This window comes from Psychrobacter sp. M13 (genome assembly GCF_030718935.1).
GTDB classification, from domain to species: domain Bacteria; phylum Pseudomonadota; class Gammaproteobacteria; order Pseudomonadales; family Moraxellaceae; genus Psychrobacter; species Psychrobacter immobilis_G.
This window is the reverse complement of sequence record NZ_CP132194.1, coordinates 1959901-2017571: the sequence shown is the minus strand read 5'-3', so window position 1 is coordinate 2017571 and position 57671 is coordinate 1959901. Positions and strand designations below refer to the sequence as shown.

Annotated in this window: 47 protein-coding genes, 2 tRNA genes and 1 other annotated feature (2 of these 50 only partly in view); of the genes, 33 read left to right on the top strand and 16 right to left on the bottom strand. The window is 42.3% G+C overall.

Annotated features, from left to right (window positions below):
- The 6 genes from Q9G97_RS08400 to Q9G97_RS13575 form a co-directional block, all read left to right on the top strand.
- Positions 1 to 1137, top strand: partial view of an aldehyde dehydrogenase family protein gene (locus tag Q9G97_RS08400; RefSeq protein WP_305898429.1) — the 3' portion only. 390 nt of this gene lie to the left of the window's left edge; the window shows 1137 of its 1527 coding nt (coding positions 391-1527); its start codon lies off the left edge, out of view; the stop codon is at positions 1135 to 1137.
- Between the two features lie 172 nt (positions 1138 to 1309).
- Positions 1310 to 2752 (top strand): ethanolamine permease, encoded by a 1443-nt coding sequence (gene eat / locus Q9G97_RS08395; RefSeq protein ID WP_305898428.1) that lies wholly within the window; start codon positions 1310 to 1312, stop codon positions 2750 to 2752.
- A 158-nt stretch (positions 2753 to 2910) separates the two neighbouring features.
- On the top strand, positions 2911 to 4290 hold the full coding sequence (locus tag Q9G97_RS08390; protein WP_305898427.1) for an ethanolamine ammonia-lyase subunit EutB: 1380 nt from the start codon (positions 2911 to 2913) through the stop codon (positions 4288 to 4290).
- 61 nt (positions 4291 to 4351) lie between these two features.
- Positions 4352 to 5311 carry an ethanolamine ammonia-lyase subunit EutC gene (eutC, locus tag Q9G97_RS08385; RefSeq protein ID WP_305898426.1) on the top strand — a complete coding sequence of 320 codons (960 nt, stop codon included), beginning with the start codon at positions 4352 to 4354 and terminating at the stop codon, positions 5309 to 5311.
- Between the two features lie 330 nt (positions 5312 to 5641).
- Positions 5642 to 5757 (top strand) — a sequence feature (AL1L pseudoknot).
- A 144-nt stretch (positions 5758 to 5901) separates the two neighbouring features.
- Entirely contained in the window at positions 5902 to 6078 is a 177-nt protein-coding gene (locus Q9G97_RS08380) for a hypothetical protein (RefSeq protein ID WP_305898425.1), read from the top strand.
- Positions 6079 to 6354: 276 nt separating this feature from the next.
- On the top strand, positions 6355 to 6480 hold the full coding sequence (locus Q9G97_RS13575; RefSeq protein ID WP_371747938.1) for an AlpA family phage regulatory protein: 126 nt from the start codon (positions 6355 to 6357) through the stop codon (positions 6478 to 6480).
- A 162-nt stretch (positions 6481 to 6642) separates the two neighbouring features.
- Here Q9G97_RS13575 and Q9G97_RS08370 read toward each other — a convergent pair whose 3' ends face one another.
- From Q9G97_RS08370 to Q9G97_RS08345, 6 genes are all read right to left on the bottom strand, one after another.
- Complete coding sequence (locus Q9G97_RS08370; RefSeq protein ID WP_305898424.1) at positions 6643 to 8397, bottom strand: S9 family peptidase; 1755 nt, start codon at positions 8395 to 8397, stop codon at positions 6643 to 6645.
- A 352-nt stretch (positions 8398 to 8749) separates the two neighbouring features.
- Positions 8750 to 9550 (bottom strand): alpha/beta fold hydrolase, encoded by an 801-nt coding sequence (locus Q9G97_RS08365; protein ID WP_305898423.1) that lies wholly within the window; start codon positions 9548 to 9550, stop codon positions 8750 to 8752.
- 284 nt (positions 9551 to 9834) lie between these two features.
- Positions 9835 to 9921, bottom strand: a tRNA-Leu gene (locus Q9G97_RS08360).
- A 112-nt stretch (positions 9922 to 10033) separates the two neighbouring features.
- Positions 10034 to 10107 (bottom strand) — tRNA-Cys (locus tag Q9G97_RS08355).
- A gap of 219 nt (positions 10108 to 10326) precedes the next feature.
- Positions 10327 to 10461: a putative transporter small subunit gene (locus tag Q9G97_RS08350; RefSeq protein WP_305898422.1), complete on the bottom strand. Its 135-nt coding sequence runs from the start codon at positions 10459 to 10461 to the stop codon at positions 10327 to 10329.
- Positions 10462 to 10470: 9 nt separating this feature from the next.
- The gene (locus Q9G97_RS08345; protein WP_371747937.1) at positions 10471 to 12120 is read right to left on the bottom strand and encodes a sodium:solute symporter family protein; all 1650 of its coding nucleotides are present in this window, start codon (positions 12118 to 12120) and stop codon (positions 10471 to 10473) included.
- A 1070-nt stretch (positions 12121 to 13190) separates the two neighbouring features.
- Here Q9G97_RS08345 and folD point away from each other — a divergent pair.
- Positions 13191 to 14078, top strand: coding sequence for a bifunctional methylenetetrahydrofolate dehydrogenase/methenyltetrahydrofolate cyclohydrolase FolD (gene folD / locus Q9G97_RS08340; protein WP_305898420.1), 888 nt, complete (start codon positions 13191 to 13193; stop codon positions 14076 to 14078).
- Positions 14079 to 14199: 121 nt separating this feature from the next.
- Positions 14200 to 14718 carry a phosphate-starvation-inducible protein PsiE gene (locus tag Q9G97_RS08335; RefSeq protein WP_305898419.1) on the top strand — a complete coding sequence of 173 codons (519 nt, stop codon included), beginning with the start codon at positions 14200 to 14202 and terminating at the stop codon, positions 14716 to 14718.
- An 83-nt stretch (positions 14719 to 14801) separates the two neighbouring features.
- On the opposite strand, the gene Q9G97_RS08330 is transcribed toward Q9G97_RS08335, so the two are convergent.
- The 4 genes from Q9G97_RS08330 to Q9G97_RS08315 form a co-directional block, all read right to left on the bottom strand.
- Complete coding sequence (locus tag Q9G97_RS08330) at positions 14802 to 16253, bottom strand: di-heme oxidoredictase family protein (protein WP_305898418.1); 1452 nt, start codon at positions 16251 to 16253, stop codon at positions 14802 to 14804.
- A 153-nt stretch (positions 16254 to 16406) separates the two neighbouring features.
- Complete coding sequence (locus Q9G97_RS08325) at positions 16407 to 18026, bottom strand: chromosome condensation regulator RCC1 (RefSeq protein ID WP_305898417.1); 1620 nt, start codon at positions 18024 to 18026, stop codon at positions 16407 to 16409.
- Positions 18027 to 18271: 245 nt separating this feature from the next.
- Positions 18272 to 19465 (bottom strand): magnesium/cobalt transporter CorA, encoded by a 1194-nt coding sequence (gene corA / locus Q9G97_RS08320; protein ID WP_305898416.1) that lies wholly within the window; start codon positions 19463 to 19465, stop codon positions 18272 to 18274.
- Between the two features lie 104 nt (positions 19466 to 19569).
- On the bottom strand, positions 19570 to 19959 hold the full coding sequence (locus Q9G97_RS08315) for a DUF2237 family protein (RefSeq protein ID WP_201569405.1): 390 nt from the start codon (positions 19957 to 19959) through the stop codon (positions 19570 to 19572).
- 523 nt (positions 19960 to 20482) lie between these two features.
- Between Q9G97_RS08315 and Q9G97_RS08310 the strand changes: the two genes are divergently transcribed.
- The 12 genes from Q9G97_RS08310 to Q9G97_RS08255 all read left to right on the top strand — a co-directional run bounded on the left by Q9G97_RS08310 (position 20483) and on the right by Q9G97_RS08255 (position 35942).
- Positions 20483 to 21721: an ATP phosphoribosyltransferase regulatory subunit gene (locus tag Q9G97_RS08310; protein WP_305898415.1), complete on the top strand. Its 1239-nt coding sequence runs from the start codon at positions 20483 to 20485 to the stop codon at positions 21719 to 21721.
- 129 nt (positions 21722 to 21850) lie between these two features.
- Positions 21851 to 23140: an adenylosuccinate synthase gene (locus tag Q9G97_RS08305; RefSeq protein WP_305898414.1), complete on the top strand. Its 1290-nt coding sequence runs from the start codon at positions 21851 to 21853 to the stop codon at positions 23138 to 23140.
- Between the two features lie 312 nt (positions 23141 to 23452).
- Positions 23453 to 23884: a nucleoside-diphosphate kinase gene (gene ndk, locus Q9G97_RS08300; RefSeq protein ID WP_305898413.1), complete on the top strand. Its 432-nt coding sequence runs from the start codon at positions 23453 to 23455 to the stop codon at positions 23882 to 23884.
- 498 nt (positions 23885 to 24382) lie between these two features.
- Positions 24383 to 25564: a 23S rRNA (adenine(2503)-C(2))-methyltransferase RlmN gene (rlmN, locus tag Q9G97_RS08295; protein WP_305900308.1), complete on the top strand. Its 1182-nt coding sequence runs from the start codon at positions 24383 to 24385 to the stop codon at positions 25562 to 25564.
- 229 nt (positions 25565 to 25793) lie between these two features.
- Entirely contained in the window at positions 25794 to 26663 is an 870-nt protein-coding gene (gene pilW, locus Q9G97_RS08290) for a type IV pilus biogenesis/stability protein PilW (RefSeq protein ID WP_305898412.1), read from the top strand.
- Positions 26660 to 27475: a helix-turn-helix domain-containing protein gene (locus Q9G97_RS08285; RefSeq protein WP_227680217.1), complete on the top strand. Its 816-nt coding sequence runs from the start codon at positions 26660 to 26662 to the stop codon at positions 27473 to 27475. The genes pilW and Q9G97_RS08285 overlap by 4 nt, the downstream gene beginning before the upstream one ends.
- 44 nt (positions 27476 to 27519) lie before the next feature.
- The gene (ispG, locus tag Q9G97_RS08280; RefSeq protein ID WP_201569394.1) at positions 27520 to 28635 is read left to right on the top strand and encodes a flavodoxin-dependent (E)-4-hydroxy-3-methylbut-2-enyl-diphosphate synthase; all 1116 of its coding nucleotides are present in this window, start codon (positions 27520 to 27522) and stop codon (positions 28633 to 28635) included.
- Positions 28636 to 28690: 55 nt separating this feature from the next.
- Positions 28691 to 30004 (top strand): histidine--tRNA ligase, encoded by a 1314-nt coding sequence (gene hisS / locus Q9G97_RS08275; protein ID WP_305898411.1) that lies wholly within the window; start codon positions 28691 to 28693, stop codon positions 30002 to 30004.
- Positions 30005 to 30093: 89 nt separating this feature from the next.
- Positions 30094 to 30909 (top strand): tetratricopeptide repeat protein, encoded by an 816-nt coding sequence (locus Q9G97_RS08270; RefSeq protein WP_305898410.1) that lies wholly within the window; start codon positions 30094 to 30096, stop codon positions 30907 to 30909.
- A gap of 91 nt (positions 30910 to 31000) precedes the next feature.
- Entirely contained in the window at positions 31001 to 32209 is a 1209-nt protein-coding gene (gene bamB, locus Q9G97_RS08265; protein ID WP_201569388.1) for an outer membrane protein assembly factor BamB, read from the top strand.
- 162 nt (positions 32210 to 32371) lie between these two features.
- Positions 32372 to 33793: a ribosome biogenesis GTPase Der gene (der, locus tag Q9G97_RS08260; protein WP_305898409.1), complete on the top strand. Its 1422-nt coding sequence runs from the start codon at positions 32372 to 32374 to the stop codon at positions 33791 to 33793.
- A 193-nt stretch (positions 33794 to 33986) separates the two neighbouring features.
- Positions 33987 to 35942 (top strand): HAMP domain-containing sensor histidine kinase, encoded by a 1956-nt coding sequence (locus Q9G97_RS08255; protein WP_305898408.1) that lies wholly within the window; start codon positions 33987 to 33989, stop codon positions 35940 to 35942.
- 142 nt (positions 35943 to 36084) lie between these two features.
- Here Q9G97_RS08255 and Q9G97_RS08250 read toward each other — a convergent pair whose 3' ends face one another.
- Both Q9G97_RS08250 and Q9G97_RS08245 read right to left on the bottom strand, forming a co-directional pair.
- Entirely contained in the window at positions 36085 to 37251 is a 1167-nt protein-coding gene (locus Q9G97_RS08250) for a D-alanyl-D-alanine carboxypeptidase family protein (protein WP_305898407.1), read from the bottom strand.
- Between the two features lie 440 nt (positions 37252 to 37691).
- Positions 37692 to 38150: an MCR_0457 family protein gene (locus tag Q9G97_RS08245; protein WP_201569380.1), complete on the bottom strand. Its 459-nt coding sequence runs from the start codon at positions 38148 to 38150 to the stop codon at positions 37692 to 37694.
- Between the two features lie 500 nt (positions 38151 to 38650).
- Between Q9G97_RS08245 and surE the strand changes: the two genes are divergently transcribed.
- From surE to Q9G97_RS08225, 4 genes are all read left to right on the top strand, one after another.
- Complete coding sequence (gene surE / locus Q9G97_RS08240) at positions 38651 to 39451, top strand: 5'/3'-nucleotidase SurE (RefSeq protein ID WP_305898406.1); 801 nt, start codon at positions 38651 to 38653, stop codon at positions 39449 to 39451.
- 132 nt (positions 39452 to 39583) lie between these two features.
- Positions 39584 to 40393 carry a peptidoglycan DD-metalloendopeptidase family protein gene (locus Q9G97_RS08235; RefSeq protein WP_201569376.1) on the top strand — a complete coding sequence of 270 codons (810 nt, stop codon included), beginning with the start codon at positions 39584 to 39586 and terminating at the stop codon, positions 40391 to 40393.
- Between the two features lie 18 nt (positions 40394 to 40411).
- Complete coding sequence (locus Q9G97_RS08230) at positions 40412 to 41983, top strand: phosphatase PAP2 family protein (RefSeq protein ID WP_305898405.1); 1572 nt, start codon at positions 40412 to 40414, stop codon at positions 41981 to 41983.
- A gap of 59 nt (positions 41984 to 42042) precedes the next feature.
- Positions 42043 to 44226 carry an ATP-dependent helicase gene (locus Q9G97_RS08225; RefSeq protein ID WP_305898404.1) on the top strand — a complete coding sequence of 728 codons (2184 nt, stop codon included), beginning with the start codon at positions 42043 to 42045 and terminating at the stop codon, positions 44224 to 44226.
- Positions 44227 to 44249: 23 nt separating this feature from the next.
- Here Q9G97_RS08225 and Q9G97_RS08220 read toward each other — a convergent pair whose 3' ends face one another.
- Both Q9G97_RS08220 and Q9G97_RS08215 read right to left on the bottom strand, forming a co-directional pair.
- Entirely contained in the window at positions 44250 to 44594 is a 345-nt protein-coding gene (locus tag Q9G97_RS08220; RefSeq protein ID WP_305898403.1) for a multidrug efflux SMR transporter, read from the bottom strand.
- Between the two features lie 143 nt (positions 44595 to 44737).
- Positions 44738 to 46756: a hypothetical protein gene (locus tag Q9G97_RS08215; protein WP_305898402.1), complete on the bottom strand. Its 2019-nt coding sequence runs from the start codon at positions 46754 to 46756 to the stop codon at positions 44738 to 44740.
- A gap of 552 nt (positions 46757 to 47308) precedes the next feature.
- Here Q9G97_RS08215 and Q9G97_RS08210 point away from each other — a divergent pair.
- Both Q9G97_RS08210 and Q9G97_RS08205 read left to right on the top strand, forming a co-directional pair.
- The gene (locus Q9G97_RS08210) at positions 47309 to 48568 is read left to right on the top strand and encodes an FAD-binding oxidoreductase (protein WP_305898401.1); all 1260 of its coding nucleotides are present in this window, start codon (positions 47309 to 47311) and stop codon (positions 48566 to 48568) included.
- Between the two features lie 85 nt (positions 48569 to 48653).
- On the top strand, positions 48654 to 48992 hold the full coding sequence (locus Q9G97_RS08205) for a RidA family protein (RefSeq protein ID WP_201573524.1): 339 nt from the start codon (positions 48654 to 48656) through the stop codon (positions 48990 to 48992).
- 156 nt (positions 48993 to 49148) lie between these two features.
- On the opposite strand, the gene Q9G97_RS08200 is transcribed toward Q9G97_RS08205, so the two are convergent.
- Entirely contained in the window at positions 49149 to 50342 is a 1194-nt protein-coding gene (locus Q9G97_RS08200; protein ID WP_305898399.1) for a glycerate kinase, read from the bottom strand.
- A 130-nt stretch (positions 50343 to 50472) separates the two neighbouring features.
- Here Q9G97_RS08200 and cobT point away from each other — a divergent pair, with 130 nt between their 5' ends.
- The 5 genes from cobT (at position 50473) to Q9G97_RS08175 (ending at position 55287) form a co-directional block, all read left to right on the top strand.
- On the top strand, positions 50473 to 51543 hold the full coding sequence (cobT, locus tag Q9G97_RS08195; protein WP_305898398.1) for a nicotinate-nucleotide--dimethylbenzimidazole phosphoribosyltransferase: 1071 nt from the start codon (positions 50473 to 50475) through the stop codon (positions 51541 to 51543).
- Positions 51543 to 52355: an adenosylcobinamide-GDP ribazoletransferase gene (gene cobS / locus Q9G97_RS08190; RefSeq protein WP_305898397.1), complete on the top strand. Its 813-nt coding sequence runs from the start codon at positions 51543 to 51545 to the stop codon at positions 52353 to 52355. The genes cobT and cobS overlap by 1 nt, the downstream gene beginning before the upstream one ends.
- 18 nt (positions 52356 to 52373) lie before the next feature.
- Positions 52374 to 52958, top strand: a complete 585-nt coding sequence (locus Q9G97_RS08185; protein ID WP_201569355.1) for a histidine phosphatase family protein — start codon at positions 52374 to 52376, stop codon at positions 52956 to 52958.
- A 178-nt stretch (positions 52959 to 53136) separates the two neighbouring features.
- On the top strand, positions 53137 to 53559 hold the full coding sequence (locus tag Q9G97_RS08180; protein ID WP_305898396.1) for a tetratricopeptide repeat protein: 423 nt from the start codon (positions 53137 to 53139) through the stop codon (positions 53557 to 53559).
- Positions 53560 to 53763: 204 nt separating this feature from the next.
- The gene (locus Q9G97_RS08175) at positions 53764 to 55287 is read left to right on the top strand and encodes an acetyl-CoA hydrolase/transferase family protein (RefSeq protein ID WP_305898395.1); all 1524 of its coding nucleotides are present in this window, start codon (positions 53764 to 53766) and stop codon (positions 55285 to 55287) included.
- Positions 55288 to 55735: 448 nt separating this feature from the next.
- Here the strand turns inward: Q9G97_RS08175 and Q9G97_RS08170 are convergent, their stop codons facing one another.
- Complete coding sequence (locus Q9G97_RS08170) at positions 55736 to 56677, bottom strand: acyltransferase (RefSeq protein WP_305898394.1); 942 nt, start codon at positions 56675 to 56677, stop codon at positions 55736 to 55738.
- Between the two features lie 202 nt (positions 56678 to 56879).
- On the opposite strand from Q9G97_RS08170, the gene Q9G97_RS08165 reads away from it, so the two are divergent.
- Positions 56880 to 57185: a type I restriction enzyme endonuclease domain-containing protein gene (locus Q9G97_RS08165; RefSeq protein ID WP_305898393.1), complete on the top strand. Its 306-nt coding sequence runs from the start codon at positions 56880 to 56882 to the stop codon at positions 57183 to 57185.
- Positions 57186 to 57620: 435 nt separating this feature from the next.
- Positions 57621 to 57671, top strand: partial view of a hypothetical protein gene (locus Q9G97_RS08160; protein ID WP_305898392.1) — the beginning only. 201 nt of this gene lie beyond the right edge of the window; the window shows 51 of its 252 coding nt (coding positions 1-51); it begins with the start codon at positions 57621 to 57623; its stop codon lies beyond the right edge, outside the window.

Here is a 57671-nt window from a genome sequence, read left to right as displayed (position 1 = left end):
GCCATTCGTGCGCAAGAAGGCACGCTGAGTCAAATCGATAACGATACCGTCGCCTATCACTTTCATGAACCCCTCGGCGTCGTCGGTCAGATCATTCCTTGGAACTTTCCCATCTTAATGGCCGTATGGAAGTTGGCGCCAGCGCTTGCTGCAGGTAACTGTATCGTCCTAAAGCCTGCTGAACAAACGCCTGCCTCTATTCTGTTTATGCTCGATATCATTGGTGCGGCGGATATCCTTCCTAAAGGGGTGCTTAACGTCGTCAATGGTTTCGGTGTTGAAGCCGGCAAACCGCTAGCCTCTAATCCACGCATCAACAAAGTAGCCTTTACAGGTGAGACCACCACAGGTCGTCTTATCATGCAGTACGCCAGTGAAAACATCATTCCCGTGACTTTAGAGCTCGGTGGTAAGAGTCCGAACATCTTCTTCGCCGACGTTATGGATGAAGATGATGAGTTCTTAGACAAAGCTATCGAAGGCCTCGTGATGTTTGCGCTTAACAGTGGCGAGATCTGTACTTGTCCATCTCGTGCCCTTGTGCATGAGAGCATCTATGACAAGTTCATTGAGCGTTGTGTCGAACGTGTCAAAGCGATCAAAATGGGTAATCCACTAGATACCGATACTATGATTGGCGCACAAGCCAGCTCCGATCAGCTAGAGAAAATCCTATCTTACTTGGATATCGGTAAAAAAGAAGGCGCTAAAGTGTTAGTCGGTGGTGAACGTGCCAAGCATGAGGGTAGTATTGCAGAGGGCTATTATGTACAGCCGACTATCTTTGAGGGCACTAATGATATGCGCGTGTTCCAAGAAGAGATCTTTGGGCCCGTACTTGCTGTGACGACCTTTAAAGATGATGATGAGGCGATGAGTATTGCTAATGATACGCTATATGGTCTAGGCGCTGGTGTTTGGACTCGAAGTGTACACAAGGCTTATCGTTTTGGCCGTGGTATTCAAGCGGGTCGCGTATGGACCAATTGTTATCATCTCTACCCTGCTCATTCTGCATTCGGTGGTTATAAGCAGTCTGGTATCGGTCGTGAGAATCATCTAATGATGCTCAATCATTATCAACAAACCAAAAACATGCTGGTCTCTTATGATCCAAAAGCTATGGGATTCTTCTAAAGATTAATTTAGAAAATGAGAAGCATGTACTGATCACACTGTCAGCGATCCGAATCTACTAACGGCTAATAATTTGAGCAAAAAGTAGATTCGTAAAGCTGATAGTTTTGTTTTTAGTAACATTGCTTCGATGATAACTCTCCGGTTTATTAGACGAGTTTAGGGGTACAGCATGGAAGATTCCAATAATCAGATAGATGGTGGATCAAATAACAGTATTGAAAATAACAAAGAGTATTTTGCTAAAAGACAACTTGAACAAGGGGCAGTGGGCTGGGTACTATTAATAGGTCTCGGCGTTGCCTACGTCATTTCTGGAGACTTTGCAGGTTGGAACTTTGGTCTTGCACAAGGAGGTTGGGGAGGTTTATTCGTTGCTCTAATAGTCGTTGCTATAATGTATTTGTGCATGTGTCTTTCAATGTCAGAGATGGCAACTATGTTACCTACGGCAGGTGGGGGTTATAGCTTTGCACGCACAGCCTTTGGTCCTTTAGGAGGCTATTTAACAGGAACCGCTATTTTAATTGAATACGCTATTGCACCAGCTGCTATTGCGGTGTTTATTGGGTCTTACTGTGAATCACTTTTCGGTATCGGAGGGTGGATCGTATATTTGTCGTGCTATATACTTTTCATAGGTCTCCACTTAAAAGGTGCTGGAGAAGCATTAAAAATAATGTTTGGTATTACAGCAGTGGCATGTATCGCACTAGGCGTATTCATAGTTTCCATGTTTCCACATTTTGATAGCAAAAACTTATTTGATATTGCAGTTGGAACTGAAACAGGTGCCAGCTCGTTCCTACCGTTTGGTTATATCGGTATATGGGCTGCTGTTCCTTACGCCATTTGGTTCTTCTTAGCCGTTGAGGGTGTGCCTCTAGCTGCTGAAGAAGCTAAAGATCCTGCTAAATCTTTGCCTCGTGGTTTGATTGGTTCAATGTTGATTTTAGCGACGTTTGCACTGCTTGTGCTACTTCTAGGTCCGGGTGCTGCAGGTGCAGATGCATTAAAAGATTCGGGTGCGCCTTTAGTTGACGCCTTAATTGCCGTATACGGTAAAGATACATGGTTAGCAAGTTTTGTGAATTTCGTTGGTCTTGCAGGTCTTATTGCAAGCTTCTTCTCTATTATTTATGCTTACTCTCGTCAAATTTTTGCATTATCTCGTGCTGGTTATTTGCCCAAAAAGCTCTCACTAACTAACAGTAATAAGGCACCTTATCTAGCTCTTATCGTTCCTGGTATTATAGGTTTCTTACTATCACTTACCGGTGAGGGTGATCTTCTAATACTCATGGCAGTATTTGGTGCCACTATTTCATATGTACTTATGATGGCTTCTCACATCAAATTACGTTTATCTCGTCCTGATCTTCCTCGTCCCTATAAAACACCAGGTGGTATCTTTACTTCCGGTATCGCACTAGTTTTGGCATCACTTGCAGTAATAGCTGGGTTGATGGTGGATCCTAAGGTTTGGTTTATGGCTGCAGGAATTTATGTAGTATTTATTCTCTACTTCGTTATATTCAGTCGTCACCACTTAGTGAGTGGTACACCAGAAGAAGAATTTGCTCAAATTAAAGCTGCAACAGATGATTTGAGTTAAAGTCATTTACCGTTATGTCTTATTAATTCAAGATAATTTGCTAGTGTGGTTTTAAGTTTAAGCGATTTTGAACCACACTTTTAAAATTATCTTCGATATATGTGCAATAAAGAACGTATTGAAGATAATTGCGAACACACAGATTTAGGGTGTATAAAATGGCATATCAACATACAGTAGGGCAACGAAACTATCAGTTTAAAGACTTGAAAATGTTACTTGCAAAAGCATCACCGAAGCGCTCTGGCGATGAGTTAGCTGGAGTTGCTGCCTCTGATGCGACCGAGCGTGTTGCAGCACAAATGGCTTTATCTGAATGCCTGCTAAGCGATTTTTTAACTGACTTTCTTATTCCTTATGAAACTGACGAAGTCACTCGCTTAATTATGGCACAGCATGATCCTCAAGCTTTTTCTAAGATATCTAGTTTTACAGTTGGTGATCTTAGAGACTGGCTCTTAGGAGAGTCTGCAACAACAGAGACAATATCTGAGCTAAAGTACGCTTTTACACCAGAGATGGTCGCTGCTGTTAGCAAAATAATGCGGGTGCAAGATCTTATATTGGTTGCGAAAAAGTGTCGAGTTGTCACCAAGTTCCGTAATACAATTGGCCTTGAGGGCTGCCTATCTACGCGACTGCAGCCGAATCACCCAACTGATGATATGTTAGGCATTTCTGCAGGCATTATTGATGGATTGATGTATGGCAACGGTGATGCAGTAATTGGTATCAACCCAGCTACTGATAACTTGCAAAACCTCTCTGAATTATTGAAGCTATTAGATCATGTTATATCTGAATATCAGATCCCTACACAGTCTTGCGTTCTAACTCATATCACCTCAGCCATACAACTTATTAATAAGAATGTACCGGTTGACTTAATCTTTCAGTCAATCACTGGTAGTGAAAAGGCAAACACTAGCTTTGGTATAAATTTAGACATGTTAAGAGAGGGATACGAGGCCGGTCTTAGCCTTAATCGTGGCACGGTAGGTCAGAATGTGATGTATTTTGAGACGGGTCAGGGGAGTGCGCTTTCAAGTAATGCCCACTTTGATGCTGATCAGCAGACGCTTGAGGCGCGAGCTTATGCTGTGGCTCGTGAGTTTAATCCTCTACTGGTTAACACAGTGGTTGGATTCATCGGTCCTGAATATCTTTTCGATGGTAAACAAATTATTCGAGCAGGATTAGAAGATCATTTTTGTGGCAAGCTTCTTGGCGTGCCTATGGGATGCGATATCTGTTATACCAATCACGCTGATGCTGACCAAGACGATATGGATACTTTGCTCACTTTATTGGCGAATGCTGGAATTAATTTTATCATGGGTATTCCAGGGTCCGATGACGTTATGCTCAATTATCAAACCACATCCTTTCATGACGCGTTATACGCTAGGCAATTACTTGGTTTGACTCCTGCCCCTGAGTTTGCTGCTTGGCTAAGTGATAACGAGATATACACTCAATCTAAAAATAAGATTTATTGGTCTGATAAACCGTCTGCCCTGTTGTCTGGAATAATGTGATGATCTTTTTTTGACGTGAATTAATTATTTATTGTAGTACTAACTTATGATGGAGAACTCTATGTCTATTGACTATCGACAAACGAAGCAATCGGAGGTTATAGACAGTCAGCTTGAAGCAAGTAGTGCTCACTCCGATAGCGATTCTACCGAACTGGTTCATAGGGATGTTTGGCAAAAACTAAAAGAACATACAGACTCCAGAATTGCTTTAGGTCGGGTTGGCTGTAGTATTCCGACCAAACCCTTATTAAAATTTCAGCTTGATCACGCTGAAGCTAAAGATGCAGTACTACAGAATCTAGATGTCGACGCTTTAATAGCTGATTTATCTAAACATTGTAATACAACTATTACAGAGATAGACATAGATAGAACAGCTGAAGATTTGCTACAGACTAATAGTCAAGAACCAGCACAGTCAGACGATAACTTGCAACTCCTTAAAGTAATGAGCCAAGCCAAGAATAAAGCGGACTATCTTAAACGTCCAGACTGGGGAAGATTGCTAAGTACTGACTCATCTAAGAAGGTAGGGCAGTTTGGTGAAGATAAGTCTTATGACGTAGTAATTGTCATGGGAGATGGTCTATCTGCAAGGGCAATAGCAGAGAATGGACCAAAGCTTGTTGCAGAACTTATTCATTTATTTAAGGAAGAAGGCTGGAGCATTGCGCCATTAGTTATTGCTACAGGAAGTCGCGTTGCTTTAGGCGATGAGGTTGCAGAGAGCTTCAATGCTAAGATGTTGGTGATGCTGATTGGTGAGCGCCCCGGTCTAAGCTCGCCTGATAGCTTAGGTATTTATTATACTTGGAAAGCTCAATCATCAAGCCATGACGCTATGCGAAATTGCATCTCTAATGTACGAACAGCTGGGCTTCCAATTAGAGTAGCCGCAAGCCGTCTATTAGCACTGATGAAAAAATCTTATCAACTTGAGTTATCAGGCGTTGACTTAAAGGATGAGCAAGAATTGCCTGTATTAAATCAAGATCAAGCAAAGATAAAGTTTTTATAGCTGACTGAACCGCCCCGTGATTGTCGGAGACCTAACTTTCTGAGAGAATACGATAATGAAAACACGAAACTACACCCCTGAGATTAAAGATTGAGCTATTCGTATTCTAATTGAAGCTGCGAATGACTACCCTTCCACCTGATCGGCCATTCAAGTCATAGCGCCTAAGATTGGCTGCACACCTGAAACCCTGCGATCCTGGCATAAAAAGCACATCGATAAAACCATACCAGCTACTATTCAAGCTCAAGATCAAGCTGCACGTATTAAAGAGCTTGAACGCGAGATCAAATAACTCAAGCAAGCCAACGAGATTATCAGGAAGGCAGCCGCTTTTTTGCCCAGGCGGAGCTCGACCGCTGACTAAGACAATGGTTAGGTTTATCGATGAGCATAAATATCAATACGGGATCGAGTCAGTTTGTAGAGTCCTACCGATTACTCCATCGGCTTATTATCGCGCTAAAGACTTAGAGGTCTGTCCTGAGAAGCACTCATTACGCAGTCAGCATGACGGCTTCTACATTTGATACTGAGCTTAGCGAACATGGCTTTGATCAAGCAGCACTAAGACTGCGAAGCAAGGTTACGTGAACTCGTGCTTTGGGATTGATAGCGAAGAGGCTTATGAGGTAGAAGAGTTCAATATTAATGAAGGTAGTGATCAAAATGAAATACAAAAAGTTAATCCAGTGAAAACACTGCCAATACATGACGCTACAAGCATTGAGCAGGGGCTACGGCAAAGTGTGACAGCGGTAAGCTAGTACAGCCAACGCAAACATACGGTATAAAAAAGAGCTGAGTGATTCAGCTCTTTTTTTTGGCTAAGTACAGACAGGACTGCACAGGACGCAGTAAAAAAATATGGGACTCGGTAACTGTATGAGAGGAGATGCTCTCATTCAATTATTAGGAGATAATCATGGATAATTTAATCATAATAAAGCCTGTAATTAAGCAATGCAACCACATCCCACAGCTATTGAGCATTAAAGATGTTAGTAGTTATACTGCTCTAAGCCGCTCTACTATATGAGCTTATCAATGAAAACTCTGACCGCTACGACCCAACGTTCCCTAAAAAGATACAGCTTACGAAGGTAAGAGTAGTGTGGGTAGCTAGTGAGATTGCGAGTTGGATTAACACTAAGATAAATGAGCGCTAAGTCTGAATTTGTATAACCGCTTCAACTCGATCGAGTAGGGCGGTTCAATTGCGTCCTCAACGGTATCGATCATCCAAATGGTTTTGCTCTTTGGTTATGGAGAGGAATCTATTAATTTAAATCAGTACTCTCATTTAAGATTAAATGAGAGCAACGAATCTTTTAGCGGTATTGAGCGAAGAAACCGTTTGCTGCTCTGACACAATAAGTATCAGCTATGCCATGATAGTTTGAGAGTAGCGCAGTATAGCTTGCAACTTGACCTGCGCCTGTGGCCTCAGCTTGAGTGCTACCTGAAGTAATGGCAGCAGTAAAGGCAGAGGTATAAGCAGCAGTTAGAAGAGTATTAAGTTCAGTGGAGAAGTTTTTCTGAACATCATCAACGACAGGTTGAATACCATTATTAATAATGGTCGGCAACGTACTAACATATGCTGATTTATTAGCAGCGATACGTGCGTCTTTATTAGTAATATCCACATCTAATGCAGCAAACTGTATGTCCTTTTTGTCTTGCCAAATGCGTGACTGAGTTGTAGTGTTAATATCGAAGATCACACTTGGATCTTGATTACCACCACACATAAGAACAGGCATCGTCGGCTCATAATTACGTAGGTCATTTTTTATAAAAGCTTGGCGTACACCGTTCTCACTATTAACTGCCAATGCTGCTGTAGTAAAGGTTGGGAATGTACCGTCAGGATATTTTCTCATATCTTGTACATATTTAGCTCTAAAGTTGGTATTGAATAGATAGTTTGTTTTATCAAAACCAAAAGCAAATAGTGGCGAAGCAGGAGAAATGGGATCTAAGAAGTCATAACCAGTTGGTGCTGCTTGGAATAAGCTAGTGACGGGCAATTGGCCAGTTTGGAACAAGCTATTGACGGAGCCTTGTGTCGGAAATAAATTAGGCGCATTGGTGTATCGAGCAGCATAAATTTCATCGAAGGGACTACCCTCACCATTAGCATTTTTGAACTCTTCTCTGTAGCTTGCGCTCAGCAAAGGTAAAAAGATAGTACCTCCAGCAATAACGTTACCTGAGAGAATAGAATCGGCAAAGGCAGAGATAGCGTAAGCACCAGAGCTTGGGCTGATAGCGGTAGCTGGTGTTCCTGCCTCATCAAGTAATTTAGCAGTCGCCATTGTAGCGTAACCACCTTGTGAGAACCCCGTTATAAAGAGCTTATCGTTATAGGTGACAGTACTGCTCACAGACTGTCTATTGCTAGTATTGACTGTATCGACCGTAAGCTTACCTGCTTCTAGCGCGTCAATCATCTGCTTACCTTGCTCCACCGTATTATACGGAATATAGGATAAGTCAGATTTGTCATAACCTGGATAGTTGGGGGCAACTAAGATATCCCCTTGACCGACGTAAGTAGCGGCTACTACTAACGATTTTAAATAAGCAGGGTTAGTAGGGTCGTTGAGCGCTGCTAGATTGTAGTTTTTATCAGAGTTCGTTCCATGTGCATATAGCGTAATAGGGCGCTCGCCTTGGCAGATAGGATCATTACCATTGGGAGTAATCACAGCTCCTGTTGCATTGGTTGCCTCGCCTGCTACTCCAGTGGTGGTATGATTGATATAGTGGACAGTGATACCGCAAACAGGATCATCTACCTTGGCACTAACATTGATGCCTTCAGCATCGATAGCTTGTTTTAGCTCTTGGGCAGTAAATACTTTCGTAATTTCAGGCGATTCAAGTAATTTAATTGGATTTGCAGGATTTTGAACGACTTCTTTAAAAGAGGAGTCGTCATCATCACAACCCACCAGTGCAAGGCTTATGCACGTTGCCAGCACTGTTAAAGTAAGAGAACGTTTGGTAGCTAATGACTTAATAACTGAGGTATTGCTCATCGATATACTTACATCGGAAGTATGCTGGTATTTTTTCATAAATAACGTCCATGTTATTGTTAAAGTTTAATTATCGGAATTAGACAGTATGTAAAGACACTTACTATTTCACCTTACAATCATATCTTAAAATAGCAATAATTAGAAACAACATTAATTCATTTGTTAAGTGATCTTAAGCAGTCATATTTTATTAGTTTGCATATGATACAGACATACTTTTGGTTACTTAAATTAGCGTTCTCAAGATTCTAATAAGAGACATTATAGTAAATATACACTTAGCAAGTTTTTCTGTTGACATAGGATATCTTAAAGCTTGCGACAGCCCAACCATCATGATATTAGGCTGTATTCATAGAGAGTTTGGTCCAATAGATTACCAAGCATCTTAAGAGTGTTCTGAGATGAAATTCGCAATATAATCATTTACAATTTCAGGTTGCTCAAGCGCTACTGAGTGACCAGCTTTAGCAACTACAAACATCTGACTCTCAGATACGGTTTGAGCAATATTTTCTGAGAGTGGGACTTCGTAGGCATGATCTTGCTCGCCTGCTAATATTAATAGTGGAACCGAAGATTCTTTGAGTTCGTCCAGCACACCTTTTCGATGAATAACGCCGTGAGCACTACGTGAAATATCTGGTCCTAGCTCCATCATATACTTACGCCAATTTTCGCGCTCACTCTCACGCGAAGAGTCTGCTAAATAGTCATCACCAAACATAATGTACATAAGGGTATCAATAAATGGTTCAGTACCGTTTGCCTCTACGCCATCAATGAGAGGTGAGAACTCTGCTAGTTTGTATTCAAGTTCGCCGCTAGATCCAAGTACGATACATCCTTTTAGTAAATCTGGGCGACGAGCCGCCAAACGCAAAGCAACAAAACCGCCCATGGAGTTTCCAGCAAAAAAGCAAGGGGCTATATCAAGCGCCTCAATGAAAGCTGCGGCATCGTCAGTTAAAGTATCCATATCGACGCTTTTCAATTCAGATCGAGCACTTTTCCCTTGGTCTCTATGGTCATAGGTTATTACTCTGATGTGCTTAGAGAGTCCCTCTATTTGATGAATAAACATTTCTCGATCAAAAAATAGTGAGTGACTCAGTACCAATGTAGGAGCGTCTTTGGGGCCTTGCTCATCATAGAAAAGCGTAGTTCCGTTAACATCAATTGTTGGCATAATCTTCTTCCTTGTAGTAAACACTATTAATTCAAATAGATAGCATCTAGCGAACTTAATAATAGCATGGGAAAATGTCAAATAACTGTTGTTAATGTATTCGAAACTGTTTGTGTATTTGAGACTACAATCTAGATTTTAATTTGCGCGTGTACAATCGTGGTGATAAAGCTATCTTTGGTAGCCGAGATAAGCGGTTAGTTATTTAAAACTAGTCATCTAAAATAAGCATAAAAAAACACCGCTAATCTCAAAGATTAACGGTGTTTTTAGAACTACTATAATGGTACCCGGAGCCGGACTTGAACCGGCACGCTATTGCTAGCGAGGGATTTTAAATCCCTTGTGTCTACCAATTTCACCACCCGGGCAAAACTTGTTTTATCCTTAGCGTAATCTAGCTGATAGACCATCTAGTTACTGGATAAGTGGTCGCTATTATAATCAATTTTATTGAGAATGCAAGCTAAATTTTGATATAATTGGAGGCTGGAGTCGGAATCGAACCGACGATCAAGGAGTTGCAGTCCAGTGCATTACCACTTTGCTATCCAGCCAATCAAGGTTGACTATATTAGCAAAACTATTTTAAATTACAAGCTATTTTTTAGATAAGAGCACTTTATTTAGCACTTAATAGTACCTTGATGCTTCTATTAATAATTAAAGAGTTGGCTATTTAGAATTATATGAACGCTATTAGTCAAAAATGCCTAGCAAAAAATAGCCCTACCAAGCGATCGCTCAGTAAGGCTATCAAAGACTCGTTTAAAGGCTTAAATAATATCTTTATTATCACTACGAGCCTTTTTGATGTCGCGATAGGTTGCAGTACAGATTAACACCAGTACGCCAAGCGTAATCGCGGGCCAAATTAAAATATAGAATCCATAAAGGTAAACGTTATCCATAATAGCTCCTTAAGTTTTGGGTAATGAGGGTGTCTTTGCTTTTTTGTCATAGTCGCCCACACGTTCTTTAATCAAATCAAAATCGAAGTACTCATTACCCATAAGACTGATGATGACACAGACAAGCGTACTGACGCCATAAGCTGTCAATGAAGCGACGAGCACCATGTATTGACGCAAGAAGCCAGTGGCAAATACAAGCATGAATACGAGTGCGATAGCCGCCGCGCCCATACCTATTTTGCGACCTAAGAAACCAAACACCATAAGCCCGATAACGACTGCGCCACCGACGCTTGCCATAACTTCGAAGAATAGAGCGGTAATACCGACAATAGGTATCAGCTCAAAGCGGGCAATACAGAAGAATAACAGTCCGACCAACACCGCTGCGGTAAAGGCTGTATTGGTCACCCGATTCCAATAGACACTAGCAATAACAGGGAAAACGACAGCGCCCCATAAAGCACCAACGAAGACTAACATTACGAGAATATCTAGCTTAAAGCTGGCAAAAACAAGCCCTGCAGCAGTGGCGACAATCATCGTACCACGACCGACTAGCATCATGGTTTTGGGCTTAACGTGCCCTTTTTTGGCAATGTTTTTGCCATAGACATCGGCCATCATAATCGTCGATAGCGCAGATAAGTCTGAATCAGCGGTTGATGATAGTGAGCCGATAACTAAGATAAAGAATAGGCCAATAAACACAGGATTCAAATAAGTACTAACCATCTGCGGAATCAGGTTATTCATATTGCCATCTAAAGGTTCAATACCTATCGTTAGCGCCATGAGACCTATCATACCAAGACCAATGACAATACCCGCATAGCCGACAGTAGCTGTGATAAAGGTCGCTTTGATTTTAGTTTTATCAATGGCAAATAGGCGCTGGGTAATGGTTTGGTTACCGATAGCATAAGCAAGCACGGCTACAAAGAACGGCGCTCCTTGCATAAAGAATGCTTCAGATGAGAAGAAGTCTTGCTGCTCAAAGGTAAGATTTGACAGCCCTTCTACCATGACCGAAGGACCACCCATCGCGAATAGCACCGCTGGAATAATCACGACCCCAATCGCCATCAACGCGACCAGTTGAGCAAAATCGGTAAATACTGAGGCCCGAAAGCCTGAGGTGAGGGTATAGCTCAGCACCCCAATACCAGCGATAATAACCCCAGTTTGGAACGATAGTGGCGACAATACCGATACTAGCGCACCAGCGGCAGTAAAGTTGACCATCAAGCTAATTAAGCTGCCCATAATGTTGGATATGGCTAAAATTAATTGGCTTGATGAGCCATGGCGGGCGTGAATTAGCTCCCCTAAAGTGTGACCATCAGGAGCGAGTTCACGAAAACGCATACCGAAAGGGTAGATGAATAAAATCATCAATGCGCCCCAAAATCCATAATGTATTGGTCCTGATATGCCGTATTTGTAGCCGGACGTAGCTGCTGCATAAAACGATGCCGCCCAAATCCAAGTCGCGGTCATGCTGGCGGCGCCCATACCAAAGCCAACGCCATGACCTGCCACCATAAAGCCAGTGGTTGATTCTTTGTCTTTTTTAATCAGGAGCGATAACAAATAAGTACCGCCATAAAAGGCTATTAATAATAAAATAACGGTTACTGCTGAGAATTGGAACAATGACTCAGTTTTCAAATTCATACCTCGCAATTGTTTGTAGTGGTTTATATAAGCTAAAACTGACACAAAAATATATATGTCTAGCACTATAATTCTAAGGCGTGTCTATTGAAGGCACAGCGATTACACGAATAGCCGTGATAATAGATAGCTATATATTGTTGCGACAGTCAAAACTAAGCACTTACTAGCTAAGCGCTTGTTAACTAATAATTTTTAGTTAAATGTCTATAAATTAAATATTTATAGATTAGGGTCTGTTGAAAATTCGATCATGGCACTGACAGTGACTATTTTTTAGGCGATTCTAGATTAAAAATATCTAGTTTAGTCACTCTAAGCGGATCTTTTTAATGACGAATCGGCAAAAAAGAGTCCTGTCCTTGCAGGCTGATGCTAAAATCGCCCTATTCGTTGTAAAAATCTAGCCAAGGCATCTGCATTACCTGTGATTTTTACTTAAACTAGAACCATTTTAGCTATCAGCAGTGCTCATTTATGAATGTTCAACAGACCCTAAGTGTTTTCAATTAGTACTGCTAAGTGAACATTGAAGGTACAGAGATAAATAATCTGTAGTTAAAGCTGACAGCTAAGATTGTCGCAAGAACGACCATCGCTTACGAGCCAATCTGCTGTAGTAGGTAACTTGGCACAAAATTATCGGCCAGTTGCAGATGAGTTGCACACTTGATTTTATTCAATTGCAAAAAATTAGGTTGCATTCTTATAAGGTAAATATAGTGATTTTGGCATTACTATTGATAAATAAGACTACAACTGCGTTAAACCTAGGTAACATTAATACTCCAAGAGAATACCCTATAATGGTTCTGAGCTCAAATCTATAGACGTTATAAACGGGTAGGTACCCTGACCATTCAGTTTTAACAAGTTATATTTTGCGACAAAAAATTTGCTAGATTTTATGCTGAATGGTGCATGTGGCTGGGCTTTTGCTAGGAACAAAGGTACAATAACCGCTATCAAACGCTCACTTAGCAAAGGACAGGCCTGTAAGATATTTACGCGCGCTGTCCTTTTTTATTGCTTTTTCTACTGGAGTTATCATGTCAATTGCTCAAGAGTCGCCAGCTTCTCAAGATTCCGCTACTGTTTTGGATGGCAGAATACTTGCCAAGCAGATAGAACAAGAGTTATACAGCCGCGTTGAAAGTATCAAAGCCAAGACAGGACGTACGCCGATTTTGGCGACGATTTTGGTTGGTGCTGATCCAGCCTCTGCGACTTATGTGCGCATGAAAGGCAATGCTTGTAAGCGAGTTGGTATGGATTCTATTAAGGTTGAGATGCCAAGTGAAACGACTACTGAGCAGTTAATGGCAAAGATCGATGAGCTTAATAATAATCAAGATGTCCACGGTATTTTGCTTCAGCATCCTGTACCGAGTCATATTGATGAGCGCGCCTGTTTTGAGAAAATTGATCTAGCAAAAGATGTTGATGGGGTGACTTGCTTAGGTTTTGGTCGTATGAGTATGCAGGAATCAGCCTTTGGCTCTTGTACGCCACAAGGCATCATGCACTTGCTAAATCATCACCATATTGAGCTTTCAGGCAAGCAAGCGGTTGTCGTTGGTCGTAGTCCTATCCTTGGTAAGCCAATGGCAATGATGCTATTAAATGCTAACTGTACGGTGACGATTTGCCATTCCAGAACTGAAGATTTAGCCGCTCATGTGCAACGTGCAGATATTATCGTTGGTGCTGTCGGTGTCCCTGAGCTTATCAAGGCGGACTGGATAAAAGCGGGCGCAGTAGTAGTCGATGCCGGCTTCCATCCTACTGATAATGGCGGCGTCGGTGATATCGAAATGAGTGGTGTTAAAAATATTGCCAGTGCTTATACACCAGTACCAGGCGGCGTCGGGCCTATGACTATTAATACCCTTATTCGCCAGACAGTGATCGCAGCTGAGAAATCAGCTGATTTATAGACGAGTACGCTTAGCAAATAAATGACGGATTTAAATATTTATTGACCATAGATAAGGCGTCTGATGCTATAGAGTGGTATCAGACTAAATCAACCAAACAAAAAAGTTGATAGGGTCTCAAATGGCTAAAAAAAATCTAGATATTCATGAGCGATTACAGCATATTGGCAGAGAGTTCGTTGATATTTCTCACTATATCATTTTATTTTTGATCAGCTTAGTTGTGATCTGGACGGCAGGTAAAGAGTTCTTTTACATCTTTCAAAAAGGCTCAGCAGCGCTAAAAGATATCTTAATGTTGTTTATCTATTTAGAATTGCTCGCTATGATCGGTATTTATTTTAAGACCCATCGCCTACCTGTGCAGTTTCTGATATTTATTGCGATAACGGCATTGTCACGACATTTAGTGGTGGATGTACAAGCCGTCTCTGATTATTTTCATTTATGGTTACTCGCAACGATTTCTGTGGTGATTATCTTATTGAGTGCGTCTATTGTGATACTGACATGGACGGCTAGAACCTATGGTCGTCCAGAGGATAATTTAGAGGGTCAGCATAGGACTTCTATCATGAAAACGCTGCTACCTGATAATGCTCAGATACCTGATAGCCGTACGAAAAATCGCCGCGAATAGAAGCCTGAATGATCACTTTGACACCATAAAAAGGGCTAACGAATAAGCCCTTTTTTATGGTGTCAAATTCTGTAATTTGGAATTTAAATACCGTTTAAGAAGGTTAGCAAGATTTGCTTTTCATCGTCAGGAAGTTGCTCAAAGCGGTTTTTTGTGCTTTCTGCCTCACCGCCATGCCAAAGTATCGCCTCAGTCAAACTACTCGCGCGACCATCATGCAAAAACCGCGCCTCTGGATCACGAGCGACAATACCAATACCCCAAAGTGGTGGCGTGCGCCACTCATAGCTTTCTGCGTTTTTCTCTTTTACGCCATCATCAAGACCTGTGCCCATATCATGAAGTAATAAATCCGTATAAGGATAGATCGTTTGTTGGGATAATAAAGGAAAACGCAGGCTATCTCCGGTTTTTTGCTTAGGTGTATGGCAGCCAGCACAGCCTGTTTGAGCAAATAAAGTAGCGCCTTGATTAAAGGTTTGCAAATTACCAATACGACGCTCAGGAACAGCTAAGGCAGTCATAAACTCTGTTACCGCATCTAAGCTTTCATCGATGACCTCAGGCCCACCTGCAAACCCACCATTGGGCAAGGTTTTACAAATGAACTGACTAACCGTGCAATTAGGCTCTGCAAATACTGAAGTGGTTAAGCCCATATCTTGTGACATAGCATTGGCATTTTGAATGCGCAGACTTGAATTAATAGCCTTCCAGCCAAAGCGACCAATTTGCTGTTGACTGCCTTCAATGACCCAATGTACACGACCACTAATACTATCTTCGTTGACATCATCAGCGTCTGCTGCTGCGATGATATCAACATTAGGAATGAGGTTTAACATACCCATACCGACCAGCTGCGGTGATATCCGTCCGCTGATAGCACTATCGCCTAATGGCTGATTAGAGTCAGTAGGAATAAAGCTAAAGCTGACAGTACTTAAAGGGCTATCTACAGCAGTAATAACATCGTAGAGCATTTTGCCTTCAGTAGCGACGCTTGAGTCTATGCTTTGATGCTGCATTTGCTCACCGTAATAGGGGTGAGCTATACCTTGTTTATTACCTAATCTAAATAAGATAGCGTCTCTCATCTCGCCATTGGGTGCATAAGTAGGCTGACGGCCTTCGCTACTATGACACTGAGTACAAGCGTTGGCATTAAAGATTGGGCCAACACCATCAAATAATACGCGACCTTCGCCTGCTGGTGTCCATTGCGTAATAAACAACTCACGACCCGCTGATATATTGCCCAAACTACTCGTTGGTAGAGTAGGAATAATCTGTAAAAACGGTCGTGAAATGTCCGAGCTGATAGTTGCCACGCCACCTGCTGGTAGCCAATTGGTATCGACTTCTGGAGTAGGATTACTAGGTATGTCGGGCAGGTTTGGGTTGCTTGATGGCGTATCATCATCCGAGCCACCACACGCGCTAAGAGCGACTATTAAAACGAGTAATGTTGTGCGCGCTGCAAAAGATAAGTACATTGAATGAGGTTTCGGTAATGAGCTGATTAATAAAGACATGGCGTTACCTAACAGGGTGATTGGAAATAGAGTTAAATGATAATGAATAGAAATAATGATAAATAGATAGGATAAAAAAGGGCGACATCATTTAATGCGGCCCTTTTATTATGGTGCTACTACCAGTAAGTAATCAGTTATTAACGGATAGATTTAATTGACAGCTGATTGAGTAGGTAGACTAATAGAGAAGGGCACGTTATACATCCAAATATTAGTAGCGAGCTTGCTACCTATTGAGCCCTCAAAGCTCCAACCCCAAGTATATAAGTGGTCGCTCTTGTCTTGTGCAATAAGATGTAGAGCGCCCATACCTATATTTTCAATATCTGTCAAACTCGGCAGGTTATCAGTGGGTTCATCTAAATTGTTATATATCGTTCGGCCTTCACTATTGGTCTCGCCAAACATACCCCATGGATAAACTTTGCCGTTATTTAGTAATACATAACTAGAGTTGCCATTAGCATAGACCCGCTTTACCTTTTTATCAGCGAACCAAGGTAGTTTGGTTGGAGCAGTTATAGTTCTGTCCCAAGCGTTCTCAGTATCTTTAAATTGTTGACCGTTGTAGCCTACTTGACTACTAGAATTAAGCCCCCAACCGTAGACAGACTCTTTATTAGTTAGTGCTAGTACATGATCACGACCTGCGGCTAGTTGAGTAACCTTTTCATCAGTTGCTGTGTCTGTAATAACGGTAATACGCACAGGCACTGGATTCTCATTAATACAATTATTAGCGGTTGTGCAAGCGATGCCTTTACCCAAATTCGCATAATCATCGCTACCCCAACCCCAAACCTGACCTTTATCATCTAGCGCGTAGGAGCTACCAGAACTGACAGCAACTTGCACAATATGACCAATGTCAGTTGCTGCCGAAAAATCAACCTTGACAGGTATGCTACTGCTACTGGATGTGATAGTAGCATTGCCCAATTGTCCTTGACCATTTGCGCCCATTGCCCAAACCGTGCCATCTTGAGTGAGTACTAGGTTATGACTATATCCTGGTGCAACCATAACTGCATTCTCAATATTTGCTATCGCTCCAATATCAAGACGGCAGTCTTCAGTGCTACTACAGTTGTCGCGACCTAAATCACCACGACCTAATTGACCAGATTTGTCTTCGCCCCAACTATAAACACGCCCATCCTGTGCGATGGCTAAGGAATGATTTTGGTTAAAACCAATGCTAATGAGGTCTATAGGAGTGCTGCTCATCATAAATGGCGTATTGGGATGTAGGGGTATGACCGAGTTGTTATTTTCAGATAACTTAGTGACTGATCCTAGACCAGTTTGACCGTAGTTATTGCGTCCCCAGCCATAGAGATGCCCAGCCCTAAGTGCACCAGTATGAGACCCACCAGCGGCAATAGTATCGCCTAAATAGAGAGTCTTAGTAGAGGTAGTGATATTATCTGCATTGTCTGTTGCAGTTAAGGTAACTTGATTGTCTCCTAATGCTAGCAAGATAGTATCAGTGAAGTTGCCGTCAGCATCTAGGCTAAGAGTCTGAATAGGGTTATCATTGACTCCATAAGTTAATGATTTGATCCCGCCAGTGTCTTGAACTTGACCTGAAATAAAACTAGCAGCAACGGCAGTTGTGCTGTCATCAAAGTCGCTGTTTGTGGTCAATAATGGCGGAGTAACATCGCGGATGACAGGAGTATTATCAGAGTCATTGTTGTCGTTACAAGCAGTAAGTAGCAAAACCATCGTTGAAAGTGATAAAACTTGAGCCAATGGGGATAAGCGCATAGAAGTCTCAGTATATGATTTACAAAATAGAGTAATTGTCTAAGTGACAGAGCAATGAGCTAGAAATATTTAATGCGAATAATATTACAAATGATAACTATTATCAATATCTACATAAAAATATACAAAAAAACAGCCAGCTGGTTTTATAAGCTGACTGTATAAAGTCTCTGAAATGATTTTAAAGTTTTAGAATAATAATGAAGTCTATGATCATGTTGTCGTTTCGTTTGCGTGGCTTTGCTTTATAGCCACTTCACTTTCTTAAATTTATAATATAAATAGCCACAAGCCGCTAAGATTAAGAATAAAACCACAAAGTAAGAATACCGCCAATGTAGCTCTGGCATAAAGTCAAAGTTCATCCCGTAGATACCAGCGACAGCAGTCGGTACGGCAAGAATACCTGCCCATGCAGCAAGCTTACGCACGACCTCATTCTGTCCCATATTGACCATAGCCATATAAGTATCCATGGCCAAACTTAACATCTCATTTAGACCATTAACGGCATCGAGTGAGCGCAGCAGATGATCATTGATATCACGAAAGTAGGGCTTTGCGGCATTAGGGAAGGCAGGAACGAGATCGCTTTTTTGATGGTTAATAAAGAAGTTGCAAATATCTTGTACGGGTAGGATTACTGCGCGCATGTGTACCAGTTGCGACTTAATTTCATAAAGGTTTTTCAGCGTGCTTTTATTAAACTCGTAAGTAAAGATATTGCGCTCTTGCTCACGTAAATAGCTACCCAATCTGTCGGTCACTGGCAGATAGTTATCGACAATAAAATCAAGCACGGCATGCAGAATAAAGATCGGCCCCATTCTGAGCTTTTCAGGACGTAAATGACAATGCTCACGGATAGGGGTGTAAGCGTTCGAGGGGCCTATACGAATAGTAATAAGATAATTTTTACCCATAAATATTGCTGTTGTGCCATAACGAATAAAATTATCTTCAAGCTTAGCGGTACGTACCACTAAGAATATGGTGTCGTTATTATAGCTCTCCACTTTGGCGCGTTGATTATCAGCAAAAGCATCTTCTATAGCCAATTCATGAAGGTCAAAAGCATTCTGCACTTTGGCGATAGTCTGCAAGCTCGGCTCATATAGACCAAGCCAGATAAACTGATTGTTATTCTTCAGGGATTTACTGACATCGCTTAGCTCAAGCTGGCTCGTTTGCTCGCCCGTCTTACGCGAGTATGCATAGCAATTGACCACTTCATCCATACTCGAGACATCAATATCCTCAAAGCGATCGGCATCAGGATCATAAACCGTCATGGTCTCAAGCGTATCCTCTGGCGTAGCATCTGCATCGCCGTAGATGTAACTATCATAATCAATCATATCTGAATAGATATAATCTATATTAGTATCAGGTGCAATATGGGTGCTCTTTTTAACAGATAAATCATGATCGTCTTGCATATTGCCCTCCTTAAGTTGCTATCAGTGATCACGATGAATAATTACTAATAAATACTTACTCATTAATAGTATAAGTTCAGTCGTGATAAAGCTAAAAATAGCCGTTATATAGCATAGCTTTTTAGCGTCTCAATATCGACTAAGGCTAATAGGCTCTCATGGCAAGCCTCAAGCTTAAGCTGTGGTGCAATATCAAAGTCTAGAGCTTCAACCCAACGCAGCGCACAGATACACCAATAGTCACCAGGTTTGAGACCGGCAAAGTTATACTCAGGTAGAGGGGTAATCAAGTCGTTACCGCGACTGGCAGAAAAATTGAGAAACTCACTGGTCATCTTGGCACAGACGGTATGCTGACCGACATCGTGATTGCCTGTATGGCAAAAGCCGTTACGATAGTAGCCCGTAATAGGATCAAAACAACAGCTGGCAAGGGCCGTACCTAAAACATTAGTTTGATTGACGGCTGGATTAGGATGATAATCAGATGACATAAAGCCTCCTAAAAGGTTGATTGTTATTGGATAATTTGCATGATAAAAATATGCGCTAGTGTAGCATGAGTCGGTCTAATTGTCGCTCGAATAAGGTTGGCTACCTTATTTATTGACCCTGTTATCAATAGATCTTGTTAGAGGTAAAATGAGTTAATGTTAACTTGTAAAAGTGTGAGACAAACACAATTGTCGCTATGCGAAGTTTAGTTGCTATGCTAAACTAAAGCCATAAGTTGACAGGTCATTAAGCGTTCAAATTTAAGTGTTTTGTTATTTTGAATGATCATAATTTATAGTTAAAGCGTATAGTTAAATTTAGCACTCAGTTCTATAATTGAGCTTTAATGTTGCGTGTCAGAATCATATTTGTAGTGCTACCCTCATAGCTTTTTTAAAGTTTGTCAGTTGTGAGTCATTGATATGCACTTTTACATTATAAATTTGTCTTACTTAACAACAATGTCAAAATCTCAATAGTGCTGCGCTTTTGGATAAGCGCTATGCCAAACAAGGATTTATCGTGTCTGCTAGTTCTAACGCTGTAACCTCTGATTCTAATCCCTACTTGAGTAATTTTCATTTGAGTAATTTTGCTAATGAAGTGGCGAATAGTTGGCTGCTCCCTGATGGGGTGGTCGATGTGTTGTTTGATGAGGCGCAAAAGCAAGAAGTACTGCGCTACCGACTGACTCAGCAGCTTATTAGTAGGGGCTATCAGCTCGTCTCTCCACCGATGATTGAGTTTACAGAGTCTTTATTAAGTGAAGCCTCAGAGGATCTAAAGCGCCAAACCTTTAAGATTATTGATCAGCTGACAGGGCGCTTAATGGGCGTACGTGCTGATATCACGCCACAGATTCTACGTATTGATGCTCAATGGGGCGGTGAGGGCATTGCGCGTTATTGTTATGCAGGCGATGTTATTCACACGCTACCGACAGGTCTGTTCGGTTCGCGTACACCATTACAATTAGGCGCTGAAATCTTTGGTTGCGAGTCGCTTGATGCTGATATTGAGCTGATAGATGTGCTATTTAGCTTAGTCAATAGTCTTAATATGAGCGCTGATCTGCATGTGGACTTAGGGCATGTAGCGATATTTAAGCGCTTATCGGTGTTAGCGGATCTGTCCGAGAGTGATACTGAGCAGCTGATGCATCTGTATGCCAATAAGAATCTGCCTGAGCTAAAACGAGTCTGCCAGAGCTTGAATATGGGTAGCGACTTTTATGCTTTAGCGCGGTTTGGTCATGATATGACGCAGCTATCTGCGAAGCTCTCAAATACTGCGCAGCAAGATAACGATATTGCGACAGCCGTTGAGGAGCTACAGCGCCTTAAAACCCATTTGCAACAGCAGTGGCAGTGTGAGGTTAGTATCGATATCACTGAATTATCGGGTTATCATTATCATACGGGCATCGTATTTAACGGCTATATCAATAGCGAGACTCAGCCGCTAGTACGCGGTGGGCGCTTTGATGGAATGCAGCAGCTTCGTGAGGCTACTGGTTTTAGTATGGATGTTAGCCGATTGCTGGCACACATAGAGCTTGAGTCGGCCAATATAGTCGTGGTTAATTATAGCGATATGACTACTGGTACTAGTGATCAATTACAAAGTTTGCAGAGCCAAGTTGCGGATTTGCGCAATAAAGGCTATCGAGTCACTATGCCATTAGATGCCAATGACTGTCCAAAAGATATCAGTCATCGATTGAGTATGATTGAGGACAACTGGCAGTTAGAAACTATTTAGTCGTTATTTACTTTAAATTATTTGTTTCAAAAGTCTTAATAGTTTTCAAAAGTAATTTTTATAAATATAAATTAATACTTAATCAAGCTAAAGTTTTATTATACATTTCAACACATCTGAGGATTTATCATGGGTAAGAATGTCGTAGTTTTAGGAAGTCAATGGGGCGATGAGGGTAAAGGCAAAATCGTCGATTTATTGACCGAAAAAGCCTCAGCGGTAGCCCGTTTTCAAGGCGGCCATAACGCAGGACATACACTGGTAGTCGATGGAAAAACGACAGTACTACATTTGATTCCATCAGGTATTCTACGCGAAGGGGTGACTTGTTTTATTGGTAATGGTGTAGTGCTTGCACCTGATGCCCTGCTTAAAGAGATGAAAGGGTTAGAAGATAACAATGTACCCGTACGCGAGCGTTTGCGTATCTCGCCAAACTGTCCGCTTATCATGCCGTATCACGTTGCGCTTGATCAAGCCCGTGAAGCCAAACGCGGCAGTGGTAAAATCGGTACGACGGGTCGCGGTATTGGTCCCGCTTATGAAGATAAAGTCGCTCGCCGTGCGATCAAGCTGGCTGATCTGTTCCGTGATGATCTTGAGGAAAAGCTACGTAATTTAATTGAATACCATAACTTTCAATTAACTCAATATTATAAAGTCGATGCTATTGATTTTGATGAGACGTTAAAGCTGTGTCAAGAGTGGAAAGAATCCATCAAAGGCATGGTTACGGATGTAACTGAAGAATTAAATCAGATGCGTCTTGCTGGTAAGAACTTGATGTTTGAAGGCGCGCAAGGCACTTTATTAGATATCGACCATGGGACTTATCCGTTCGTAACCAGCTCAAGCGTGACTGCTGGTGGCGTATCGACAGGCACAGGTATTGGCCCACTATATTTAGATTATGTATTGGGAATCACCAAGGCTTACACCACCCGCGTCGGTAGTGGCCCTTTCCCAACGGAGCTGTTCGATGATGTTGGTGCACATTTAGCCAAAGTCGGTCATGAGTTTGGTGCAACTACAGGACGCGCGCGTCGCTGTGGTTGGTTTGATGCTGAGGCCTTACGCCGTGCCGTGGTATTGAACTCTTTATCTGGTATTTGCTTGACTAAGCTTGATGTTTTAGACGGTTTGGAGGAGCTGCGCATCGGTGTCGGTTATGATGTGCCAGAGACTGAATGTGCAGGCGCTCATGATGCTGAATTTTATGAGTCAGTAACGCCAAAGTATGAGACCCTGCAAGGTTGGAGCGAGTCAACGGTTGGGGTGACTAACTATGACGACTTACCTGAAAACGCTAAAATCTATATCAAGCGTATCGAAGCATTGATCGATTGTCCTGTTGATATTATCTCGACGGGCCCTGATCGTGAAGAAACGATCGTATTGCGTGATCCGTATGATGCGTAATACGTACGATGCTTAGATAGTTTGATCAATGACTTTTAACTAAAAAACCTCAGTGCTAAGCGTTGAGGTTTTTTAGTTAAATAGACTTACAGCGGTTATAAGTTGTGAGTTCACCTTTAAGTCGACCTCATTTATAAATAACCCCTATCATTTATAGCCTTAATCATTATAATAGTCAGCAATCATTTATTAGCAATATCGGTTTGTTTTTTTCAGTTTTAAAATAGCCTAAGCTAATATTTTGATACCTAAGTTTATGAATAGTAATTTATAAATTAAAATTCCGCTTTAGTAATCAACTAGGAGCTTTACATGGCTATCGAACGTACTTTATCTATTATCAAACCTGACGCGGTTGGCGGCAACCATATCGGCGCTATCTATGATCGTTTTGAACAAGCTGGTCTAAAAATCGTTGGCGCAAAAATGCTACAACTTGATGATCAAAAAGCGGGCGGTTTTTACGCTGAGCACGCTGAACGTCCATTTTATAATGATCTAAAGTCATTCATGATGTCAGGCCCAGTATTAGTATCGGTACTAGAAGGCGAAAACGCTATTGCTAAGCATCGCGAAATCATGGGCGCAACCAACCCAAAAGACGCTGATAAAGGCACTATCCGTGCAGACTTTGCTAGCAGCATCGATGAAAACGCGGTACATGGTTCAGATTCAGCAGAGTCAGCTGCGCGTGAAATCAGCTATTTCTTCAATGATGACGAAGTTTGTGCTCGCACGCGTTAATACGCTTTGCTATTGATTTATTACTAATTGATGGCTGTAGTATGACTCTGTAGCATTGTTAAATAGTCACATAAAACGGCTTATATCTTATGGGTATAAGCCGTTTTAGCTATTAGGGTAGTAAGTCATCAAAGCGCTTGTATTGAAATTTAGATGATCTCCCCTCATCATGACTATTGCTTTATAATGTCCGCTATAACGTAATCAATCCCTTATCAGCATAAGCTTTTATTCTGAAGTATTGCGCTCATAACGGATTGCTTATTGTAGTATTCATAAACAGCACTCATAAACAGTACCTGTAAAAAGCATCTATAAAAGTATCTAAAAATTGTAAAATCAGTTTCAGTAAAAAGGCCATCTCTTATGTCAACGCTCACTACCATCGAAAAAACGGCTATGAATACAGCCACGTCTACGCAGCCAGTACAAGCACATACGCCAACTAAAGCATCTAAATCCACTAGGCTCAATAGCATCAAGCTGACCGATGAGGCGATGGCTAAGACCAACCTATTGGGTATGACACAGGCGCAGCTGGCAGACTATTTCAAAAGCATTGGTGAGAAGCCGTTTCGTGCTACCCAAGTGATTAAATGGATTTATCAGCAAGGGGTCACAGACTTTGAGCAGATGACCAATCTAAGCAAAGGATTACGTGATAAATTGTCTGCTAATGCTTGTGTTATTCCACCAAAGGTGATTCATCGTCAATATAGTGATGATGGTACACGTAAATGGGTGTTTGAAGTGACAGGCGGATCTCTAGTTGAGACCGTATTGATACCTGCTGATGACAGCAAAGAGAACGGCCGTAAGACTTTATGTGTCTCCTCCCAAGTGGGCTGTGCGCTCGACTGTAGCTTTTGTAGCACGGGCAAGCAGGGTTTTGAACGGGATTTAACCGCGGCTGAGATTTTAGGTCAGCTTTGGGTTGCTAACGCTTCTTATATGACAGATGATCATGACAGTCTTGAGCATGTCGATCATAGCTTGTGGGACAATCAGGTGACCAATGTGGTCATGATGGGCATGGGTGAGCCGCTACTTAACTATACACCTGTTGTCAGCTCGATGGAGCTGATGCTCAGCGATCATGCTTATGGGCTATCCAAGCGCCGCGTGACCTTGTCAACCTCAGGGGTCGTGCCCAAAATGTATCAGCTTGCCAAAGATATCGATGTGGCATTAGCGATATCGCTACATGCGCCCAATGATGAGCTACGCAATGAGCTGGTACCTATTAACAAAAAATATCCTCTAAGTGAGCTGATGGCAGCGGCGCGAAATTACGTGTTTGATGCCAATCCGCGCCACAAAAAGCATGTGACCATTGAATACGTCATGCTCAATGGCGTCAATGATAGTAATGAGCACGCTGAACAGTTAGTCGCTCTGCTAGCTGATTTGCCAAGTAAGGTGAATCTTATTCCATTCAATCCTTTTCCGCATGCAGGCTATGATAAGTCTAGTAACAATCGTATCCATGCTTTTAGTAATATACTTAGCCAAGCAGGGTTTGTCTGCACTATCCGCCAAACCCGCGGTGATGATATTGATGCCGCTTGTGGTCAGCTGGTCGGGCAAGTAGCGGATCGCACCCGACGCTCGGCAGCTTGGCAACAAAGTATAAAAGATCGTAGTAACTTAAAGTCCAGTAATATAGAGGCGACTGAGTAATATCTAAACCATGCCGATTGCTTTCATTTCTCTATCCTTACCGTGATAGAAGTGTAGCTAGTAGAATTAATAGCAACTAAATTGTACTTATTAGCTTCAAATCTATTAAACTACTGGCTAATTGAATCCTAGCGCTACTATGGCGGTCATAATGATTTATAGATATTTTTGTCAACTTAGTGATAAATTAGACTCTAATGATGGTCTGCAACCCCTAAAGCTATTTCTTTTGAGTTCCTCAGGTAATAGAGGATTTCAAGTAAAAGTAGCTAGCTGTGTCTTGCTGACCGTATTGGCAACAGGCTGTCAAAGTACCTCTAATACGGCCACCGATCTAACCGGTAGTACGCGTTACCAGACTTCAACTGAGCCTACAGATAGTCGCAGCTCAGATAAACAAGAGATTGCTCGCGTTCGTACCTCTCTTGCAGCGCAGTACATTCGCAAAAACGAGTTAGATGCTGCTCAGCGGCAACTCGAAAAAGCTTTTGCTGCTAATAGCCGATATGCGCCCGCCTATGATATGATGGGCGTTTTATTGCAGCAAGAAGGCAGCCGCCTTAATCTTGAAAAGGCTGATCAGTACTTCAAGCAAGCTATTTCATTGGACGCGGACTTTACGCAGGCGCGTAATAATTATGGCGTCTATTTATCGCAGATGCAGCGTTATAACGAAGCAGTTGCCCAGTTTGAGATTGCAGGTGCGACACTAGGTTACGAAGGCCGTATTGGAGCTCTTGAAAATTTAGGGCGGACTTATTTACAGCTTGATAATCATCCTCTAGCAGCCAAAGCTTTTTTACGGGCGCTAGAGGGTAATCGCAATAGCTTAATTGCCCATATAGAACTGGTTGATTTATTGCTTGAAGAGCAGCGTATTATTCAGGCGCAGCGGCTTTATGATGAGACTTTGATACTGGTAAAAGGTCAAGGTATTAGCCCGCGCTTATTGCTTCAAGGCATCAAATTAGCGGCTGCACAAAACGATATCACGACTCGTCAACAATTGGCACAACAGCTGCTCTCCGCTTATCCTTTGAGCGAAGAGGCAAAACAACTTAAGACTTGGCTTAACAATCCAGAGGCTCCATGGAAATGACCAACCCACCATCTACTAATCAATCAACCGCTCAGAAATCGTTCGGTGTTATGTTGCAAAACGCTCGCAAGACTAAGCAGATGAGCTTAGAGACGGTGGCAAGCGAGTTATTTATACTCAAGCGTCATTTGCAAGCTTTAGAGGATGAAGATTTTGCTCAGCTGCCACAAGCGGCTTTTTCGCGTGGATTCGCTATTAACTACGCCAAGTTTTTAGGATTAGATCCTGTACAAGTAGCTAATAGCTTTGATAATGCTTATCCTAATGAGCTAAAGTCGCGCGCTATGGGCAATATTGAGTCGCCACTGCGCCCTATGGGTACGTTACAGCGCGATAGTCGCAGCCGTATCCGCTTCAATCCCTTATTAATACTTGCTGTGATTGCACTCATTATTCTAGCAGTGCTTTTGTTCCGCATGGTGACTAATGCTACGCAAGACACCGAGGAAGTCACGCCTATATCTGAGGATATAACGTTATCAGAGCAGACCCAAGGCGCTGCTATTGATGAGCTTGACACTAGTAGTGTTGGTGCCTCAGGCTCAGCATTAAACTTGGGTGGTGACGTTGCAGCAACTGCTATATTACAGTTCAAATTGAGTGACACCGCCTCAGTTGGGGTCATTGATGCCAATGGTAATAGTTTGATTAGCGGTGAGCAGACCCAAGGTAGTTATCAACTCTCTGGTGTGCCGCCTTTTAATATTGTTATTGATAATATCAATAATGTTGAGCTAATTGCGAATCAACAGCCCGTTGCCTTAGAGCAGTATGCAACAGGTCAGCAAGCTAGCTTCGCATTGACTCCTTAATATTTTTAGACTTATTTACAGTTTGTATTTGCCAAGGATTAATTATGTCAACATCAGCACCTATCGTTCGCCGTGTTACCAAAAAGATATATGTCGGTGACGTTGCTATTGGTGGTGATGCACCGATCAGCGTACAAAGCATGACTAATACGGATACTTGTGATATCCCGGGCACTGTTGCGCAAATAGAGCGCTGTGTAGAAGCGGGCGCAGATCTTATGCGTGTATCTACACCGACTATGGAGAGTGTTGCCGCTTTTGGTGAGATTCGCAAATTAGTGAGTGTACCACTCATCGCTGATATACATTTTGATCATAAGATTGCTTTAGCAGTAGCCGAGGCAGGCGCTGATTGTCTGCGTATTAATCCTGGCAACATCGGTAGCGATGCTAAAGTGCGCGAAGTCGTCGCTTGCGCGCGTCACCATAATATTCCTATTCGTATCGGTGTTAATGCAGGCTCTCTAGAAAAAGAGATTCAGCGCAAATATACTGAGCCAACGGGCGAGGCTATGCTTGAGTCCGCTATGCGTCATATCGATATCTTGGATCGTCTCAACTTTGATCAATATAAAGTGTCAGTCAAAGCTAGCAATGTATTTTTGACCTTGGATGCTTATCGTCTAATATCAGCACAGATCGATAACCCCTTACATCTTGGGGTGACCGAAGCGGGTGTCTATCGTACGGGTGCAGTCAAATCTGCTATTGCGCTTGGCGGATTATTACTTGATGGCATAGGCGATACGATCCGTATATCACTCGCCGCTGAGCCTGAAGAAGAAATCAAAATTGGCTATGATATTCTCAAGTCATTAAATATTCGCTCAAACGGGGTGAATTTTATTGCTTGCCCTAGTTGCTCACGTCAAGAGTTCGATGTGATACGGGTGATGACTGCTTTGGAAGCACGCCTAGAGGATATTCGTGAGCCGATGAATCTGTCAGTGATTGGCTGCAAGGTTAATGGACCAGGCGAAGCCAAAGAAGCGGATATTGGTGTTGTAGGAGCCGCGCGTCGATCACTAGTCTACCGTATGGGCGAGAAGAGCCATCTTATCGATACGGATAATCTAGTCGATGAAATCGAAGGTATGGTACGCGCTCATGCGGAAGTGCTCGAGAAAGCTCGTGAAAATGAAATCATTCGCGTAAAATAGTATTTTGTAAAATTGGCTAAAAATAACAATTAAAAATTTAGGATATAAGTGCCACATGATCAAAGCTATTAAAGGGTTTAACGATATTTTGCCAGATCAGTCTGCACAGTGGCTAAAGCTTGAGTCTATATTAGCGGACGTGTTATCTAGATATGGCTATGAGCATATTCGTCTGCCTATCGTTGAGCAGACTGATCTGTTTGCGCGTGCTATTGGCGGTGCTACTGATATCGTTGAAAAAGAGATGTATAGCTTTATAGATAAGTCTGAGCCACCTACACCATTGACCTTACGTCCAGAAGGCACAGCAGGAGCCGTGCGGGCAGTGATTGAGCATAACTTATTACGCGGTGATACCCCAAAGCTTTGGTACATCGGTCCTATGTTTCGCTATGAGCGTCCACAAAAAGGTCGTTATCGTCAGTTTCATCAGATAGGTGTTGAGAGCTTTGGTAGTGCGCTGCCAGATGCGGATGCTGAGCTGATTGCGATGACCCATCTGATGTGGCAACAGTTAGGTCTCAAAGATGAGCTGCGTCTTGAACTAAATAGCCTAGGCGAGCTTGATGAGCGTCATGCTTATCGCGATGCCCTAGTGGCTTATTTAACCGATAAACAAGATCAGCTCGATGACGATAGCAAGCGCCGTTTAACTACCAATCCGCTACGTATCTTAGATAGCAAAGAGGCGAGTACTCAAGCATTGCTTATTGATGCGCCAAAACTTGCTGACTTTCTAGGCGAAGATAGTGTGGCACATTTTGAGCAAGTACAAGCCTATTTGATGGCTTTAGGTATTAAGTTTGAGATCAACCCGCATCTAGTGCGTGGCCTTGATTATTATAACAAAACCGTATTTGAGTGGGTGACAGATAAGCTGGGTAGCCAAGCTACAGTTTGTGCTGGTGGCCGTTATGATAGCCTAGTCGGTCAGCTAAAATCAACGGACACTCGTGGCAATAATAAAGCTGATGCTAAGCCTGTCAAGTCTGAGCCTGCGGTCGGCTTTGCGATGGGACTTGAGCGCTTATTGTTATTGATAGACGCAGTTGCTCCTTTTAGCGAAACGGCTGCCTGTGATGTCTTTATTGCCGCGCATCCTGAAGTTTATGGCGCAGGTATGACTTATGCCCAGAATCTTCGCTATCAGCGTCCAGATTTGCGTATTAGAATGGCGAGCGCTACAGGACTAAAAGCGCAAATGAAAAAAGCGGACAAATCAGGCGCGCGCTTGACGGTTATCATTGCGCAGCAAGAGCTGGACGCTAATGAGATCAGTATTAAGGATATGCAAACAGGTGAGCAACGAAGCGTAGCTCAAGACTGGCTCGCTGACGAACAAAACTTTGCTACACACATAAATATCTGATTATAAAATAGCTCGTTTTATTGACTGTGTTTTATTGATTTGACAGTCATAATGATTGCACTTACTATAAATTTACTAGGTAAATATTCATGGCTCTGACCCCTAATACGTCAAACCCAGATGGCTCAATGCAAGCGTTAAAACAATATGGTGGTAATATTATCACCGTTATTTTGCTGGCATTAGCAGGTTACTTTGGCTGGACTTATTGGCAAAATAACCATGCACGGGTCGATACCGTTGCCGCTGATCAATATGCGGATATTCAGCTGTTAAATGAGCAAGTCAGTTTGGCGGCGCAAAATCCAGACCTAGAAGCGGATGCTTTAACAGCACTTGCCGATAGTCGTAAGCAGTTGAATGCTAACATCGATACTTTAGTGAGCACTCATGGTAGCTCAGTTTATGCTTGGCAAGCGCTAATGATAAAGGCTCGCGGACAGGTCGATAGCGATGACTTTGCAGGAGCACGTAAGAGCTTTGAGCAGGCACTAGCTATTGATCTTGGCGATGCAGGACTTACAGCCATAGCTCGTTTGCGTTACGCTGAGACTCTACTAGCCGCAGGCGATGCTGAAGCGGCGTTAACCGAAGCTAAGACCGATATGCCAAGCTCTTTTGAGGGCAGCCAGCAAGAGCTATTAGGGGATATCTATTTGGCTCAAAATGACAAAGACGCTGCTGTTCAGGCTTACAACAATGCTTGGGAGCTGCTACGCAAGCGTCAAGAAACTCGAGCCGTATTAGCTTTGAAAATGGAGAGTTTGGGTATAGTGCCTGAGTCTATCGATGCGCCTACGGAGCTTGTCCAAGCTGCTGCTGCGCCAGCTATTAATCCAGAGACTGTTAATCAAGAACCTGTAACAGACGACGCTGCAAATACTGAGACTCAAACAGCACAATAAATATACTTAAAGCTTAAACTATTGATTGTAGTTTTTGAGCAAAGATTTCAGCCTTTATAGATCGTTCACTTATTTGTAATGAGAACCAACCATGACTTTACTTATTCGCCTTGATAACCGCTTAGTCAATAAAAAAAATATAAGAACAATGGTTACGCATGTCGCAGTATTGGCGCTTATGACCAGTGCAGTCGTTGGCTGTGAGCGAGGTATTAAGCCCGTGGTCAATGATCCTGTAAAATTGGTTCAGCTCGCCCAACCGATCAGTGTGCTACAGCCTGTATTCAACGTAGATGCTGGCAAAAAAGCCAGTGCTAAAGATCCACTTAGCCTACAAGTTGGCTATAGTAATGATCAAATCGTCACTGCCTCACGCGGTGGTGATTTATCAGGCTTTAATAACGCAGGTCAAAGCCTTTGGTCTGTTAATGTCGGCGATCAAATCACAGGTGGCGTAGCACTAGACGACTTTAGCCAAACTGCTATTGTTAGTACGCGTAGCGGGCAGGTCATGGCATTTGATAGCACAACAGGTGCTAAGCGTTGGCAGCAACAATTAACTGGCTCAGTGCTCAGCCCAGCTTTGATCAGTAATAACCGAGTTATTTTGTCAGCTAATGATGGCTTTTTGCATGGATTATCTTTGCAAAATGGTCAATCAGTATGGCAGTTTGCGACTCAAGTACCTGATATTAGCGTGCGTGGCAGCGCTATGCCCACCTTATTAGACGATAAAACCGCGCTAGTGGCGACCGCTGACGGTCGTCTACATGCTATTACTGTCGATAACGGACTGCCGCAGTGGTCACGTCGTATTGGCGTTGGCTCAGGTAGTAGTGAAGTTGAACGTATGAGTGATGTCGATGGCGCACCTATCGTCGACAATAATGAACTGTTCGCCATCAGCTATAGTGGACAGATGCTAGGTATTGACTTGGCTTCAAGACAAGTAAAATTCGTGAATGAACAAGCAAGCTTGAAGTCTCTTGCAGTCAACGCTCAGCAAGTAGTAGCGACCAGTTTAGCAGGTCAAGTAGCCGCCTATGATCGTAATAGCGGCGCAGTGTTATGGCAAAACGATGAGCTAGGCTATCGTCAATTGACAAATCCTGTGATGATAGGCAACTATATTGCCGTTGGTGACTTGGATGGGGTAATACATCTATTCGATTCAGCAACAGGTACTATCGTAAGTCGCGTCCAAACCAAAGGCGCACTGCATACCTTACAAGTGCAAGGCAGTCGCTTGCTAACCCAAAGCAATTCAGGCCAAGTCGCTGTTTGGCAGCTGGCTCGTTAATCGCTATTTTTGTTTTGTTATGCCAATTTGATTTTATTGATAAGCTATGAGCTTATTGTTAGCAAGTTTTTAGCAAAATTTTATTATTATTTATTAGTGTCTAAGGTGATCAACAGCGTATTCGCTGTTTTTGCTTTTAAACACTATCATTGAGAGTAACGCATGAGTATCAAGCCCGTGGTCGCTTTAATTGGCCGCCCAAACGTTGGTAAATCCACTTTATTTAATCAGTTTACTAAAAGTCGTCAGGCTTTAGTCGCTGATCTGTCGGGTTTGACCCGTGACCGTCAATATGGCGATGCTGAATACGAAGATAAAGCTTTTATCGTAGTAGATACTGGTGGTATCGGTGAAGCAGATGACGGTAGCGGTAATATCGATGATTATATGTCTGAGCAGTCGCATACAGCTATTCATGAAGCTGACATCGTCGTGTTTGTGGTAGACGCACGCGTAGGAATGATCGGTGCTGATGCTGAGATTGGTAAGTTCTTGCACACTTTAGGCAAGCCTGTCTACGTGGTCGCTAATAAAGTCGATGGCGCTCATGATTCGGCGCCTGCTGAGTTTTATGCGTTAGGTCTTGGCGAGCCTTATCCTATGGCCGCTAGTCATGGCCGAGGTGTTGGTAATCTGCTTGAAGTCATTACTGCAGATATGCCAGAAAAAGAGTCGATAGTGGAGCCACAAGGTTTGAAGCTGGCGATTATTGGTCGTCCAAACGTCGGCAAATCAACGCTAGTCAATCGTCTATTAGGCGAGGATCGAGTCGTCGTGTTCGATATGCCAGGAACTACTCGTGACAGTATTTATATCCCTTATAAACGCGATGGCAAAGATTACGTATTGATTGATACCGCAGGGGTACGTCGCCGCGGTAAGATTGATGAAAAGGTAGAGAAGTTCTCAGTAATCAAGACTTTACAAGCTATCGAAGATTCGAACGTGACCGTCATTGTCATTGATGCGCAAGAAGGTATCGTTGATCAAGATCTGCATATGATTGGCTATGCACTTGATGCAGGCCGTGCTTTGGTAGTGGCCATCAATAAATGGGATGGTTTGACTCAAGATCAAAAAAACTATATTAAGATCGAAATGGATCGCCGTTTTAACTTTATTCCTTATGTAAAAGTGCATCTAATATCAGCATTACATGGTACTGGGGTGGGCAATTTATATCCTTCACTCTTACGTGCTTATGATTCTTCAATGTTTGAAGTGTCGACTAATCGCTTAACTCAGATCTTGCAAGATGCGGTCGCTGCTAACCCGCCACCTGCTATTTCAGGTCGCCGTATCAAATTGCGCTATGCTCATATCGGCGGTCATAATCCACCGGTTATCGTCATTCATGGTAATCAAACCGGCTCGCTACCTAAGAGCTATCAGCGCTATCTTGAAAACCAATTCCGCGAAGTGTTTAAGCTTGAAGGCACACCGCTCAATGTGGTGTTTAAGCTCAACGACAATCCTTATGCAGGCAAGAGCGATACGCCTACTAAAGCAAAAGCTCAGCAACTGCGTCAACGTGAGCGCAATAGAGCACAAAAATTCACTACTCGTGAGAAAAAGAAGCGTTAACTATCAGCGTGTTTGCATTGCAAACACGCTTTTTAGTCTTGGCAAGTTGTTATATAAGTGAGTGCTTAATAATCATCAAAACCCATAAGTACAGACTTATACAAGCTATTAAAATCAATCTATTAATTTTATACAACCCCTAGTCAAATATCAGGTAATATAAGTTAAAACATTATTGGCATGATTCAGTAACATGCGTATAAATTTGGTTAAAACGCTCCCAATTCTTATTTGGAACTGTGTGTTGCAGGGGATAGCTGTTGCTGTTTTAATCGCTTTTTTATTGTCTTTCGTTTACGGCTATGTCTACTATTATCAGCAGCAGCGCTTGCATGTGCAGCAATTAGCAGAGCTATTAGCTAGCAGCGCCTCAACGATTGATGGCGCTAATTTAGTAGCCAATCAAGTCAGTATATTACTAGCTGATGACGCTAGTATTCAAAATATCGTTTTTTATTCCACCGATCATCCCATTGATAACCTTAGCCAAGCGGACATTGACCGAACCAGTAGTGATTGGCATAACGCGCTGTTGGCAGATACCGTCAGTTTCAACCGTGCAGTTACCAGTCGCTACGCTGTAGATGATCAAACACAAGTTAAGAAGCTCAATACAAAGCTATCGTCACTAGAAAGGGGCAATACTGCACTAGATACTAGCGCTACAGTAGATCAATCAACGGCTACTAATGCGCTGGTAGGCTATATCAATATTACCTTAGATGTTAAAAAGCTGCGTATGCAATGGTTACGTAAGACTATTCCGCTTTGGCTACTAACCTTAGTGCTAGGCATCTTAGTGATGGCTTTTATTTTTCGCAAACTGTTACGCTCAAGCAAAGATATTACAGCGCTTGCCACGACTTGTGAGCTGGTAATTAACAATCCTGATCTAGAACAGCTACCTGTGATTCAGCAGCGTTTCGAATTTCGTGAGCTGATGCATATCAAACAATCTTTTGTTCTCTTATTTGAGCGCTTGCGCGAGTTGCGCGAGCAGTATGCGGCACTAGGAGATTTAGAGCAGCGCTTGCAGCAAAAAGATAAATCTCTTGAGACGCAGCGATATAACTTTCAAAGTATGATTACCCATGAGCTCAAAACATCGCTCAATGCTATCTCAGGTGGCTTGCAATTATTAGATAGTCAGAATTTGAGCTATGATCAGCAAGATACTTTAGCTATTATCAGTAAAGGCAGTCAACATTTGGAGCTGACTTTAGAGCAAATTATTCAACTTAATAAAATTGAAAAAGGTCAAGTGAGGATCAATTTATGTGAGTTTAATCCCTTGCAAATGATTGCCGATCTACTGGCCAAGTTTGATCCTATTGCACAAAAAAAAGGTTTGGCGCTAATCAGTCATACGCATCATATTGACTACACTCTTGAAGGTGATGCCAATAAAATTCAGCAGCTTTTAACGGCGCTTATTGATAACGCGATCAAATTTACTCATAAAGGGCAAATTACTATTGAGTCGCAATTGACTCATTTTGATCACAGTATACGTTGGCATATCAAGGTCATCGATACAGGTATTGGTATTGATAATAACTATGTTGACAAGATTTTTATGCCGTTTTTCCAAGTTGACTCCTCAAAAACTCGTCAATACGAGGGAGCTGGTATAGGCCTGCCAATCGTCAAGCAAATGCTCCAATTGCTAGCCGCATCCATTGATGTGGATAGCCGTGTCGGTGAGGGCAGCCAATTTACCGTTGTTATTCCGCTACGTAATAAATATAAAAATTGGCAGCACTCTCCACTAGAGGGTTTGAAGATCATCTACTGTCATGCTGACGATAATGACTTTTTGGCAAAAGAGCTACAACGTTTGGGCGCAGAGGTGACTTTTTGGCCCATTGAGCAACTGTCGATGGCACAATTGGCTGATGCTAGGTTTGATATGATGATGTTTGCCGAAGATATTTTACCTGAGCAAGTAGCGCAGCTGGCGCAATTGGTGCGAGATTACGAAACCAAACACCGAACGTTGCTTATTTATTGGTATCCGATGGATCGAGCGCATGAGAGATATAAGTTTGAGCATGAGCTAAAGATTGCTGGTATTGACTACTATCATAGTGTGCCTGAGCATCCTGAAACTTTGGTTGAGTTATTACAAAAATGGACGGGAAGAGATTAGCTGACTAATTAATTAAATAGTATTAAAAGTTATTTTTTCAATTTCTGGAATAAAGTCATAAAAAATCCTAGTATTAATAGCGAATGTGAGTACTCAGTCATCGCTATCAATACTAAGTGTCAAAAACTTTAATCAAAACGAATTAAAATAAATTCTGCGCCCAGCGTACCACATGCTCCCACATACGACCGATAAAGCCTGCCTGCTCGATGTCACTCGTCGCTACAATAGGAACTGAGGCGACTGCTTTACCATCGATGACTGCTAGCATTTTACCGATCTCTTGACCCTTTTTAATAGGGGCTTCTAAGCTTTCGGGAATATCAACTACAGTGGTAATTTTATTTCTTTGCGTTTTAGTGGTAAGAATCTGTAGATTATCACCCGTTGCCACATCGATCTCTTTGGCCTCACCAAACCATACAGGTAGCTTACTTACGAACTGTCCTGCTGGTGCTTTGGTGACGGTTGTGAAATGACCATAACCCCAATTGAGTAGCGCGCGCGATTGATCAGCGCGAGCCTGTTGACTTTCAGTACCCATAATGACAGATATCAGGCGCATATCATCACGATTGCTCGATGCTACCAAGCAATACCCTGCGGCATCAGTATGACCTGTCTTAAGACCATCTACGGTGCTGTCTGTCGCTAATAGCGCATTGCGATTGCCTTGAGTAATACCATTATAAGTAAACTCTTTTTCGGCATAAAGTTTATAGTAGTCGCCGCTATTTTTGATAATAGCGCGTGCCAATACAGCCAAATCAAGTGCTGAAGCTTTATGAGTCTCAGCAGGCATACCCGTTGGATTAACAAAATTGGTATTCTCCATACCTAATTTTTTGGCTTCCTCATTCATCAAAATAGCAAAGGATGCCTCAGAACCTGCGATATGCTCGGCCATGGCTGTAGAAGCATCATTACCTGATTGAATGATAATACCGCGCAACATATCGATGACACTGGCGGTCTTATTAACAGGGACATACATGCAAGATTGGCTGCTACTACCACGGCACCAAGCGTTCTCGCTCATGAGTACAGGTTCATCCTCAGACAAATCACCTGATGCTAAGCGCTGCTCGATAATATAGCTGGTCATCATTTTGGTCAATGAAGCTGGCGGCAGAGGCTGATTGGCGTTTTTTTGCGCCAGTATCTCGCCTGTGTTGTAATCCATTAACACATAGGCCGTATTGTCCATCGTAGGGGGAGTGATGGCGGCATGTACGGCGACTGTCCCCAAAGATACACTGACACCGATTACTAACTGTGCCAACTGTTGTTTTACACGCTTTACGCTCATAGATTATTTCACCACATTATAAGACTAGATGTGTCTAGAGTATGAGCTGCAATTGACCTTATTGGAATAAGAGATCAATTGTAAAAAATACTAGACGTAAGATTGACGCATCATCTTAGCAACTTAGTGGCTAAGGTGAAATGCATAACTACAAATAATTATTGCCGAAGAGAATAGTCTAAAAAGGCGCTATCATCAATAGGCAAATGAGCAATTTGCTCAAAGTTATTACTGATAATTATTTTACTACGTTTGTCTTATCGTGTCTGCGCTCATAAAAAAGCTTGCTGTACTTCTCAATAGGATGAGTAAGTAAACAGCAAGCTGAAATTAAAAATCAAATAATAGCACCAGCTCAATAAAATGTTGCTCTAGCTTAGCGAATTGATAGCCGCTAAACTAGTGCCTAAGCCTAACACGCTATGTGTAGTACGCTAGATTTAGTACTCTGCATTGGCTAAGTCTTCACAGATGGCTTTGTTATCTTGCTTAGAGAAGCTCATCGTCCAGCTACGAATACTTCGCAAAATCTGACGATAGTCTTGCTGAGTCGATAAGTATTGGATAGCTGATTTTGGGTCTTCAAGCGTTGGCATAAGCTCGTGCAAATGTACATTGTAAGACTTATAAAAGCGCTGCTTTTGATTGCCGTTTAACATAGGCGGGCAGATTTCAGATAGTACTTGCATAACCGCAATCTCGTGCTTAGTAATATTCATCCCCGACATATCAAGAGGAATAGTAGTACTTGAGTTCGGTGCCGCATAAGCTGCTTGGGATAGCATAGCGACAGAGGTGACCAATCCTGCTAAGCCAACTTTGGCTACAGCTTTCATTGCACTAGTAGAGAGAGTTTTGGACAGGGTTGAGACTATAGCTAACATTGGCTGATTATTCATTCAGTATCACACTCGCTTCGCATTATTTGATGCTGTTATGGTAATAGGAATAAAAACAAAAGTCACATATTATATTGACCGATGTGTAGATATATTGTGACCTGAAGGCCAATTATAGCAACATAACGGTAGCATGGACTAATAAGTTGCTTAAGCATTGCAGATAAGTTTGTATTGTTAAGACTTACTGTCTAATATAATCTATTTTTTGCTATTCTTGGTCCTAAATAACTACTCCAAACCCCTAAATTTATTGAAGATAGCTGTATTAAAATCAATATTTTATATATCTTCTTGCCTGTAGTTATCTATAATCTATCACCTGTAATTATTTACGAATCGTTATCTTAAAATCGTTATCTTAAATGCATACCTAAAAATAGGCACCTAAAAATAAGCACCTTAAACTTGTTCCTAAATACCAGCACGTGTTTTGATGCTATTATTGGCAGCCATAAATTTTATCAATGAATCTTTGAAAATAAATGTAGTGAGTCGCTATGAAGTTTTTGATCAGTAATGATGACGGTGTGCATGCGCCAGGTTTGCGCGCATTATACGAAGCGCTATCCAAAATAGGATCGGTCACTGTCGTCGCTCCTGATACTGAGCAAAGTGGCTGTGCTAGTGCGCTGAATATCTCGCAACCGCTATATACACAAACGCTAGAATCAGGGTTTATAGCGGTCAATGGTACGCCTGCCGATTGTATTTATTTAGCCCTGCAGCAGCTCTATTGCGCGACTGATTTTGACTGCGTGATTACTGGGATTAATTCAGGCGCTAATCTTGGGCAGGATGTGCTATTCTCAGGCACCTTTGGCGCCGCTTTGAGCGCTCAATTATTTGGCGTCCCAGCGATAGCGACTTCTTTAGTTGGTGCAAGTCATAGCAGAGCAGATCAATATAGTCGTTATCGGATGGCCGCCGCGCAAATCGTTGCGCTCATTACCGAGACCTCTATATTAAAGACTATCAAACAGATGCCCTATCATGTATTGAATGTTAACATTCCAGATGTCGCCAGTAGTGCTGATATTAAGGGGCGCAAAGTAACAAGTTTAGGTCATAGCTCAATCGCTAATCCTGTGCATTGTATGCTTGACCCTAGAGGGCGCGAGGCTTATTGGCTGTGTTTGCGTAAGGTGCCATATGTCAGATCTACCGCCATGATTTTGGCAACATCAGCCAATGATACCGATATTCAAGCGATAGCAGATGGCTTTATTAGCTTATCGCCTGTTAGAATACATCATACCCCAATAGACGCCTTAGCTAAGCTGTCGGCTTTGACGTTATAAAACAGTGTTAAGTCAATGCCTATGCAGCCCCTAATAAAAACACTAACTGCTATACTTAAGTGCCTCTAAATATAGCAAATTTACCAGTAATAACTCATGTAGAAAACAATGTAAAAAAATAGGACACCTCGTATGAAAAGATTCTCCCTTGGCTCATCATTAGCAACAGCAACCCTGACAAGTGCGTTTGCTATTAGCATCCTTACTATGAGCGGCTGTGCCACTAAACCCACTTATCAAAACAATCAGTCAGGCCCTACTATCATCACCAATAGCCAAGGAGTGCCTAACTATTATGTGGTAAAACGTGGTGATACGGTCAGTCAAATAGCTGAGCGCTACCGCTTAAGCTACCGTCAAATCGGTGCTATGAATGGTCTCGATAGTAAATATACTATTTATAGCGGCCAGAGGCTCGTACTATGGCAAGGCAATCAAGCGGTAGCCAGTATCTATAACAACAATGCGAACAACAATAGCAATCGTCAGCCTGTCAATTCAGCGCCCGTTTATACTGCGCCAGTACAAAACCAAGCACCAGCAGCCCCTGCCTATGAAAACACGGCCAACTCCACCTCAGGCTATGATTATCCAAGTACCAACCAAGTAGTGCGCAACTTTGACGCCTCAGCAGGTAATATGGGCATGTGGTTTGCAGGTAAGGTTGGCGATCCAGTCGTAGCCAGCCAAGGCGGTACGGTGCTGTATTCTGGCAACGGTCTCTCAGAGTATGGCAACTTGATTATGATCCGCCATAGCGATAATTATATTACCGCTTATGCGCATAATACCCAGCTATTAGTCAAAGAGGGTGAGCAGGTTCAAAAAGGTCAGCGCGTCGCTACTATGGGCAGCAGCGGTCAGTCCAATCAAGTCGGCTTAGAGTTTCAAGTGCGTCTAAATGGCAATCCTATCGATCCAAGATCTGTACTGGGTCGTTAGTTGATAGTAGTATGATTTATGGTAAATGAGAGCTGGAATAACGAGCTTAGTATTGATAAAGATAAGGTAAAGTTATCATTACGCGTACAGCATTTAATAATAGCGTTACTATTATTCGCCATATTTTATACCTTAACCAATACCTATAGCGCCGCAGTTTTTGATCGTTATCCTGAGCGTATTCATAGCTTAGCGATAACTATCGATAGCACAATACCTTTTAAACCTGCCATGATAGTGCCTTATAGCTGGTCAATGATAGTATTCATTGCCAGCTTTTTTATGGTACGTACTGCACGCCAGCTATCCGTATTGAGCGCGCGTTTGATCGTCGCCACTTTATTGGCCTGCTTAGTCTTCTATTTAATCCCAGCGCGTTTTAGTTTTATTCGTCCATTAACGATGGATTGGACGGCCTTTGGCTATCAGTTTTTAAACGCGACCGATAAGCCCTTTAATCAGCTGCCATCCTTACATGTCACTTATGCGCTGCTACTTGGCGTGTCCTTGTGGAGCGTAGTTAATAAAAAGTATAGTCGATATAAGTGGCGATTAGTCATCTATCGTTTAGCACTATCCATAGTCTGTATTTTAATCATTGCCTCAACGGTATTTACTTATCAGCATCATCTGCTCGATATAGTAGGTGGGTTTGTGCTGGCTGGTATAGTTCTGCTTATCGTGCATAAATTACAAAGCGCCTTGGTACTTAAATATCTAACAGTTGGCATGGGCGGGTTTTTATTAATAGCTATCGCTAGTTTTTTTATAGACAAATATTTTGCTATTAAATATTTTAGCATAGCCTTTGCCTGCTATTGGCTGGCTAGTTTTATGCTGCTGTCATGGCTCTATCAAGCGAATAATATTGAAGTCAATCAACGTTATTTGCGTAAAAACAGCGTTGGCAAATTAACGCTAAGCACTTGGTTAGCTTTTGCACCTGTTTTATTAGCCTATAAAATAATGTCGCATTTAGGTCAGCTTTATTTTGCTAATAAACAAAGTGAAATGGTTAACAGTACCCTTTGGCATACGATTGATAACAAGGTGCTAGTCTCTGCAAGTGCCCGCTTATCATCAGCTAAATTTATCAATAGTTTTATGCCAATTAGCTATAGATCAATGAATGATAACAGGGAAGCTAGCCAGCTAATCGTGGTTGATGTAGCCGCAGAGATTAATAGTCATTTATCAAAGCTTAATACTGTTATAGATAAAGACCGTGTTCAGACCGTTAATACGCATTACTTATATCTGCCGTTACTAGATTTACAACCGTTTAGTCGAGCAGATGTGCCACTATTAGGTGGTTTATTTAAGCAGATAGATAGTTTAATTAATAAGAGCAATGAGGCTAATCATAACTTATCGCAAGTGCCTCTTACTTTAATTAATTTTCATTGTGTGATGGGGTTCTCACGTAGTATCGCGATGCAGGTTTTGTATTTAGCATATTGTGATAAGCTAAGCGTAAATACTTATAAAAATTGGATAAATCAGCACTATCCTAATGCGCACTTGTCAGATATATATTTGCCTAATGACGTGATTAAAGCTATGACCAGTGCCAAAAACTTAGAATATTAACACCTAAACTATTAAAGCCTAAAATATTAAAACCTAAAACCGCAAGGTAACTATCAATAATGAGCGCAACTCTATTCGATACCCAAAATTATCAATACCCACAAAACTTTGCTGATATCAAGCCAAAGCTGGCACGTTTAGAGCAAGCTATTGAGAAGCTAGAGGCTAACCTAATTGATGCCGATGCTGATATGAATAAAAAGCTGTTTGAGCAGCGTTTAAGACATGATTTAGGCTTACAAGTCGATTACGCCAGCGAGCTAAACCCCAATCAATTATTAGCTGCGACTACCATTGACGGTAAGGTTTTAGTGATAGCTGGGGCAGGTTCGGGAAAGACCAAAACCTTGACTTATCGTACCAGCTATCTACTAGAAAACGGTATTGCGCCCAAGCAAATATTGCTATTGACCTTTACCCGTAAATCAGCTAACGAGATAAAAAGTCGCGCCAAGACTTTGCTGGCAAGTCGCTTGTCTGACGATGAGTTATCCGAAGATGTTCTACCGACGACTAAAACCTTAAATGATATTACTAGTGGCACTTTTCACTCATTCTGTAATAGACTACTGCGTCAGTACTCAGGTCTGCTAGGTATCAATCCGCGCTTTACCATCTTAGATACCGCTGATAGTGAAGATGCGATAGATCTGATATTTAAAGAAAAAAAGTACCCTGTGCAAACTAAAAAACAAGCGTTCCCACGTAAAAAGACGCTGCAAAATATCTTCTCAACTTCTCGAAATCGCCGTATTCATATTCGTGAGCTGATTGAGACTAACTATCCCGATATCGCCATCCATATCCCTATTATTGAACAGTTAGCGCTTGATTTTCATACTTATAAGCGCGCTAATCACCTCTATGATTTTGACGACATTATTAGTCAAGTGGTCAGCCATTTAAAAACCAACAGTAAGTTTAGAGCGCTGCTACAAGAGAATTATCGCTACATCATGGTCGATGAATATCAAGATACGAATATTCCGCAAAAGCAGTTGATAGATCTTATTGCCGCGCCAGCTTCGGTGTCGCTCATGGTCGTCGGTGATGATAACCAAAGCATCTATGCCTTTCGCGGGGCTAATTATGAGAATATCTTACTGTTTGGTGAGACTTATCCAGAAGCACAATTGATTAAGCTGGAGCAAAATTATCGCAGCACGCCTGCGGTGCTCGACTATATCAATGGCTTATCGGAGCAGATTACGCTTGGCTATCAAAAGCAGCTGTACTCTAATATGGCGATAGCAGGGCAAAAGCCTATATTTAGCCGTCTAAGTGATGAGACCCGTGAGGCGAAATATATCGCCAATAAAATCGTTGAGCATAAGCCTGACTATGACTATAAAGACTTTGCAATACTCTGTCGTACCTCTTTTGGATCTAACTATGTGCAGTTAGAGCTGATGGAGCGCCATATTCCCTTTATCGTCGTTGGTGGTATTAAATTCGTTGAGAGACGGCATATAAAAGACGTCTTAGCTTTTGTCAAAATACTCTACAACCCAAATGACGCGATCGCTTGGCATCGAATTTTGACCCTGTTTCGTGGCGTCGGTGGAGTGACTGCTACTAAATTGACTCAAGCGATTAACACTGATAATAATTCATTTGAACCATTGCGAGCTAAAGCCTTTACCAAAAAAAGCGCTCAGCTTGAGCCTTTATATACGGTATTAACCAAAGCTAGCCAAGCAGAGTCCGTTGAAACCGTCATTGAGGATATTTTAGAGTTCTATATTCCACTGCTAAAAACGATTGAGGAAAATTGGCGCGAGCGCTCCGAGGATTTTCGCGTACTCAAAAATTTAGCCAATGAGCATAATAGTCTCGATAATTTCTTAGAGAATTTAGCGCTTGATCCACCCAATGACTCAATCGCAGCAACCGATAATGTGAATAAGGATAGTGATGATAAGGATAAAGTCACGATCTCGACCATTCATAGCTCGAAAGGTCTTGAGTGGCCAGTGGTATTTGTCAATTCACTGGTCGATGGCATGACTCCGCATCATCGCTCTATCGATGACTTTGAGGAGTTGGAGGAAGAGCGTAAACTATTCTATGTGGCGTGTAGTCGTGCGAAAACTCGCCTGTATCTCACTGCGCCTGATTACTTTGCCAGTTATTCAGGGTACTTTGATAAGCCCTCACGATTTATCGCCGAGCTGTCTGCGGATAAGGTTGAGATAGAAATAGCTAAATTGCATAAAGAGAGTAGTGATCCTGTTTGGTGGTAGGAAATAGATATAATCATTAAACCCTAATGCCCAACCGTCTGCGAGAACACATTAATCACCACCACACCCAAGATAATCAGACCAATACCGATAATCGCTGGTATATCGATGCTTTGCTTGAATATAACCAGTCCAATGATAGCCGTCAGCACAATACCAACACCACCCCAAATTGCATAAGCGATGCCTAGTGGAATTGTCCTTAAAGTCTGAGTCAAAAAGTAGAACGAGCAGACATACAGCAAGGCTGTGAGTAGGGTAGGCACTAGACGAGTGAACTGCTCAGACTTGACCAAAAAGGTTGTGCCAAGCACTTCAAAGATAATGGCCAGCATCAAAAAGCCGTAGCCAATTAGGACAGGGTTCATTAGGTGCTGCTCCCGCTATTTTTGCATCGTTTGAATAGCATATTCATAGCGCTGCATTATAAACCAAAACATCACCCAAAAACCTCAAACTGTCAGCTCTATCGTGAGCTTATTGATCTGCCAATGATAGAGCTTGATTTGGTTTATGGCGCTTCAGTCGTCCCATATTTCGTATTGAAATATAGTATAGCTGATGTCGGTTGATTTGCGGTAGACTGAGTCGCCGCCAAGCTAAATAGATTGGATTGGATCGTACCATTAGTATCATAAGCTACGGTCGGGCTAGTCACAGAGGTTGGTAAGAATAGCGGCGTTGGTCGATGGAATCGTGAAGTGACTGGGGAGGTTTGTAGCACATCACTAATGCGCACCTGCTGAAGACCGATATGACCGCGATTATAAGCTTGTATGCGATAAGCAATACAGTTACCTGGCTTGATATCACTGATAGGGTTGATGCTAAAACCTTCGGTTGGATCAGTGCTATTAGTAACACTTTGATAGTTCAAACTATTATTACACTCATGGACGTACTGTGATTTTATCAATACTAAGGCGGCGTTATCAGCTCGTACTTCACCGAAGTCTAGATTGCGAGAGCCGTTACTCTCAGTCTTATAGTTATAGACATTGTTGATCAAAGTCACCTCACGCTTGTTAGGTGTGGTGTCTATAGTATACGGCCATGAGCTTGGCTCATTCTCAATGAGACAGACCTTAGTCATGTTGGTAAGTGCGCTCGCTGGTACTGTAAAGCTATATCTGCCTCTGGTGGCTTGAACGTCGGACACCAGTTGCGGATTGGATGAGGTGGTGGCGATGTCACTACCATTACAGTTCGTCAAACGTATTTGTAAGTTACTGTCATAGATACCAGATTCAGTGGCATTATCAAAAACACCATTAAAGTAGCTGCCGTTATTTATAAAAGTAGACGATATATTTTGTCTATTATTGCTACTCGCTGTGATACCACCGTTGTCATTGAAGACGATGCCTGAGAACACATAATTCGGACTATTGGTGATAGTACAAGTAATTTCATCACCATAGGTAGCATTAGCCAGCGTAAATGAGCGCGTATTGTTGTTTGCATCATAGGTCATTGATCCGCTAGACACGTTGACGATGCTACCTGTAGTCTCGTTATTGCAGGTATAAGTCGCGTTATAACTGGCTATATCAGCAAGCGTTGTGCTATTACTTAGGCGTTCGGTAATGGTATAGCTGGTGTTTTCTTTTAAGCTGAGCGTTGCGCTACTATTATTATTGACGGCTGAACCTGTCCCTGACGTCGTAAAGCTATTAGCAGCGATCGAGCCTCCTGTCACTGCTATACTGAACTGATCATTATTAGCGACACGAGGGCCACTCAATTGCTTTTTGACAATTAACTTTGGCGGGGCAAGACAGAAGAAAAAGTCAGAATAGGCAGCAGCGTGTGCGCTATCGGTTTGTGTAAAGGTATTGATATGCTTCATATTGAGAGCGATATTAGCAAGATTGTAGGTCCAACTCGCATCTATCGTACATCCTCCAGTACCACAGTTCTCCCCTGAGCGGGCAGTTACGACATCACCCGCTGGATTTCTAGTATGAAAGTTTGAATTAAAAGTTAATTGGCCTTGGTTAGCAGAGACATCAGCCTCTTCGATATAAGGCACTCGCCTTCTACTAATCGTAGAATCCAAATCTTGTATCTTATAGCCCACTTTACTCACTGATCTATTGACACTCACATCTAGACTATGGTTTGTTTTAGCTGATGGAGAATCATGGACCAAGTTTATTCCATTAGTAGTAGCACCATTTATGCTTCCATAAAATGGCGGAGTACCACCAAAACCGTTATTCAAATCTAATAAAATAGGAAATTCGATTATAAAGTTTTTAACTCCTGAGCTTTCTGAAAATGCAAAAGTTCGGCTAGAGTTGCCAGCAGTCCAATTAAGTGCCTGAAAGGTTACAGGTTTATCTACAGTCGAAGCGGGAGGGTTTGCGCCGATGTAATACATTTTATGATTAATAGGGCAAGTACCTGGGCTAGAGGTTGCAGTGGATGCAAAATTTGCATGAGCGGAATTAAAGCCAGCCCCAGCTAACAGAGCAAATAGAGTCACTTTTGGTAGTATCTGAAGACCTAGGTATTTCCTGACTATCATTTCATAACCTCTTCGATGTTTTATTAAGTTAAAATATATCACTAATATAAGCATAGTGTATAAGAACAGTAAATGTCTATCAGTATACTTTGGCCTAAAGCCTATATATCCCTAGTTTGAACGACTTTATTATGCGTTTTAATAAAATCAAACCAAATATTGTTAGTTAAATGTTGCAATAATTGCGCCAACTAATAGCCAATAAATATGAGAAGTTATCATTTTTTATATAGGGTTACAGCTAGTCAAAAACACCTACAAAATCTTCGTTAACCTAGGCGCGCTTTTATCTAAAAACAATCGTCAACTTAATAAATGAGTAATCGCATTAACCAAAATAATCAACAATAACTAAAAGTATGGAGTAACAAAAATATCTGTTAAATATGGGTTCCCTAATTGATAAGTTCGCGTTACTATCACCTCTGCATTTAGAGATATGAATGGCTACTGTTAGCGATTATTTATTGCCTTATTTATTGCCCTATTATTAGCCGCGGTAGCATTGATCAGATTTTAATACCTATTATTAGTACTTCAAAAGGATATGTTATGCGTTATGACGTTATTGTTATCGGTGCCGGCATGGTTGGTACTTCTGCGGCTTGGCATCTACAAAAAAACAATTCAAAAGTTTTGATGCTCGATCGCAAATTACCAGGGCTTGAAACCTCTTACGGTAATGCAGGCTTGATTCAACGTGAAGCGATCCATACTCATCCTTTCCCGCGTCAGCTTACTGAATTGGTCAGAGTTATGCCCAATCAAGGCACTGATATCCGTTATCGTATACCAGCCATCTTGCGTTATCACCAAGCCTTACTGAAGTATTGGAAGTACTCAGCACCTGCTATGGTTAAGCAGATTGAGAGTGAATGGCAAACGCTGATTGAGCATTGTACCAGTGAGCATCAGACAATGATTGAGGCTTCAGGTGCCGATGAGCTGATTACTCGCGATGGCTGGCTGCAATTACATCGTTCCAATGAGACGCTCAAGATAGCTGCTGATACGGCTATCCTTGATCGCGAGCAGGGCGTTGAGCATAAAGTACTGAGCTTAGATGAGCTTAAGGCTATGGAGCCAAATGCCAACTTTGATGGCTTTGTCGGTGCTATTCATTGGTTGAATTCTTGGCAGGTGTCTAACCCAAGCTTACTGGTCAAAGCTTATGCTAAAAACTTTGAGCAGATGGGAGGGGAAATAAAAGAAACCAACGTTAAAGAGATTACTCCTGATTCGGATAACGATAACAATGGCTGGAGAGTCGTCACCGATAGCGAGACTTATTACTGTGATGATTTGGTAGTAGCCGCAGGACCTTGGTCGAATGAGTTGATCAAACCCTTAGGTTATAATTTGCCATTATTCCCTATGCGTGGCTATCATCAGCACTTCAAAGTCAGTGCCAAAAATACGATTCATCATAGTATGTTCGACATGGACAAAGGCTTTGTGATGGGGCCGATGCAGCAAGGCATTCGTATCACAACAGGTGCTGAGATGACCACGATGGATGCACCAAAGAATTTTGGTCAGCTCAAGACCGTACTCAAGCTAGCGCGAAAAATCTTGCCATTAGACGAGGCGGTTGAGAGTGAAGCATGGGCAGGATCGCGCCCTTGTATGCCAGATATGAAGCCCGTTATTGGCCCTGCGCTCAAACATGATAAGTTATGGTTTGCCTTTGGTCACAGTCATCAAGGCTTTACACTTGGGCCGATTACGGGTCGTCTGGTTGAAGAGCTGATTCACGATAAGCCTACAACCGTAGATGTTGAACCTTTCAATGCGCAGCGTTTTTCTAAATAAATCTAGGGCGTGTTGAACATTCACAAGAAGGCACTGTCGAATGTTCAACACGCCCTAATAAACAATATAATTAGGATACATTATGATTAAAAAGTTACATAGCACTCAGCGTATGAGTAGAACGGTCATTCACAATCAGACCATTTATTTATGTGGTCAAGTGGGTAATGCAGAAGATGATATCAAAGCACAAACGCTCACTTGTCTTGAAAAAGTAGAGAGTCTATTGAACGAAGTTGGCAGCGATAAATCAAAGATGCTATCGGCTACGGTTTGGATTAAGAGTATGTCAGACTTTGCCGCGATGAATGAAGTGTGGGATAAGTGGTTTGAAGGCGTACAGCCACCTGCACGCGCTTGCGGCGAGTCAGCGCTGGCGCGTCCTGAGCTGTTGGTAGAAGTGACGGTTATCGCAGCGGAATAGCTTAAGTTTAATTAAGTAGGTTTGATTGCTTGCTTTAATGGCATAGTTTTAGTAGTGTAAAATAAAAAGGACATCATAGTAGTATGGTGTCCTTCTTTTGCCTTGACGTTTTACAGGCTCATCATAAGTAATTACTCCTAAATTAACTATCAGCCTTTAAAGCTGCTGCCCTAAACGAATAGTCGCGGCAATATTTTTAGCCGTAGTTTCGATATTACTATAAGCATTATTTAAGATGTTTTCTAAAGCATCTAGCTTTTGAATGCTCGGCATCACCACATCGAACTGACTGTTGTTTTTTAGATCTAGATCATTCAGTCCTAGACCATCTACACTGCCACAGATTGCGATAACAGGTTTATTATTCGTTTTTGCCAGTTGACTAATACCGCTGGCGACTTTACCCATAGCCGTTTGTGCGTCAAGCTTGCCTTCGCCTGTAATAACTAAGTCTGCATCGGCAATATGCTCAGCTAGATTGACCGCATGAGCGACAGTGTCAAAGCCGGACTGCAATTGCGCATTGCAAAAGCTCATTAAAGCAAAGCCGAGGCCACCTGCTGCACCTGCGCCTGCTGTATCTTGACAGTTTTTGTAGCGGTTTCGACTATTTTTGTTTTGCTCATCTTTATGCGGCTCATTTCTATGTTTGTTACAGACTACCGCAAAGTTATTTAAAGCATTATCAAGCATCACAACTTGCTCAGGATTTGCCCCTTTTTGCGGGCCAAAAATAGCGCTGGTACCCAATTCGCCGCACAATGGATTAGTCACGTCACAGGCGACTGCAAAAACCGTGTCTAAAACCTTTGGATTAAATTTTCTCTCGTCTATATGTTGCAGGCGAGCAAGTTGCAATCCGCCTTGTGCTAAAGAGTCACCATCGTAATCATAGAACATGATACCTAGTGCCATAAGCATGCCTAAACCTGCATCGTTAGTGCTACTGCCGCCAAGACCGATGATAATGCGTTTAGCGCCTTCATCTAGCGCATCTGCAATCATCTCACCGACCCCGAAGCTGCTAGTGCTCAAAGGGTTTCTCTCATTGACAGTTAGCAGATGCAAACCGCAAGCTTGAGCGATTTCTATCACTGCCGTAGCATCAGGTAATAGTAAATACTTTGCTATGATGGGTTGCATCATGGGGTCATGAACGCGTACTTCTTTCCAGCGTCCACCAAGAGCGTAAGATAAGACAGCAGAGGTGCCATCGCCGCCGTCTGCCATGGGTAATAAAGTATAATTAGCGTCAGGGAATACTTGAGTAAACCCTGACTTTATAGCGCGGCATACCTCAAGGGCGTTTAGGCTTTCTTTAAAGGAGTCAGGAGCGATTAGAATTTTCATAAATGACTCTGTTGTTAGGTTAGTTTTCAAGGCTTAAGTTTATCAATCATAGCATTAAAATCGGTATAATCTGCTACCATAGCTCGCGCTTTTTTGATCTATACCATTTGTTTATTATTGGGATAATCCTTTGTCTACTTTTATTGCCCCCAAGATTATTAAATTGGCTAATGAGCCATTACAGCAGCAGCTACAACAGATCTTAGATAATAAAACTAAGCCACAAGGATCGCTTGGGCGATTAGAGACTTTGGCTATACAAATCGGCATGATTCAAGGAGTGATGACACCGAACATTGATCAGCCACAAATCCGCGTGTTCGCCGCAGATCACGGCTTGACCAAACACGGTACATCCGCGTATCCAAGCAGTGTGACCGCGCAAATGGTAGTGAACTTTTTGACAGGTGGCGCGGCTATTAATGTCTTAGCGCGTCAGCATAATATCGAGCTAAAAGTAGTCGATGCTGGGGTAGCGGTAGACTTTGCAAGCTTTAATATCGATCTTACGCAATTGCTCGACTATAAAGTGCGCATGGGTAGTCGTGATGCGCTAAGCGAGCCTGCGATGACGAATGCAGAATGTCAGCTTGCTTTAAATAACGGTATAGAGGTGGCCAAAACATTAACAGGTAATTTGTTAATCGTCGGTGAAATGGGCATTGGCAATACCTCAGCGGCAAGCTTGCTACTGGCTAGGCTTGGCAATTTGCCTATCGCTGAGTGTATCGGACGTGGTACGGGTCTAGATGATGCAGGAATGCAGCATAAAGAGCTTATTTTGACGCAAGTATTACAGCGTCATAGTGAGGCAAAATCACCTACAGAAACATTGGCGGCACTGGGTGGTCTGGAAATTGCCATGATGGCAGGTGCTTTAATACAAGCGGCTAGCGATAGGCGTGTGTTATTGATCGATGGCTTTATCGCCAGCGTAGCGCTATTGGTCGCGGAACGTCTTGCGCCAGGCGTTTTGCAATATGCCGTATTTGCGCACCATTCGGTCGAGCTAGGACACGCGCAATTGCTCAAATTACTAGGCGCTGAGCCATTACTCGATATGCAAATGCGCTTAGGCGAGGGTAGCGGCGCGGTATTAGCTTATCCACTATTACAATCGGCTTGTGCCATTATTAATGAGATGGCAAGCTTTAGTGATGCAGGTGTCAGTGAGAAAAACAACAGTGAGAAAAACAACTAATGTCATCGTTGTTTAAGCGTATACACTATGAAGCCCGCTTAGTACTAGTCGCTATTCAGTTTTTGACCCGTATACCCGTGCCCTCATTTGACCATTATGATCCGCAATGGCTGCATCAGAGTAGTCGGCACTTTCCAGCGGTTGGGTTATTGGTCGGCGTGCTGTGCGCGGTGGTGTTTTGGCTGGCAAGCTTGCTGTTTAGTCCGTTAGTGGCTGCGGTTGCCAGTACGGTCTTTAGTATTAAGTTAACCGGTGCGTTTCATGAAGATGGTCTTGCCGATACTTGCGATGGTCTCGGCGGTGGTCTGACTCGTGCGCGTACTTTGGAGATTATGAAGGACTCGCGGTTAGGGACTTACGGGGTTTTGGGCTTGGTTTCAGCGCTACTGTTAAAGATAACTCTACTCGCTACTATGCCTGTGCTGGTAGCGATAGCGGCATTAATTATCGCTCATAGTGCCTCGCGGCTTTTATGTATCAGTCTGATAGCGCTACTACCTTATGGCGGCGAGCTGGAACATGCCAAGGCCAAACCTATGGCGCAGCAGCTAACGCTGCAACAAGCATTATTTGCTAGTGGTTGGGTCATATTGGCTATTATTCTAGTGCTAGCCCTATTCCCTCAGATTATCCAGCTGATCAGTATTTGGCAAGTATTATTAGCGATTATGCTAGCCCTTATCGCTACAGACTATATGCGGCGCTTATTACGTAGGCGCTTAGGCGGCTATACTGGGGATGGATTGGGTGCGACACAGCAGCTTAGCGAAGTGGCTATTTATGCAGGGCTTGCAGTAACGCTACCTTTTTAAAAAAGTTTAAGGCTGACCATGACCTTGTATATTTGGCGACATCCCAAGCCACTGGCAGCTCAGGGCATTTGTCTTGGGCAGACCGATATGGCTGTCGATACGCGTAAGCTCAAACGCCTTGCTAATCAGATTCAGCGCTTCGTCCGTATGAATCAGTTGCCCAAAGTGATTTGGGTCAGTCCGCTACAGCGCTCACAAAAGGTTGGGCAACTTTTACAAAAACGAGGTTTTACCTGTCATATCGCCACTGAGCTATCTGAGCTAAATTTTGGCGCGTGGGATGGCCTGTATTGGACGCAAATACCGAAGCGAGAGATTGACGATTGGTGCGAGAGTTTTGCGACTTTTGCCCCTGACAATGGTGAGATGTTGCAGCAGTTATTTAATCGGGTTGAGGAGTGGTTGAAGGCGCGAGCATCAGAGAATAGCGCTATACTAGCCGTCGGTCATGCAGGCTGGATTAATGCGGCTAAGATGATCACTAATGGGCAAGAGGTACCGAGTTTAGCTATCGATTGGCCAAGGGCAGTCGCTTATAATGAGTTAAGTGTCTTTGATTTGTCAGGGGAATTACCAAAGGAATTATCAAAATCGTTTAGATAGATTGCATAAAACTAATATAATGTAGGGTGTATTCTATGCACCGATATCTAAATTACGTATGCTATAAATCAATGCTGTTCAACAGATTCTAATATTTATAAAACTTTAAATTCGGCGTGATTGGGCTTATAAAATGCACTCTATTTGGCTCAAATAATATTTTAAAAAAGGAAGGTTTATGATTAACACTAAGATATATAAAACTATTTACAAATTGGCAGAAGAGCTACTAGAAGCCGATCGAATAGGCGACCAAGTGGCCTTTAATAAATTTTACGAGGATCTGCAAGCGTTATGCATAGATAATGAAAATACTGATAAAGATCACCCTGAGCAGTGGGAGACGCTAGCGGATTTTACCGCAGATATGGATGAGGCACTGGTCAAATACGAAAAAGCTTTAGGTAAAGCAACAGCGATTAACTCAAAAGATCATTTATCGTCGATTGCGTTTTCTATGGCAGTACTTCAGCTTGAGATGGGTCAAAAAGACGCGGCTATCACTAGTCTACAAAATGCTAAAGTCAGCGCTAATAAAATTGAGGATCGTGAGTTTAAGGTAGAGATTGATGAGATGCTGGCAAGTTTAGTAGAAGAGTAGTTTTAGCGCGAACCGTTAAAAATGAACCCCCATCACATAACCATTTTAATATTAGGGTTAATCCACTCGCATTTTGTTGTGAAGTTGTTTAATATATTGCAATGAAAAACAAACGAACTTACATTTATGTGTTTGGTAATACTTTTCCTCCTAGCATAATGCTATAGAGATTTTATTTTAACAGGGAAGTCACTAGGAAATAATATGTCAACGAATCACGAAGATCGCGTACAACACGAAGGCTTACGTAACAAGATTATGTCAGCCGAGCAAGCCGCCTCATTTGTAAAAAATGGTATGACTCTTGGTATTGCAGGCTTTACTGGCGCAGGCTATCCAAAGTTTGTACCGACGGCTATCGCTAATATCGCTAAAGAAGCCCATGCCCGTGGTGAAGAATTCGGTATTGGTATGCTTACTGGTGCATCGACCGCTCAGGATTGTGATGGCGTATTGGCAGAGGCCAACTGTATCAACTTTCGCGCACCATTCCAGTCAGATCCTGCGCTGCGTAACGGTATTAATGCGGGTAACACGCATTATGTCGATATGCACTTATCACACTTTGAGCAGCAAGTAAGGTTTGGCTTTTATGGTGATATGGACATCGCTTTGATCGAAGCGACCGCTATCACACCAGAAGGCAAAATTATTCCTTCTATGGGTATCGGTACTAATAATCAGTGGCTTAAGACCGCCAAAAAAGTCATCATCGAGGTGAATGTACGCCAAAACATGCTGCTTGAGAACATGCATGATATCCCAACAGATATCGGTGAGCCGCCACATCGTCAGCCTATCCCTATCGTCGCGCCAGCCAATCGTATCGGCACGCCATATCTAGAGTGTGATCCTGATAAAATCATCGGTATCGTGATGACGGATGCGCCTGATCGAAACAGTAAGTTTGCGGATCCAGATGAGAAGTCCAAAACCATCGCCTCACAAATCATTGAGTTTTTGGATCATGAAGTCAAACAAGGCCGCCTACCGAAAAACTTACTACCACTACAATCTGGTGTGGGTAACGTAGCAAACGCGGTGCTAATGGGTCTACAAGATAGCCCATTTGATGACTTGATGGGTTATACCGAAGTATTACAAGACGGTATGCTAGATCTAGTATTAAGCGGTAAAATGATATCAGCATCAGCAACCGCGCTATCGTTTAGCCCTGATGCGCTACAGCGCTTCAATGACAATATTGAGTTCCTGCGTAATAAGCTGATTCTGCGTCCACAAGAGTATACCAATCATCCAGAGGTGATTCGTCGTCTAGGCATCATCGCTATGAATGCGATGATCGAAGCCGACATCTATGGTAACGTCAACTCAACCCATATCATGGGTACTAAGATGATGAATGGTATCGGTGGTTCAGGTGACTTTACACGTAACTCGCATTTCTCATTCTTTGTAAGCCCATCGACTGCCAAAGACGGTGCTATTTCTTCTATCGTGCCTATGGTATCGCATCATGACCATACTGAGCATGACGTTATGTTTATCGTCACTGAGCAAGGCTTTGCTGACTTGCGTGGTAAGTCACCGCGTCAACGTGCCAAGCTGATCATCGATAACTGCTCACATCCAGACTATCGTCCAATGCTACAAGATTACTATGCGCGCGCTGAAAAAGCGGGCTCACTACATACGCCGCACTTGTTAAATGAAGCCTTATCATGGCATCAGCGTTTTGTAGAGACAGGCGATATGCGTATTAAGTAAGTTTATTCGCTTTTCGTATATCAAAAAAACACCTCTTATCTAAATAGATGAGGGGTATTTTTTATGGTGGTGTTTTTTTGCTAATAGGGAGTATTATTTTTTTAAAGCTCATTGCTTATACATATTGATAAGTTAATAACTAATCCGTAGGCTGGCGTTTTTAGCCCAGCAAAAAATTAAATTCGGCAAAAAGTTTATTTAAGTCGTAGGGTGCTTTTTAAGCACCGTTTAACTCTAAATTCTGGTGCATAAAATGCACCCTACGCCTAGTACATATTTGCTTTTCGGATGTCATGCTTATTCGCCTCAGCAGCCTCAAGCTGTGAATATTGATCCTTGATTATTATTGGGCAAGATGATGTCTACAAAAGCTATAAAACTTACTTTCAGTTATGAAATGCTGGGCTAAAAGCGCCAGCCTACAACTCAACACATTGTACAATAAAACCTACTCTTCAAACCCAGCCATCATTTCATCAATACGTATATCTTTATCCTGCCACAGCTGCGCCACCCAATCGAACATCTCTGCTTTGACGCTATCATCATTTTCATAACCGCCACTTTGAATAGCACTCGATAAGCCGTCAGGTGTCTTCATATAACGCACATCAACACCCAAGCGCTGAATATTGCCTTGCCATAGATCGCCGTAATTCGGTATGCCATCAGGATAGACAATCGTCATATCTAAGATACCATCGATATCTGAGCCTAAGGCACTGATCGCTAGTGCTAAGCCGCCTGCCCGTGGTTTTAGCAAGTGCTTATAAGGCGAGCGCTGCTTATCGCGCTTAGCTGAGGTAAAGCGCGTGCCTTCTAGATAGTTAAGCAAAGTAAAAGGTTTGCCTTTTAAGAGGGCGCAGGCGCGTTTGGCTTCGATGATATCTTGACCTTTGAGATCTGGGTTTTTGGCGATTTTCTTTTTGGAGTGGCGACGCATCATCGGAAAGTCTAAAAAGTAAAAGGTCTGCCCGACGATAGGGATATAGATCAGCTCAAACTTGGTAAAAAACCGTGTTAACGGCAGCCGATCTTGGCTAATATACTGTACTACACTGGTATCGACCCACGATTGATGGTTGCATATCAATAGATATTTGCCATTGATATGCACATCATCAGGCAAGCTAATGCGCCAGTCCTTTTGCGGTAGTATGGTATCGATTAGGGCGTTATTACTATTGATCCAATGATTGGCGATTTTTATGACCGCTTTGTCTGCTATGGCAGCGCCCGTTACTATTTTGGTTGCGCCCATCAGCCACACAGGGATACTACCTGCAAAACTATTTCCTAAAATAACGCCAGTCGCAGTGGCAAGCGACAAGGCTTTACCGAGTCTTGGCGCGCGCTTATGTACTTTTTGAAACAGTGGGGCCAGTTGCATATTAGATCCTATCTATACCCTGTGTTGTTGGTTGTGATTATAATTACGATACGACTTGAGCAGAGTGATTTTAGCAGATATCCCTAGGCGTGTATAAAGTCGCGCGTGACTGGTGATGATACAGATTCAGCTGAGAGACGATAGCTCTTATCCAAAGTGCTAATGTGCGCTATAATCCCAAGCATTTGTGCTGTGACGGATTATGATGGATGACCGATTACTATTGATCATAAACTTTCGTCCTTTGCACTCATTTACAAAATCCATCGAGAATAACCTTAACTATCCAGAGGATAAACTCATTGAGTTAGCTAAAGCAGTTAAAAAGCTGGTAAACGATAAGGCTAAGTACACGGATTGGAACAAGCGCGATGATATTAAAACGGAGCTAGAGTTTGATCTGATGATATTGCTCGATGAGTGGTGCTATCCACCTGTGGACTCAAAAGAGGTCTACAAAGAGATATTTAAGCAAGCGGAGAACTCTAAGAAGCATCGGGTGGTGTAAATTGTTATCTCAATATTAGCTGGTGAAATTTATACTTGGCTTGCGTTCATAATACTAGTAGGACTGATGTTCTTAAGTGGTTATTTTTGGCATCATAAACTATTACGCTATGCGCTACCTATTATTCCTACGACTTTTGTCATGGTGATTGCCGCGATAAATTCTTTAACAGTGAGCGCTGCTGATATAGTATTGGGCAGCGCGTTTTTTTATGCATTTTTCTTATATTTTGGTCGAGCATTTTACAAGAGTGAGATAAGGTTATAACGGTCAAAACAATTTGGTAAAAAACACAGGTTTTGAATGAAGTGTTTTATTTGTAGTTGGAAAAACTATACGTTGACAGGCGTTCAATACTATTGAGCTATAAGTAGAGCAGAATAATATTAATATATAAAATTTCAACTTTAAATAAATTTATTTTAGGAGCATTGTGTGGAAACGATAGGAATGATTTTTCTGTTCATTGGCATGATTATCGCTTTT

Excerpts from the sequence above, each read along its gene's own strand:
- bamB (WP_201569388.1), top strand. The coding sequence starts at position 31,001 with ATGACTTTACTTATTCGCCTTGATAACCGCTTAGTCAATAAAAAAAAT.
- Q9G97_RS08305 (WP_305898414.1), top strand. The coding sequence starts at position 21,851 with ATGGGTAAGAATGTCGTAGTTTTAGGAAGTCAATGGGGCGATGAGGGT.
- Q9G97_RS08215 (WP_305898402.1), bottom strand. The coding sequence starts at position 46,756 with ATGATAGTCAGGAAATACCTAGGTCTTCAGATACTACCAAAAGTGACT.
- Q9G97_RS08180 (WP_305898396.1), top strand. The coding sequence starts at position 53,137 with ATGATTAACACTAAGATATATAAAACTATTTACAAATTGGCAGAAGAG.
- Q9G97_RS08165 (WP_305898393.1), top strand. The coding sequence starts at position 56,880 with ATGATGGATGACCGATTACTATTGATCATAAACTTTCGTCCTTTGCAC.
- ndk (WP_305898413.1), top strand. The coding sequence starts at position 23,453 with ATGGCTATCGAACGTACTTTATCTATTATCAAACCTGACGCGGTTGGC.
- cobS (WP_305898397.1), top strand. The coding sequence starts at position 51,543 with ATGTCATCGTTGTTTAAGCGTATACACTATGAAGCCCGCTTAGTACTA.
- Q9G97_RS08350 (WP_305898422.1), bottom strand. The coding sequence starts at position 10,461 with ATGGATAACGTTTACCTTTATGGATTCTATATTTTAATTTGGCCCGCG.
- Q9G97_RS08175 (WP_305898395.1), top strand. The coding sequence starts at position 53,764 with ATGTCAACGAATCACGAAGATCGCGTACAACACGAAGGCTTACGTAAC.
- Q9G97_RS08235 (WP_201569376.1), top strand. The coding sequence starts at position 39,584 with ATGAAAAGATTCTCCCTTGGCTCATCATTAGCAACAGCAACCCTGACA.
- Q9G97_RS08170 (WP_305898394.1), bottom strand. The coding sequence starts at position 56,677 with ATGCAACTGGCCCCACTGTTTCAAAAAGTACATAAGCGCGCGCCAAGA.
- corA (WP_305898416.1), bottom strand. The coding sequence starts at position 19,465 with ATGCAAGACGATCATGATTTATCTGTTAAAAAGAGCACCCATATTGCA.
- Q9G97_RS08230 (WP_305898405.1), top strand. The coding sequence starts at position 40,412 with ATGGTAAATGAGAGCTGGAATAACGAGCTTAGTATTGATAAAGATAAG.
- Q9G97_RS08270 (WP_305898410.1), top strand. The coding sequence starts at position 30,094 with ATGGCTCTGACCCCTAATACGTCAAACCCAGATGGCTCAATGCAAGCG.
- Q9G97_RS08245 (WP_201569380.1), bottom strand. The coding sequence starts at position 38,150 with ATGAATAATCAGCCAATGTTAGCTATAGTCTCAACCCTGTCCAAAACT.
- Q9G97_RS08285 (WP_227680217.1), top strand. The coding sequence starts at position 26,660 with ATGACCAACCCACCATCTACTAATCAATCAACCGCTCAGAAATCGTTC.
- Q9G97_RS08255 (WP_305898408.1), top strand. The coding sequence starts at position 33,987 with ATGCGTATAAATTTGGTTAAAACGCTCCCAATTCTTATTTGGAACTGT.
- Q9G97_RS08325 (WP_305898417.1), bottom strand. The coding sequence starts at position 18,026 with ATGCGCTTATCCCCATTGGCTCAAGTTTTATCACTTTCAACGATGGTT.
- Q9G97_RS08330 (WP_305898418.1), bottom strand. The coding sequence starts at position 16,253 with ATGTCTTTATTAATCAGCTCATTACCGAAACCTCATTCAATGTACTTA.
- folD (WP_305898420.1), top strand. The coding sequence starts at position 13,191 with ATGTCAATTGCTCAAGAGTCGCCAGCTTCTCAAGATTCCGCTACTGTT.
- Q9G97_RS08250 (WP_305898407.1), bottom strand. The coding sequence starts at position 37,251 with ATGAGCGTAAAGCGTGTAAAACAACAGTTGGCACAGTTAGTAATCGGT.
- der (WP_305898409.1), top strand. The coding sequence starts at position 32,372 with ATGAGTATCAAGCCCGTGGTCGCTTTAATTGGCCGCCCAAACGTTGGT.
- Q9G97_RS08200 (WP_305898399.1), bottom strand. The coding sequence starts at position 50,342 with ATGAAAATTCTAATCGCTCCTGACTCCTTTAAAGAAAGCCTAAACGCC.
- Q9G97_RS08335 (WP_305898419.1), top strand. The coding sequence starts at position 14,200 with ATGGCTAAAAAAAATCTAGATATTCATGAGCGATTACAGCATATTGGC.
- Q9G97_RS08365 (WP_305898423.1), bottom strand. The coding sequence starts at position 9,550 with ATGCCAACAATTGATGTTAACGGAACTACGCTTTTCTATGATGAGCAA.
- Q9G97_RS08390 (WP_305898427.1), top strand. The coding sequence starts at position 2,911 with ATGGCATATCAACATACAGTAGGGCAACGAAACTATCAGTTTAAAGAC.
- Q9G97_RS08370 (WP_305898424.1), bottom strand. The coding sequence starts at position 8,397 with ATGAAAAAATACCAGCATACTTCCGATGTAAGTATATCGATGAGCAAT.
- eutC (WP_305898426.1), top strand. The coding sequence starts at position 4,352 with ATGTCTATTGACTATCGACAAACGAAGCAATCGGAGGTTATAGACAGT.
- surE (WP_305898406.1), top strand. The coding sequence starts at position 38,651 with ATGAAGTTTTTGATCAGTAATGATGACGGTGTGCATGCGCCAGGTTTG.
- Q9G97_RS08210 (WP_305898401.1), top strand. The coding sequence starts at position 47,309 with ATGCGTTATGACGTTATTGTTATCGGTGCCGGCATGGTTGGTACTTCT.
- Q9G97_RS08185 (WP_201569355.1), top strand. The coding sequence starts at position 52,374 with ATGACCTTGTATATTTGGCGACATCCCAAGCCACTGGCAGCTCAGGGC.
- rlmN (WP_305900308.1), top strand. The coding sequence starts at position 24,383 with ATGGCTAAGACCAACCTATTGGGTATGACACAGGCGCAGCTGGCAGAC.
- ispG (WP_201569394.1), top strand. The coding sequence starts at position 27,520 with ATGTCAACATCAGCACCTATCGTTCGCCGTGTTACCAAAAAGATATAT.
- eat (WP_305898428.1), top strand. The coding sequence starts at position 1,310 with ATGGAAGATTCCAATAATCAGATAGATGGTGGATCAAATAACAGTATT.
- Q9G97_RS08220 (WP_305898403.1), bottom strand. The coding sequence starts at position 44,594 with ATGAACCCTGTCCTAATTGGCTACGGCTTTTTGATGCTGGCCATTATC.
- Q9G97_RS08225 (WP_305898404.1), top strand. The coding sequence starts at position 42,043 with ATGAGCGCAACTCTATTCGATACCCAAAATTATCAATACCCACAAAAC.
- hisS (WP_305898411.1), top strand. The coding sequence starts at position 28,691 with ATGATCAAAGCTATTAAAGGGTTTAACGATATTTTGCCAGATCAGTCT.
- Q9G97_RS08315 (WP_201569405.1), bottom strand. The coding sequence starts at position 19,959 with ATGTCATCTGATTATCATCCTAATCCAGCCGTCAATCAAACTAATGTT.